The sequence below is a fragment of the Rhodanobacter sp. DHG33 genome, assembly GCF_014843005.1.
Lineage (GTDB): Bacteria > Pseudomonadota > Gammaproteobacteria > Xanthomonadales > Rhodanobacteraceae > Rhodanobacter_A.
This window is the reverse complement of the sequence record NZ_JACYXM010000005.1, coordinates 112,674-168,959: the sequence shown is the minus strand read 5'-3', so window position 1 is coordinate 168,959 and position 56,286 is coordinate 112,674. Positions and strand designations below refer to the sequence as shown.

51 protein-coding genes (2 of these 51 running past the window's edge) are annotated in these 56,286 nt (G+C 67.5%); 20 read left to right on the top strand and 31 right to left on the bottom strand.

Annotation, left to right across the window (positions count from 1 at the left end):
* From IHE46_RS11345 to IHE46_RS11320, 6 genes are all read right to left on the bottom strand, one after another.
* A protein-coding gene (locus IHE46_RS11345) for a nitroreductase family protein (protein WP_192164754.1) crosses the window boundary here: on the bottom strand, positions 1–179 show its beginning. Its footprint begins 421 nt before the window's first position; 179 of the gene's 600 nt are visible here — the first part of the coding sequence; its start codon is at positions 177–179; the stop codon falls past the left edge of the window.
* A 160-nt stretch (positions 180–339) separates the two neighbouring features.
* Positions 340–1,167 carry a bifunctional DNA-formamidopyrimidine glycosylase/DNA-(apurinic or apyrimidinic site) lyase gene (mutM, locus tag IHE46_RS11340; RefSeq protein ID WP_192164753.1) on the bottom strand — a complete coding sequence of 276 codons (828 nt, stop codon included), beginning with the start codon at positions 1,165–1,167 and terminating at the stop codon, positions 340–342.
* Positions 1,167–1,658 (bottom strand): hypothetical protein, encoded by a 492-nt coding sequence (locus tag IHE46_RS11335; protein WP_192164752.1) that lies wholly within the window; start codon positions 1,656–1,658, stop codon positions 1,167–1,169. The genes mutM and IHE46_RS11335 overlap by 1 nt, the downstream gene beginning before the upstream one ends.
* Entirely contained in the window at positions 1,655–3,007 is a 1,353-nt protein-coding gene (locus tag IHE46_RS11330) for a GldG family protein (RefSeq protein ID WP_192164751.1), read from the bottom strand. The genes IHE46_RS11335 and IHE46_RS11330 overlap by 4 nt, the downstream gene beginning before the upstream one ends.
* A 1-nt stretch (position 3,008) precedes the next feature.
* Complete coding sequence (locus IHE46_RS11325) at positions 3,009–3,764, bottom strand: ABC transporter permease subunit (protein WP_192164750.1); 756 nt, start codon at positions 3,762–3,764, stop codon at positions 3,009–3,011.
* Positions 3,761–4,507, bottom strand: a complete 747-nt coding sequence (locus tag IHE46_RS11320; RefSeq protein ID WP_192164749.1) for an ABC transporter ATP-binding protein — start codon at positions 4,505–4,507, stop codon at positions 3,761–3,763. Before IHE46_RS11320 ends, IHE46_RS11325 begins: the two co-directional genes overlap by 4 nt.
* Positions 4,508–4,676: 169 nt before the next feature.
* Here IHE46_RS11320 and IHE46_RS11315 point away from each other — a divergent pair, with 169 nt between their 5' ends.
* The gene (locus IHE46_RS11315; protein WP_192164748.1) at positions 4,677–5,867 is read left to right on the top strand and encodes a fatty acid desaturase; all 1,191 of its coding nucleotides are present in this window, start codon (positions 4,677–4,679) and stop codon (positions 5,865–5,867) included.
* 81 nt (positions 5,868–5,948) lie between these two features.
* On the opposite strand, the gene IHE46_RS11310 is transcribed toward IHE46_RS11315, so the two are convergent.
* The 3 genes from IHE46_RS11310 to rpmB form a co-directional block, all read right to left on the bottom strand.
* Entirely contained in the window at positions 5,949–6,470 is a 522-nt protein-coding gene (locus tag IHE46_RS11310; protein WP_192164747.1) for a DUF3016 domain-containing protein, read from the bottom strand.
* A 164-nt stretch (positions 6,471–6,634) separates the two neighbouring features.
* Positions 6,635–6,802, bottom strand: coding sequence for a 50S ribosomal protein L33 (rpmG, locus tag IHE46_RS11305; RefSeq protein WP_008211962.1), 168 nt, complete (start codon positions 6,800–6,802; stop codon positions 6,635–6,637).
* An 11-nt stretch (positions 6,803–6,813) separates the two neighbouring features.
* Entirely contained in the window at positions 6,814–7,050 is a 237-nt protein-coding gene (rpmB, locus tag IHE46_RS11300; RefSeq protein ID WP_181303364.1) for a 50S ribosomal protein L28, read from the bottom strand.
* A 278-nt stretch (positions 7,051–7,328) separates the two neighbouring features.
* Between rpmB and secB the strand changes: the two genes are divergently transcribed.
* The 5 genes from secB to IHE46_RS11275 all read left to right on the top strand — a co-directional run bounded on the left by secB (position 7,329) and on the right by IHE46_RS11275 (position 13,647).
* Positions 7,329–7,841, top strand: coding sequence for a protein-export chaperone SecB (gene secB / locus IHE46_RS11295; RefSeq protein ID WP_192164746.1), 513 nt, complete (start codon positions 7,329–7,331; stop codon positions 7,839–7,841).
* 8 nt (positions 7,842–7,849) lie between these two features.
* Entirely contained in the window at positions 7,850–8,875 is a 1,026-nt protein-coding gene (locus IHE46_RS11290) for an NAD(P)H-dependent glycerol-3-phosphate dehydrogenase (protein ID WP_192164745.1), read from the top strand.
* Between the two features lie 147 nt (positions 8,876–9,022).
* Positions 9,023–12,025 carry a DEAD/DEAH box helicase gene (locus IHE46_RS11285; protein WP_192164744.1) on the top strand — a complete coding sequence of 1,001 codons (3,003 nt, stop codon included), beginning with the start codon at positions 9,023–9,025 and terminating at the stop codon, positions 12,023–12,025.
* A gap of 153 nt (positions 12,026–12,178) precedes the next feature.
* A complete protein-coding gene (locus IHE46_RS11280; protein WP_192164743.1) occupies positions 12,179–12,874 on the top strand; it encodes a helix-turn-helix transcriptional regulator in 696 nt (231 codons plus the stop codon).
* Positions 12,875–12,882: 8 nt separating this feature from the next.
* Positions 12,883–13,647, top strand: a complete 765-nt coding sequence (locus tag IHE46_RS11275) for a CPBP family intramembrane glutamic endopeptidase (protein WP_192164742.1) — start codon at positions 12,883–12,885, stop codon at positions 13,645–13,647.
* Positions 13,648–14,292: 645 nt separating this feature from the next.
* On the opposite strand, the gene IHE46_RS11270 is transcribed toward IHE46_RS11275, so the two are convergent.
* The 4 genes from IHE46_RS11270 to IHE46_RS11255 all read right to left on the bottom strand — a co-directional run bounded on the left by IHE46_RS11270 (position 14,293) and on the right by IHE46_RS11255 (position 19,882).
* Positions 14,293–16,047, bottom strand: a complete 1,755-nt coding sequence (locus tag IHE46_RS11270) for a glucan ABC transporter ATP-binding protein/ permease (RefSeq protein ID WP_192164741.1) — start codon at positions 16,045–16,047, stop codon at positions 14,293–14,295.
* A 285-nt stretch (positions 16,048–16,332) separates the two neighbouring features.
* Complete coding sequence (locus IHE46_RS11265) at positions 16,333–17,016, bottom strand: HAD family hydrolase (RefSeq protein WP_192164740.1); 684 nt, start codon at positions 17,014–17,016, stop codon at positions 16,333–16,335.
* Positions 17,017–17,115: 99 nt separating this feature from the next.
* On the bottom strand, positions 17,116–18,135 hold the full coding sequence (glk, locus tag IHE46_RS11260; RefSeq protein ID WP_192164739.1) for a glucokinase: 1,020 nt from the start codon (positions 18,133–18,135) through the stop codon (positions 17,116–17,118).
* A 157-nt stretch (positions 18,136–18,292) separates the two neighbouring features.
* Positions 18,293–19,882 (bottom strand): S53 family serine peptidase, encoded by a 1,590-nt coding sequence (locus IHE46_RS11255; RefSeq protein ID WP_192164738.1) that lies wholly within the window; start codon positions 19,880–19,882, stop codon positions 18,293–18,295.
* Between the two features lie 151 nt (positions 19,883–20,033).
* Here IHE46_RS11255 and hemB point away from each other — a divergent pair, with 151 nt between their 5' ends.
* Positions 20,034–21,026, top strand: a complete 993-nt coding sequence (gene hemB, locus IHE46_RS11250; protein WP_192164737.1) for a porphobilinogen synthase — start codon at positions 20,034–20,036, stop codon at positions 21,024–21,026.
* 70 nt (positions 21,027–21,096) lie between these two features.
* Here hemB and IHE46_RS11245 read toward each other — a convergent pair whose 3' ends face one another.
* Entirely contained in the window at positions 21,097–21,528 is a 432-nt protein-coding gene (locus tag IHE46_RS11245; protein ID WP_192164736.1) for a cupin domain-containing protein, read from the bottom strand.
* Positions 21,529–21,591: 63 nt separating this feature from the next.
* Entirely contained in the window at positions 21,592–22,017 is a 426-nt protein-coding gene (locus tag IHE46_RS11240) for a hypothetical protein (RefSeq protein ID WP_192164735.1), read from the bottom strand.
* Between the two features lie 154 nt (positions 22,018–22,171).
* Here IHE46_RS11240 and IHE46_RS11235 point away from each other — a divergent pair, with 154 nt between their 5' ends.
* From IHE46_RS11235 to IHE46_RS11225, 3 genes are all read left to right on the top strand, one after another.
* Complete coding sequence (locus IHE46_RS11235) at positions 22,172–22,756, top strand: TetR/AcrR family transcriptional regulator (RefSeq protein WP_192164734.1); 585 nt, start codon at positions 22,172–22,174, stop codon at positions 22,754–22,756.
* A gap of 230 nt (positions 22,757–22,986) precedes the next feature.
* Positions 22,987–23,910, top strand: coding sequence for an alpha/beta hydrolase (locus IHE46_RS11230; RefSeq protein ID WP_225562997.1), 924 nt, complete (start codon positions 22,987–22,989; stop codon positions 23,908–23,910).
* A gap of 339 nt (positions 23,911–24,249) precedes the next feature.
* Complete coding sequence (locus IHE46_RS11225; protein WP_225563017.1) at positions 24,250–25,095, top strand: alpha/beta hydrolase; 846 nt, start codon at positions 24,250–24,252, stop codon at positions 25,093–25,095.
* A 6-nt stretch (positions 25,096–25,101) separates the two neighbouring features.
* On the opposite strand, the gene IHE46_RS11220 is transcribed toward IHE46_RS11225, so the two are convergent.
* Genes IHE46_RS11220 through IHE46_RS11210 form a run of 3 tightly spaced genes read right to left on the bottom strand, consistent with a single transcriptional unit; the run spans position 25,102 to position 26,400 of the window.
* Positions 25,102–25,482 carry a tautomerase family protein gene (locus IHE46_RS11220; RefSeq protein WP_192164731.1) on the bottom strand — a complete coding sequence of 127 codons (381 nt, stop codon included), beginning with the start codon at positions 25,480–25,482 and terminating at the stop codon, positions 25,102–25,104.
* A gap of 31 nt (positions 25,483–25,513) precedes the next feature.
* A complete protein-coding gene (locus IHE46_RS11215; protein ID WP_192164730.1) occupies positions 25,514–26,077 on the bottom strand; it encodes a DUF4865 family protein in 564 nt (187 codons plus the stop codon).
* Positions 26,074–26,400: a carboxymuconolactone decarboxylase family protein gene (locus tag IHE46_RS11210; RefSeq protein ID WP_192164729.1), complete on the bottom strand. Its 327-nt coding sequence runs from the start codon at positions 26,398–26,400 to the stop codon at positions 26,074–26,076. Before IHE46_RS11210 ends, IHE46_RS11215 begins: the two co-directional genes overlap by 4 nt.
* A 107-nt stretch (positions 26,401–26,507) precedes the next feature.
* Between IHE46_RS11210 and IHE46_RS11205 the strand changes: the two genes are divergently transcribed.
* Positions 26,508–27,386, top strand: coding sequence for a LysR substrate-binding domain-containing protein (locus IHE46_RS11205; RefSeq protein ID WP_192164728.1), 879 nt, complete (start codon positions 26,508–26,510; stop codon positions 27,384–27,386).
* A gap of 111 nt (positions 27,387–27,497) precedes the next feature.
* Here IHE46_RS11205 and IHE46_RS11200 read toward each other — a convergent pair whose 3' ends face one another.
* Complete coding sequence (locus tag IHE46_RS11200; RefSeq protein ID WP_192164727.1) at positions 27,498–28,280, bottom strand: glutaminyl-peptide cyclotransferase; 783 nt, start codon at positions 28,278–28,280, stop codon at positions 27,498–27,500.
* 310 nt (positions 28,281–28,590) lie between these two features.
* On the opposite strand from IHE46_RS11200, the gene IHE46_RS11195 reads away from it, so the two are divergent.
* Complete coding sequence (locus IHE46_RS11195) at positions 28,591–30,426, top strand: monovalent cation:proton antiporter-2 (CPA2) family protein (protein WP_192164726.1); 1,836 nt, start codon at positions 28,591–28,593, stop codon at positions 30,424–30,426.
* Positions 30,427–30,523: 97 nt separating this feature from the next.
* The gene (locus IHE46_RS11190; RefSeq protein WP_192164725.1) at positions 30,524–31,603 is read left to right on the top strand and encodes a glycosyltransferase family 9 protein; all 1,080 of its coding nucleotides are present in this window, start codon (positions 30,524–30,526) and stop codon (positions 31,601–31,603) included.
* 46 nt (positions 31,604–31,649) lie between these two features.
* Here the strand turns inward: IHE46_RS11190 and IHE46_RS11185 are convergent, their stop codons facing one another.
* From IHE46_RS11185 to IHE46_RS11175, 3 genes are all read right to left on the bottom strand, one after another.
* A complete protein-coding gene (locus IHE46_RS11185; protein ID WP_192164724.1) occupies positions 31,650–32,825 on the bottom strand; it encodes a serine hydrolase domain-containing protein in 1,176 nt (391 codons plus the stop codon).
* A 127-nt stretch (positions 32,826–32,952) separates the two neighbouring features.
* The gene (locus tag IHE46_RS11180; protein WP_192164723.1) at positions 32,953–36,432 is read right to left on the bottom strand and encodes an ankyrin repeat domain-containing protein; all 3,480 of its coding nucleotides are present in this window, start codon (positions 36,430–36,432) and stop codon (positions 32,953–32,955) included.
* Positions 36,433–36,497: 65 nt separating this feature from the next.
* A complete protein-coding gene (locus IHE46_RS11175; RefSeq protein WP_192164722.1) occupies positions 36,498–36,791 on the bottom strand; it encodes a YcgL domain-containing protein in 294 nt (97 codons plus the stop codon).
* 185 nt (positions 36,792–36,976) lie between these two features.
* Between IHE46_RS11175 and IHE46_RS11170 the strand changes: the two genes are divergently transcribed.
* On the top strand, positions 36,977–38,479 hold the full coding sequence (locus IHE46_RS11170; RefSeq protein WP_192164721.1) for an outer membrane protein transport protein: 1,503 nt from the start codon (positions 36,977–36,979) through the stop codon (positions 38,477–38,479).
* 58 nt (positions 38,480–38,537) lie between these two features.
* On the opposite strand, the gene IHE46_RS11165 is transcribed toward IHE46_RS11170, so the two are convergent.
* From IHE46_RS11165 to IHE46_RS11135, 7 genes are all read right to left on the bottom strand, one after another.
* Entirely contained in the window at positions 38,538–38,756 is a 219-nt protein-coding gene (locus tag IHE46_RS11165) for a GDCCVxC domain-containing (seleno)protein (RefSeq protein WP_192164720.1), read from the bottom strand.
* Between the two features lie 119 nt (positions 38,757–38,875).
* On the bottom strand, positions 38,876–40,276 hold the full coding sequence (locus IHE46_RS11160) for a coniferyl aldehyde dehydrogenase (protein WP_192164719.1): 1,401 nt from the start codon (positions 40,274–40,276) through the stop codon (positions 38,876–38,878).
* Positions 40,277–40,278: 2 nt separating this feature from the next.
* Positions 40,279–42,759: a TonB-dependent receptor gene (locus IHE46_RS11155; protein WP_225562995.1), complete on the bottom strand. Its 2,481-nt coding sequence runs from the start codon at positions 42,757–42,759 to the stop codon at positions 40,279–40,281.
* Between the two features lie 79 nt (positions 42,760–42,838).
* Positions 42,839–43,996, bottom strand: a complete 1,158-nt coding sequence (locus tag IHE46_RS11150; RefSeq protein WP_192164717.1) for an SO2930 family diheme c-type cytochrome — start codon at positions 43,994–43,996, stop codon at positions 42,839–42,841.
* A 7-nt stretch (positions 43,997–44,003) separates the two neighbouring features.
* Positions 44,004–45,239, bottom strand: coding sequence for a parallel beta-helix domain-containing protein (locus IHE46_RS11145; protein ID WP_192164716.1), 1,236 nt, complete (start codon positions 45,237–45,239; stop codon positions 44,004–44,006).
* A gap of 127 nt (positions 45,240–45,366) precedes the next feature.
* Positions 45,367–46,461 (bottom strand): AraC family transcriptional regulator, encoded by a 1,095-nt coding sequence (locus IHE46_RS11140; protein ID WP_192164715.1) that lies wholly within the window; start codon positions 46,459–46,461, stop codon positions 45,367–45,369.
* Positions 46,462–46,646: 185 nt separating this feature from the next.
* Positions 46,647–47,393 (bottom strand): glucose 1-dehydrogenase, encoded by a 747-nt coding sequence (locus IHE46_RS11135; RefSeq protein WP_192164714.1) that lies wholly within the window; start codon positions 47,391–47,393, stop codon positions 46,647–46,649.
* A gap of 104 nt (positions 47,394–47,497) precedes the next feature.
* On the opposite strand from IHE46_RS11135, the gene IHE46_RS11130 reads away from it, so the two are divergent.
* Entirely contained in the window at positions 47,498–47,881 is a 384-nt protein-coding gene (locus IHE46_RS11130) for a helix-turn-helix domain-containing protein (protein WP_192164713.1), read from the top strand.
* An 89-nt stretch (positions 47,882–47,970) separates the two neighbouring features.
* On the opposite strand, the gene IHE46_RS11125 is transcribed toward IHE46_RS11130, so the two are convergent.
* Positions 47,971–48,705 (bottom strand): TlpA disulfide reductase family protein, encoded by a 735-nt coding sequence (locus IHE46_RS11125; RefSeq protein ID WP_192164712.1) that lies wholly within the window; start codon positions 48,703–48,705, stop codon positions 47,971–47,973.
* Between the two features lie 102 nt (positions 48,706–48,807).
* Positions 48,808–51,963, bottom strand: a complete 3,156-nt coding sequence (gene putA / locus IHE46_RS11120; protein ID WP_192164711.1) for a bifunctional proline dehydrogenase/L-glutamate gamma-semialdehyde dehydrogenase PutA — start codon at positions 51,961–51,963, stop codon at positions 48,808–48,810.
* A gap of 218 nt (positions 51,964–52,181) precedes the next feature.
* On the opposite strand from putA, the gene IHE46_RS11115 reads away from it, so the two are divergent.
* From IHE46_RS11115 to IHE46_RS11100, 5 genes are all read left to right on the top strand, one after another.
* Positions 52,182–52,625, top strand: a complete 444-nt coding sequence (locus IHE46_RS11115) for a DUF2244 domain-containing protein (RefSeq protein ID WP_343230021.1) — start codon at positions 52,182–52,184, stop codon at positions 52,623–52,625.
* 113 nt (positions 52,626–52,738) lie between these two features.
* Positions 52,739–53,638: a cytochrome c oxidase subunit II gene (gene coxB, locus IHE46_RS11110; protein ID WP_343230019.1), complete on the top strand. Its 900-nt coding sequence runs from the start codon at positions 52,739–52,741 to the stop codon at positions 53,636–53,638.
* A gap of 79 nt (positions 53,639–53,717) precedes the next feature.
* On the top strand, positions 53,718–55,337 hold the full coding sequence (ctaD, locus tag IHE46_RS11105) for a cytochrome c oxidase subunit I (RefSeq protein ID WP_192164709.1): 1,620 nt from the start codon (positions 53,718–53,720) through the stop codon (positions 55,335–55,337).
* Positions 55,338–55,355: 18 nt separating this feature from the next.
* Positions 55,356–55,490, top strand: coding sequence for a hypothetical protein (locus IHE46_RS17145; RefSeq protein WP_255430886.1), 135 nt, complete (start codon positions 55,356–55,358; stop codon positions 55,488–55,490).
* A gap of 78 nt (positions 55,491–55,568) precedes the next feature.
* On the top strand, positions 55,569–56,286 hold the 5' portion of the coding sequence (locus tag IHE46_RS11100; RefSeq protein WP_192164708.1) for a cytochrome c oxidase subunit 3. 170 nt of this gene lie beyond the right edge of the window; 718 of the gene's 888 nt are visible here — the first part of the coding sequence; it begins with the start codon at positions 55,569–55,571; its stop codon lies off the right edge, out of view.

Sequence of the window (56,286 nt, the reverse complement as noted above, 5' to 3'; positions counted from 1 at the left end):
ACGCTCTGTTCGCCGAACAGGATCACGGCGCGCGAGCTCTGCGAGTTGAACGACGACGGCGTGTGCTTGATGGCCTCCTGGATGAGGCCGTTCAGGGCGTCCTTGTCCACATTCACGTTGCGGCCCAGCGCGTACTGGGTGCGGCGCTTCTTGAGATGTTCGATCACGGCGTTGCTCATGACGTTGCTCCTTAAAAAGAAAAGCCGAACCCGCGGAACGACGGGACGTTCCGGCCTTGTGCGTGTGTGTTCGGGATGGCGCTTATGTTGAGTGCGAGGGGCCGCGGCGGGTAGCCGGCAATCCGTGGTTACACTGTTTCCTCCGGGAAACGCTGCCCGGTCAGTGTTGGCAGCGCGGGCACCAGAATGTGGAACGTTGGCCCAGTACCGTCTGCCGTATCGCCGTGCCGCAGACCTTGCACGGCTCGCCTTCGCGGCCATAGACCATCAGCTCGCGGAAGAAATAACCCGGTGCGCCGTCGGGGGCGAGGAAGTCGCGCAGCGTGGTGCCGCCACGCTCGATGGCATAGGCGAGGATGCGCTTCACTTCGGCAGCCAGCCGCGCATAGCGGGCGCGCGACACGCCGCCGGCTTCGCGCCGCGGATCGATGCCGGCGGCGAACAGCGCCTCGCTGGCGTAGATGTTGCCCACGCCCACCACCACCGCGTTGTCCATCAGGAACAGCTTCACCGCCGCCGTGCGGCCGCGTGAGAGATGCCAGAGCAGGTCACCGTCGAAAGCGTCGGTGAGCGGCTCGGGACCGAGCTTCGCCAACAGTTCGTGAGTGGTGCCTGGAGCTTGCCAAAGCAGGCAGCCGAAACGGCGCGGATCGGTGAAGCGCAGCACGCGCGGGCCGACATGTGCGCCACGTTCCAGCGCGATGTCGACGTGGTCATGTAAGCCGAGCGGCGCGTCGGGAGGCAGCACGCGCAGCATGCCGCTCATGCCCAGATGCAGCAGCGCACTGCCGGCCTGCGTGTGCAGCAGCAGGTATTTCGCGCGGCGTTCCACCGCCTCGATGCGCTGGCCGGGCAGCAGTTCGGAGACCTCGCGCGGAATCGGCCAGCGCAGGTCGGGCCGGCGCAGCGTCACTGTCGTCACGCGCCGGCCGACCAGATGGGGTTCGATGCCGCGGCGGGTGGTCTCGACTTCGGGCAATTCAGGCATCAGTGCATCCCGATGTCTTGCTGCTTCTGCTGCGGCGCCTGCGGCATGAACCGCAGCGACACCAGCGCCACGCGTGCGCCTGCCTGCACGTAGCATTGCGGACCGGTGGCGGATGTCGCGCCGAAGGCGAGGCGCTGGTCGTCCAGCGTGAGTATGGCCTGGGGTGGTGCGAGGCCGATCCTGGCAGCATCGAAATCGGCGGCGGCGTGCCATTCCAGCACGGGTGCGTCCGCGGCATCCGCGAGCGCGGCCACGTAGCGGTCGTCGGCGCGCTGGCCGTCGTCGCGCCACCAGTGTGCGTCGTGCTTCGCGTAGTGCGTGGCAGGTGCGTTGCCGAGTTGCAGCGTCACCTGCGTGATCGTTGCGGGATCCAGTGCGAGCAGGTTGCCCGGCCGGTCGTGTTCGTCGCGCTGCCATTGCCATAGCGCCAGCAGGGCCAGTGCCGTGGCACCGAGCAGCATCAGCAGCCGTGAACGCGCAGCCCGTTTCATGCGAGGCGGCGGCGCCAGGCGATCAGGCCGCCGATCGCGAGCAGCAGCAGCGGCAGCAGCACCATGAAACCCACGCTGGCGGCATCGAGTTCGTTCTGGCTGATGCGCAGCAGGCGGTCGGGCACGCCTTCGCGCGGCAGGTCGACGAGCGCATCGTCGCCCAGCAGCCAGTTGAAGATGCGTTCGCCCAGCGCGCGGTTGCCACCCTGGCCGAGGTAGGCGTTGGAAAGGAAATCGCCGTCGCCAACCACCACCGCGCGCTGTTCGCGCTTGTCGGGACTGGGCGAGAGCCGCGCCAGCGTGAAGCCGAAATCCAGCGGCCCCTTGAACTCGCCCGCTGCGGTGTCGTAGTGGATGGCCGACGGGTGCGCGTTGTCGATCGGATGGAACTCGGTCCAACTCTGCGCACTGGAGCGCAGCAGCGGCGTCGCCGTCCAGCCGTCCGCACCGGTGCGCGCCAGCGCAGCCACCTGCGGGAAGCGTGTGGCGAGCTGCAAGCCCAGCGTGACCGGATTGGGCGGATACTGCGCCACCGCCAGCACGCGCGGGTCGGCCAGGCCCAGCGCGGCGCCGCCGCCGTCCACCAGCACGCCGGGCAACACCTGCACGCCCAGCGCGGCAGCCAACGGCTTGAGGCCGAGATCGTCGTTCGCCGGATCACGCAGCCACAGCAGGTTGCCGCCGTCCTGCAGATAGTTCACCAGCGCTTGCGTCGCGCCGGCCGGAAGGTCGGAAGTGGGGCTGGCCAGCACCACGAGATCGGTGCCCTGCGGCACGGCGGCGGCCTGCGCGAAACTCAAAGGCACCGCACGCAGGCCGCTCTGCGCAAGCTGGTCCATCAGTGCGGTCATGTCCGCGCCGCCCTCGCCGGAAGGCAGGCGCTCGCCGTCGCCGGTGACGAAGGCCACGATGCGGTCGTTGCCGCGGATCAGGCGCTGCAGCGCGTTCGTCACGTCGCTTTCGGAAAGTTCCGTCAGCCGCTGCTCGTGGCCGCGGTAATGCAAGATGAGTTCGCCGTCCACGGCGATGCCCAGCTCGCGCATCCGTGCCGGGTCCTGCTGCGGGTCGACGAAGCGCAAGGCAATGTCGGGCTTGGCCTGCTGGTAGCGCTGCAGGAAACCGGCGACCTGTGCGCGCAAGTCGCCTTGCGGGCTGGCATAGCTGACGATCTCGACCGGGCCGTCCAGCTTCGCCAGCACGGCGCGGCTCTGCGGCGACAGGCTCAGGCGGCCATTCGCCGTCCAGTCGGAAACGTGCGCGTAGCGCGCGCTGAAAAAACCGAGTGCACCCGCGCCGGCCAGCAAAAGCAGGGCGAACAACCAGCCGTCCAGACGTCTGGAAAGTTTCATGTCAGCCGCGCTCCTTGTCGGCAGCGAGGCGGCGCGTGGCCAGCGCAAGGCACACCGCGATCAGCAGCACGAACCAAAGGATGTCGGCGGTGGAAACCAGCCCGCGCAACAGGTTCTGCTCGTGCGTGCTCATCGCCAGCCAGTTGATCGCGCCGTCGTTGAGGCCGGCCATCTGCGCGCCGAGATTCACCGTCCACAGCGCGAGGCCGATCAGCAGGCCCAGCACGGCGGCGATGGCGGGATGCGTGGTGAAGGCGGAGGCCGCCACGGTCAGCGCGGCCAGCGCGGCCAGCATCAGGGCCATGCCCAGCGTGGCGGCGGCCAGCTTGCCCCAGTCGGGCGTGGTGGCGTGCGCCAGCGACAGCGGCATGGCCAGCGTCAGCGCCAGCCACAGCAGCAGCCACAGCAGCAGGGCGAAGTACTTGCCCAGCACGATGCGCGACGCCGGCAGACCGGCGGCGAACAGCAGCGGCAGCGTGCCGTTGCGACGCTCGCCGGCCAGCGTGGACATGGCGAGCAGCGGCACCACCAGGAATGCCAGCTGCGCGAGCTGGCCCAGCAGCGGCACGGCGACAAGGTCCACGTAGCCCGGGCTGTCCGGCAGCGCGGCGCGCTTGATCTCGCCGGCGAGGAAGTCGCCCAGCAGGCGGGTGAAGCACCAGCCCAGCCAGGCGAGGCTCAGCGCCAGCAACACCCAGGCCAGCGGCTGCACGCGCAGGCGACGCACTTCCATCCGGAACATGGCGGCGAGACTCATGCGGCGCGCGCCTGCATGGCGATTTCGAAGAAGCGGCGCTCCAGCGCGGCGTGGTCGTCGCCGCGCACCGGGCCTTCGTAGCGCAGGCGGCCTTCGTGCAGGATCGCCACGCGGTCGCACACGGCGGTGACCTCGACGAGCACGTGCGTGGAGAGGATCACCGCTGTCCCGGCCTTGGCCTGTTCGCGGATCAGCTTGCGCAGCGCCCCGACCTGCACCGGGTCGAGCGCATTCGCCGGTTCGTCCAGCACCAGCAGGGCCGGGCGATGCAGCAGCGCGCAGGCCAGCCCGAGGCGCTGGCGCTGGCCCTGCGACAGCGCACCTGCCAGGCGGCGTGCCAGCGGCTGCAGCTCCAGCCGTGCGACGATGGCTTCGCGAGCGGCGCGCAGTTCGGCGCCACGCAGGCCACGCAAGCGGCCGTGGGCGTCCAGATGCTCGGTCACGGTGAGTTCCGGCCATACCGGCGCGCGTTCCGGCAGCCAGCCGATCAGGCGCCGCGCCAATTCCGGCTGTTCCAGGAAATCCTCGCCGTTCAGGCGGATCGCACCGCTGTCCGGCCGCAGCGCGCCCGCGATCATCGCCAGCGTGGTGGATTTGCCGGCGCCGTTGACCCCCAGCAGGCCAAGCACCTGGCCGGGTGCCAGGGCGAGGCCGAGATCCTGCACCGCCACGCGGCCGGCGCGGCGGCGGGCGACCTGTTCGAGTTGCAGGACGGGTAGTGCGGCGGCTTGGGCGGCAGTCATCCCGCGATTGTCGGTGCGGCCCCGGTTTCACACAACCTGCGACGGTCACGGTTAACGAAATCCCAAGTGCCCACCACCTACCATGGTCGATCGCTACGCAAACATGCTGGCGAGTACGGCAAACCCTCACCTAGACTGCACTTTAGAACCCGTCCCGAGTCCCGCCCCGATGCTCGATTCCGTGCTGAATTTCCTGTCCCACGGCCTGACCCATGCCAGTTGGGTCAGCATGCTGGTCTACCTGCTGGTAGTCACCCAGCTCACCATCTTCACGGTGACGCTGTACCTGCACCGCAGCCAGACCCACCGCGGCGTGGATTTCCACCCGGCGCTGGCACACTTCTTCCGCTTCTGGGGCTGGCTCAGCACCGGCATGGTCACCAAGGAGTGGGTGGCGGTGCACCGCAAGCACCACGCCAAGGTGGAAACCGAGGAAGACCCGCACAGCCCGGTGATCTTCGGCATCAAGAAGGTGTTCTGGGACGGCGTGTCGCTGTACCGCGACGCCTGCGCCTCGAAGGAAGACATGCAGCAGTACGGCCGCGGCACGCCGGACGACTGGGTCGAGCACAAAGTCTATGGTGCGCACCCGTATTCCGGCCCGGCATTGATGCTGATCATCAACCTGGCCCTGTTCGGCGTGATCGGTGCGGCGATCTGGGCCGTGCAGATGGTCTGGATCCCGTTCTGGGCCGCGGGCTTCGTCAACGGCGTCGGTCACTGGGCCGGTTACCGCAACTTCGAGAGCGCCGACACCTCGCGCAACCTGATTCCGTGGGGCTTCTGGATCGGCGGCGAAGAGCTGCACAACAACCACCACGCCTTCCCCAGCTCGGCCAAATTCGCGCTGCGCAAGTGGGAGTTCGATATCGGCTGGGCGGCGATCTGCGCCTTCCGTGCCATGGGCCTGGCCAAGGTGCTGCGCGTGGCGCCCACGCTGGACGTGCGTCCCAACGTGCCGCTGCCCGACGCCGAAACGCTCAAGGCCGTGCTCACCCATCGCTTCCTGGCGATGACCGACTACTACCGCAACGTGATCGTGCCCACCCTGCGCGAGGAAGCCACGCACGCCGGCGAGAGCATCAAGGCCGTGCCGCGCCGCCTGCGTCGCGCGCTGGCCGACGGCGGCCGCTGGCTGGACACGGACAACAGCAGCAAACTGCAGGCCATGCTGGCCAAGCGCCCGAACCTGAGCACCGTGTGCGAATTCCGCAGCCGCCTCGCCGCCCTGATGGAGCAGCGCGGCGCCGAGCAGACGCTCAAGGGCCTGCAGCAGTGGATCGTCGAAGCCGAGCAGAGCGGCATCCGCGTGCTGCAGGACTTCGCGGCCCGGCTCAAGGGTTATGCGGTCGCGGCCTGAGGCTCGCCGCAAGGTCGTCAACGAAAAGCCCGCCGAAATGGCGGGCTTTTCGTTGGTGGCGGTGGCGCCGCGCGGTGGACCTCAGAGCTGATCCGGCCCCTTGCGCAGCCAGCGGTCGATCAGGCCTTTCTCGTAGCGCAGGGTATCGTTGCCCGGCATCGCCAGGCCGTCGTACATGAAGCCGGGATCGCGCAGCTTGCGGGCGCCTTCGCGGATCACCTTGCCGCTGGCATCGAGCAGCTGGAAGTGCAGGTCGATACGCGGCGGATAGATGTCCTTGACGATGCGCACGTCGCGCATCGGGTAGGGCCGCCACGGCTCGAAGTTGCCGGCGCGGTCGATGTCCGTGATCACGATGTCGAGGCGTTCGCCCGGCGGCAGCATCTTGCCGGCGCGGACCTCGGTGTAGGACTTCAGGGTCTTCAGGTAACTGTCGTCGTCGAGCCGGGGCGACAGCGCGCGCACCTTCTTCGTTTCGGTGAACTGCTCGGGATGGTCGTAGGTGACCGTGACGTTCGTGGGCGCCGCGTCGGCGGCCATGGCAGGCGCTCCGAGCAGCGCCAGGGCGGCGAGTAGCACATGCAGGACGATGCGGCGGTTCATGGCGGTTTCCTCCGGCGAGGGCGGTGTCGCCCGTACATGAACGATAACGCCGTTGCATCGTCGCGGTGCACCTGGCGGAGGTGCGGCAAGGCATGTCCCGTTCAGCCGCGCGGGCAAGAAAAAACCCGCCACGAGGGCGGGTTTCTTCCGGAAGCGGCGATCGATTACTTGATCTTGCCTTCCTTGTAGATCACGTGCTTGCGCACGACCGGATCGTACTTCTTGAACTCGAACTTTTCCGGCGTGTTCTTCTTGTTCTTCTGCGTGGTGTAGAAGTGGCCGGTACCGGCCGAGGAAATCAGGCGGATCTTGTCTTGCTTGCTGTTAGCCATGATTCGTCTCCTTAGACCTTCTCACCGCGGGCACGCAGCTCGGCGATCACGGCCTCGATGCCCTTCTTGTCGATGGTGCGCAGCGCGTGGTTGGAAACGCGCAGCTTGACCCAGCGGTTCTCGCTGGCGACCCAGAAACGGCGCTCGTGCAGGTTCGGCAGCCAGCGGCGGCGGGTCTTGTTGTTGGCGTGCGAGACGTTGTTACCGGTCTGCACACCCTTTTGGGTGACTTGGCAAATGCGGGCCATGATGAGCTCCGTAATGTTCTGTTGACCGCCCGTTGGCCAGGGCGACATCGGCCCAGCGGCGCCAGGCGCCACGCGATGCTGGAGGGTGTTGCGCTCGCTTCGCCGCGAGGCCCGCATCGCATAGCGGGCTCCCCGAACGGGTCGGGTCGGCATGGTGAGCCGCGCATTATCCAGCAAAAACAGGCCGGTGCGCAATCTGCCGGGGTGATTGCGTATGCACGGAGGCGGCAGGTATGAAACAATCGACCTCTTTGACGCCATACATACCGAGGATTCCCATGGCAGAAGTCACCGCCAACGGCCAGGCCGACGCACAGGGCGGCATGCCGCAGCTCGTGCTGCAGAAGATCTACGTGAAGGACGTGTCCTTCGAGGTGCCGGGCGCGCCGCATATCTTCCAGGAATTCAACGGCGAAGCCGAACAGGCCGCGCCGCAGGTGCAGCTGAACCTGGGCCACAAGGCCATGGACCTGGGCAACGACCTCTATGAAGTCGTGCTCAGCGTCACCCTCACCTGCACGCTGGGCGAGCGCACGGCCTACCTGGCCGAGGTGGAACAGGCTGGCCTGTTCACCATCGGCGGCTTCGGCGACGCGGAGCGTTCCGGCGTGATCGGCAGCTACTGCCCGAACCTGCTGTTCCCGTATGCGCGCCAGGTGATCTCCTCGATGGTGCTGGAAGGCGGCTTCCCGCCGTTCCTGCTGCAGCCGATCAATTTCGACGCCCTGTACGCCGAACAGCAGCGCCGCATGGCCGGCGGCGGGGACGCACCGTACCAGCTCAACAGCTGAGCCCGCGCATGACGCAGCATCCGACCCTGGCGGTACTCGGTGCCGGTTCCTGGGGCACTGCGCTGGCCGCGCTGACGGCACGCAACGGCGTGCCGACGCGGCTGTGGGGTCGCGACCCGGACGCGCTGGCGGCGATGGCCGCGGCGCGCTGCAACCAGCGCTACCTGCCGGGCATCGAATTGCCGGCGGCGCTGGGTTACGAGCCTGATTTGGCGACTGCCGTGCGCGGTGCGGCCATCGTGCTGCTGGTGGTGCCCAGCCATGCCTTCGCCACGATGCTGGACGACGTGGCGCCGCTGCTGGCGCCCGGCGCCACGCTGGCCTGGGCTACCAAGGGTTTCGAACCGGGCACCGGGCGTCTCCTGCACGAACTGGTGACGCAGCGCTTGCCGGGCCATCCGGCCGCGGTGATCACCGGCCCTTCGTTCGCCAAGGAAGTCGCGGCCGGCCTGCCCAGCGCGGTCACCGTGCATTCGGAAGACGCCGCCTGTGCGCAGCGCGTCGCCAACGTGCTGCATGCTCCCAACCTGCGTGCCTATACCGGCGGCGACATGCTGGGCGCGGAGCTCGGCGGCGCGATGAAGAACGTGCTCGCGGTGGCCACCGGCATCGCCGACGGCATGGAGCTGGGCCTCAATGCCCGCGCCGGCCTCATCACCCGCGGCATGAACGAGATGTTGCGCCTCGGCGTGGCGCTGGGCGCGCGGCCGGAGACACTGATCGGCCTGTCCGGCCTCGGCGACCTGGTGCTCACCTGTACCGGCGACCTCTCGCGCAACCGCCGCCTTGGCCTCGCCTTGGGCAAGGGCATCGCGATCGACGAGGCGGTGCGCCAGATCGGCCAGGTGGTGGAAAGCGTGCTCGCCGCCGACGAGGTGGCGCGCCTGGCCGACCAGCACGCGCTGGACCTGCCGATCAGCGCCGGCGTGCGCGCCGTGCTGCATGGCGAAGTCACGCCCGCCGAAGGCCTGAAGATGCTGATGGCGCGCGAGCAGAAGCCCGAATACCCGCACGGCCTGTTCGGCAACGCCTGACCCATCACCCGGCGTGGAATTTCGCCGCAGGGGTGCGCCCTGTGCGCGATGACGCTTTTCGCAAAGCGCTATCGCGCACAGGGTGCGCTCCCGTGCGATCCGCCTGCTAAGCTCGGCGTTTTGGTCGTCGCCACGGGGTGCATGCGCATGCAGCAGCCGGACGGGAAATCGCACGCCACATCGGCCGGCAGCCTGCCGCCGACCTGGCGGCGCCTGCTGGATGCGCCCAAGGCGCCGGCCGGCGACGAGCCCGTGGTGCTCGGCTTCTTCCTCGAAGTGATGCCGGACGAAGGCGCCGCCGCAGCGCACCTCGACGTGGCGCCGGTGTTGCTGGCGGTGGGCGAGCACGGCCGCTACCTGAGACCCACGCCGCTGGACGGCCATTCGCTGGTGCAGGCCCCCTTGCCGCCGCATGAGCAGCGCCTCGCCGCCGCCGTGCTGGGCCTGCCGCAGAGCCAGCGCAAGAGCCGCAACTACGCGCGCCTGGGCGGCCATGTCGGCGACAGCCTGCTGATCGAGCTGCTGGACACCGCGCCCTGTTTCCTCGGCGGCCTGGCCGGGCTGCGTCTGTCGCGCGGCCGGGCGCATGCGCTCAACTGGCATTGGCAGCTGGAGTCGGATGGCAGCCAGCGGCTGCTGCCGCAGCTTCCCCACAGCCAGCGCCTGCTGCGCATCGACGGGCTCTGGTATCTCGATGCCGAGCACGCCACGTTGGGCCATCTGGAAGCCGCGGCGGAGGAAACGGCGTGGCTGGACCTGCCGCCGCTGAAGCACGACTACGGCCGCAGCCTCGTCGAGGCTTTGCCTGGCAGCCGGCTGGCCGCGCGCATTCCGGCGCCGCAGGTATTCGACGAATTGCAGCGCGCCGAACTCGCGCCCAAGCCGGTGCTGACCCTGCACGCGCTGACCCGCCACGCGCGCCTCGCCGCCGGCACGTCGCCACTGGCATGGGCGCGGCTCTCCTTCGACTACGCCGGCGAACGTCTGCCGGGCCGCGGCGGCGAACCGCTGGTGCGCCGCGTGCGCAACGGCCAGCTGGTGGAGATCGTGCGCCGCCGCGCAGAAGAGCTCGCCACCATGGAACACCTCGAACGCGCCGGCCTCACGCCGGCCGTGGATACCGAGGGGCTGCCCTGGGACATGGCCGATACCTTGCCCGACGACGCCTGGCTGTTCCCCGGCACCGGCCACGCCGGCGCGCTGGAAGTGAACACGCCGGCGCGCTGGCTGGCGCTGCGCCCCAAGCTGGAAGCCGACGGCTTCGTGCTGGAGTACGCGCCCAGCTTTCCGTTCGAAGTGCTGGAAGGGCCGGTGCGCTGGTACGGGCAGGCGGCCGAAGACGCCGACGACCATGCCTTCGATCTGGAAATCGGCATCGAGGTGGAGGGCAAGCGCCACAACCTGCTGCCCGCGGTGGCGCAGGCGCTGGCCGAGCACCAGCTCAACCTCAGTCCCGCGCCGAACGAGCCGGAAGACGCCGTGTGGTACGCGCCGGTGGACGAGCGCCGCCGCGTGCCGGTGCGGCTCAAGGAACTGCGCGGTCTGCTGGCGCCGCTGGCCGAATACCTGGAGAAGCCGCGCACCAAGCTGCACCTGCCGCGCGTGCAGGCGGGGCGGCTGGACGAACTGGCCCAGGCGCTGCCCAGCGACGGCGCGCTGGAAGCACCCGAAACGCTGCGCGGCTTCACCACGCGCCTGCGCGATGCCGCCGAGCGTGCCAGCGACGCTTTGCCTGCCGGCCTCACCGTAGAGCTGCGGCCGTATCAGCGCGAAGGCCTGCGCTGGCTCAATGCGCTGGCCGAAGCCGGCGTGGGTGGCGTGCTTGCCGACGACATGGGCCTGGGCAAGACCCTGCAGCTCATCACCCATCTGCTCGCGCTGAAGGAACACGGTGCGCTCAACCAGCCCGCGCTGGTAGTGGTGCCCACCAGCCTGATCCCGAACTGGCAGGCCGAAATCGCGCGCTTCGCGCCCGGGCTCAAGGTGCTCACCCTGCATGGCCCGCAGCGCGCCGATGCGTTCGCCCAGCTCGGTACCCAGGACATCGTGCTCACCAGCTACGCGCTGCTGCCGCGCGACGTGGTCGCCCTGCGCAAGCATCAGTTCGCGCTCACCGTGCTGGACGAGGCGCAGCAGGTGAAGAACCCGCGCACGCAGGCGCGCCGCGCCCTGCTCAGCCTGCGTACGCGCCGCCACGTGTGCCTTACCGGGACGCCGCTGGAGAATCACCTCGGCGAACTGTGGTCGCAGGTCGACCTTGCCGTGCCCGGCCTGCTCGGCGACGAGAACGCGTTCCGCCGCTTCTACCGCGCCCCGATCGAGAAGCAGCGCGACGAGGAATGCCAGCAGCGCCTCAACCGCCGGCTCGCTCCTTTCATTCTCCGCCGCACCAAGGCGCAGGTGGCTTCCGAACTGCCGCCCAAGACCGAGATCACCCGTCGCGTGGTGCTGGAAGGCCGCCAGCGCGAACTCTACGAAGGCCTGCGCCTGTCGCTGGCCGAAGAGTTGCGCGAAGTGATCGCCCAGCGCGGCATCCAGCACTCGGGCATCGTGGTGCTGGACGCGCTGCTCAAGCTGCGCCAGGTCTGCTGCGATCCGCGCCTGGTGAAGCTGGAGGCCGCGCGCGGCGTGCACGGCTCGGCCAAGTTCGAGCTGCTGATGGACATGCTGCCGCCGCTGCTCGACGAAGGTCGCAAGGTGCTGCTGTTCTCGCAGTTCACCGGCATGCTCAAGCTGATCGCGAACGAGCTGGAGCGCCGGCGCATCCCCTACGTCACCCTCACCGGCGAGACGCGCGACCGCGCCACGCCGGTGCAGCAGTTCCAGCAGGGCGAGGTGCCGCTGTTCCTGCTCTCGCTCAAGGCCGGCGGCGTGGGCCTCAACCTCACCGCCGCAGACACCGTGATCCATTACGACCCCTGGTGGAACCCCGCCGCCGAAGCGCAGGCCAGCGACCGCGCGCACCGCATCGGCCAGGACAAGCCGGTGTTCGTGTTCCGCCTCATCACCGCCGGCACGGTGGAAGAGCGCATCGAGGAACTGAAGGCGCGCAAGGCCGAACTCGCCGAAGCCGTGCTCGAAGGCGGCGGCAGCCGCGAGAAGCTCAGCTTCGACCAGGACGACCTGGACGCGCTGCTGGCGCCGGGCTGACCGGCGCCTTGCAGGCCGCGCTGGCTTGCCCGCATCCCTGAGTCATCGCCCGGCCATGGACGGACGTTCGCTCCTTCGTCCATTCTTGGATTGCGTGCAGGCGACTCCCGGTGCGGGACATCTGGAGGCCATGCATGGGCTTCGAGGAAAAAGATGTACGTAGAGATCAGGCCCGGCTGCGAGACATGGCGTGCGCGCACCAGCGTGCCGCGCCACTGCCATGCCGGCGCTTATGCGGATGTTGTCCTCTCGGGCGGTTTCGAGGAGAGCGGCAGCAGCGGACGCTTTCGCGTGCGCGCCGGCGACGTGCTGATCCACGACAGGTTTCATGCGCATCTCAACCGTTTCGAGCGGCATGACACGCGAATCCTCAGCTTCATCCTGCCGCTAGCGGTCGCGTTTCCGTTGGGCCGCGTCGCGGATGTCGATGCGATTGCGCGCCTGTCCGAACGCGATGCGCCAGCAGTGGCCGAGCTGGTCGGCGAGCAGCTCGCCGAGCGGCCCGCGCCGGAGGAGGATTGGCCCGATCTCCTCGCCAAGGCGATGCTGGCCGATCCCAGCCTGCGCCTTGATCGCTGGGCCGATGCGCACGGTTTGTCCGCCGAAACATTGTCCCGCGGATTCGGGCGCGTTTTTGCCACGACGCCCGCCGCGTTCAGGGCCGAGGTGCGGGCGCGCAAGGCATTCGTGCGCATCACGGAAACGGCTGCGCCGCTTGCGGAGATCGCTGCGGAAGCCGGCTTCGCCGATCAGGCGCACATGACGCGCTCGATAAGGGCGCTGACCGGCGTGCCGCCGCGCCTCTGGCGGTCAAATCCGTTCAAGACGGAAATCGCGCGGACAGGTTGAATGGGGGCATGAACAACCCTGTCGTTTCCGCGCCGCCTTTCCGGCTGAAGTGGTGGCCTATCCTGATCGCCGCCGCGATGGGCCTGGGCTTGCAATTCCTGGCCTCCACCGGCGCGAGCCTGACGATTCTCCGCCTGCACCGACAGGTGCTATCAGGCGGCAGTCCGTCCTGGCTTTTTATCTATCTCCAGCATGGCTACGCGCTGCTGCTGACGCTGGCCTGCATCGCGGCCCTCAAGCGCTGGTGGGTGCCGGCGGACTACGGACTGCACTGGCCGCGCGGCAAGACCTATATCGGCCCGGCGGTCCTCTGGGGACTGCTTTTCGGCGTGCTGATGACACTGGTCGACTACGCACCGCAACTGCTGTGGGGTACCCGGCCGGACATCGGATTTCCACTGACCCGATCGAATGTCTGGAGCTGCATCGTCTTCAGCGGCGTATTCGTCGGCCCTACCGAAGAAATTCCTTTCCGCGCATTGCTCGTCAGCTTCCTCGCCGCAACCATGCCCGGCAAGTTGCGCCTCGGGCGTTTCGAAATGAACGGAGCCGGCGTCATCGTGGCGCTGCTTTTCGCGCTGGCGCATATGGCGAGCTTCTGGACGCAGCCGTGGCCGCTGGCGTTGGGCCAGCAACTCTATGCCGTCGCGCTCGGCGTGCTTTACGCCTATTGGCTGGAGAAATCGGGCAGCATCGTCGCGCCGATCATCGGCCACAACGTCAGCGACGTGACGGAATATCTGATCACGCTGGCGTGGCTCGGCGTGTTCTAGCTGTCGAGCTGGGACGCGAAGCGGTTGATCGTCCCGCGAGAAGTGGCCTCTCGATCGGAAGCGCACGGGTCGTCGGCATGGGGCGCTTGCGCAGCGCACTTCCTGCGAGAGGCGCAAACGCTTTGATGAAGACCATCGCACTCGCGCGGAACAAACTTGACCCGCCGCGGCAGTGCGCGACCTTCAGGGGCAGTGTCTGCTGCGGACATCAACATTGGATACAGACATGCGTCCTGCCGAGGCCGGCAGTGGATGCGCACGAAGCGTGTTGTGCCGCACGCAGACAGTGTGACGAATACCGCGGTACCGGCATGCCGGGCCAAATTGCAGCGATAACCGGGCAATTTGGTATGAAGTTGGCTTGTTCCCATGTGTCGAATACAGGCGCATCATCGGCGCCGTGACACACATACCTCGGGGGGGCATGAACAAGCACATCTGGCACAAGGATTCGATCGGTTTCTGGTTTTCGGTCTGCGTTTATTTCAGTGCATCCGTCGGCTGGTTGATGGTGCACTTCCAGATCGTCCGCTGAGCACTTCCACCAACGGATTCGGAAGTGTTTCACCGCACGGGGTTCAACCACGTTGAACCCGCGAGGCGTCATCTCCCTCGAAAGAATGACTGAGGCGGCTCGGGCGCGCTCTAGCTGGGTTCCTGCTCGTGCGCATCCGGCGCGAATTTGCCGTCCTCGGCCAGGCGCGCGAACAACCCGCCCTGGCGGATCAGATCGTCGAAGCGGCCCTGTTCCACCAGTCGACCCTGGTCCAGCACGAGGATCAGGTCGGCATTGCGCACGGTGGACAGGCGGTGCGCGATCACGAAGGTGGTACGGCCGCGGGTGAGCGCGTCGAGCGCACGCTGGATGCGCGCCTCAGTGGCGTTGTCCAGCGCGCTGGTGGCTTCGTCCAGCACGAGGATGGGGGCGTCCTTCAGCATCGCGCGGGCGATGGCGAGGCGCTGGCGCTCGCCGCCGGACAGCGAACGGCCGCGCTCGGCGACCAGCGTCTCCAGGCCTTCCGGCTTGCGGGCGATGAAGGCGGCGGCCTCGGCGGCAGCGACGGCTTTCTCAATGTCTTCGAGGCCGGCATCCGGCCTGCCCACGCGCAGGTTGTCCAGGATGGACCGATAGAACATGCCCGGATCCTGGAACACCACGCCGATGTTCTGCCGCAGCGAATCAAGCGTGACGCCACGGATGTCGCGGCCGTCGATGGTGACGATGCCGCCGGAGGGATCGTAGGCGCGATACAGCAAGCTGAGCGCGGTGCTCTTGCCGGCGCCGGTGGGCCCGACCAGGGCGATGGTGTCGCCCGGCGCGGCGCGAAAACTCAGTTCGTGCAACGCCGGCTGCACCGGGTCGTAGCCGAAGCTGACCTTGTCGAACACCACTTCGCCACGGACGCGCGGCAGCGCGATCGCATCCGGCGCCTCGACGATGGCCGGGCGCTGGTCGAGCACGGCGAAGTAGTCCTCCAGCGATTGCGTCTGGAAGAACAGCGTGGAGAGAAAGCTGGCGAACTGCTCCAGGCGGCCGATCAGCATGATCGCGAACCCCACGAAGCTGACGATGCCGCCCACCGTGATCTCGCCGCGCGCGTGCAGCGAGGCGCCGAGCGCGAAGATCGCCACGATGGTGAGCGTGCTGGCCGCGCGGTTCAGCACCGACAGGATTGCCCAGCCGCGCAGCACCGGATACTGCGCGGCCAGCACGCGCGTCATCATGTCTTTCAGCGCCGCGGCTTCGGCGCTCAGCCGGGTAAAGCTCTGCACCACGGTGACGTTGCCGAACACGTCGCCGGCGCGCGTGGCGATCTCGTTGTGCAGCTCTTCCACTTCGCCTTGCGCCTTGTGCGTGCGGCGCACCGTGATCGCATTGGAGACCGCGAAGCTGAGCATCAGCCCGATCATCAGCAGCGCCAGCTTCCAGTTCATCGCCAGCGCCACCGGCACCATCACGAAAATGGACAGCAAAGTGGCCAGATGTTCGCGGAAGAAGCTCAGCCACAGGTTGAACAGGTTGCTCACGCCGTTGTTCATGATCCGCGCGAGGCGGCCGGTGTGGTACTCGCCGTGGAAGGCCAGCGGCAGTGCGGCGGCATGCTCGAAGAACGCCGCGATCGCGGCCAGCCGGCGGCGATGCGCGAGGCGGTCCGCGTGCAGCGACGCCCATACTGCCGCCGCGACCCCGCCGAAGCCGACCAGCGCCCACAGCGCGATCAGCCGCGGCGCGTCGCCGGCATGCGTGGAGGAAAGCGCATCCACCACGCGGCCGAACAGCACCGGTTCCAGGAAATAGACGCCGGCCAGCGCGAGGTTGGCCAGCACCAGCGCGATCGCAAGCCTGCGCTCGGGGGCGAGCAGCGCGAGCACGCGCACGTAAAGTCGCAGGATGGACATGGCGGGCGGCACTCCTTGGCGTCCGGTGGGTCGGGGGCAGGTCCCTGATTCTGCCGTCATGCGGGTGAAAGCGCTGCGGCAGGAATCCTTCTGCCTCGCGAGAAGGCAGCAACTTTCAGGCGTAGCAGCGTCGGTGGAACGGCGAAGCCGGCCCCGGTAAGCCAGTATGAATGCCTTGATGGGGCGAGCCGAATCGCGCGAGGGTGCCGTCGAAGCACGGCGTTGCGACGTGCCTGAATCCTCACCACCCAGCCCGTCTCCTGATGCAAGAGAAGAGCGAAGTATTTATGCCCGCGCGGCTATCTCGTCGATGCGCTTCAGCATGTCGGCGGGATCCTCGTACACCCGCAGCGCACCGGCGCGGGCGAGTTCGTCCTCGCCGTAGCCGCCGGAGAGCAGGCCCACGCCGATCGCGCGGGCGCGCTGCGCGGCCAGCATGTCCCACACGCTGTCGCCGACGACGACGGCGTGGTGGATGTCCACGCCCAGCCGCTCGGCGGCGGCGAGGAACAGATCGGGATCGGGCTTGGCGTGGCGCACCTGGTCGCGCGTCACCACCGGCACCTTGGCGGGATCGACACCCAGTGCATCCAGGTTGTGGATGGCCGTGCGCAGCTGGCCGCTCGTGGCGATGGCCCAGGGAAGGTCCTGTTCGGTGAGGTAGGCCAGCAGCTCGCGCGCGCCGGGCAGCGGTTTCACCGCGCCCTGCGCGTGCAGCCGGTTGAACGCCTCGGCGTGGGTGTCGTAGAGCCGCTGGCGGCGCTCCTCGCTGATCTCCAGCCCGGTCTCGCGCAGCAGCACGCGGGTGAACAGGCCGCCGCTCATGCCGATGCGGCGATGAATGCGCCACACGGAGAGGTCGATGCCCTCGGCATCCAGCGCCTCCTTCCATGCCAGCACGTGCTGGTAGACGCTGTCGACGAGGGTGCCGTCGAGGTCGAACAGGAAGGCGGTGTTACGGCGTGGCATGGCGGATCCGTGGCTGAGGCGGAGCGGGAAGGTTTGCGATCGCGTGGGGAGCGATGATGAAAAGTGTGGCCAAGGCGGCCACCCGTTTGATTTTTGCGATCAGGGACGATCGCAAGGAGCAAGACTGTGTCCCGCCGTACGCAGCGCGATGGCCGCCGCGCCGAGCAGGCCGGGCTCGGGGTGGATGATGGCCAGCGTGGGTACGCGCTCCATCGTCTCGCGGAAACGCCCCTTGGCCTCGAAGCGCTCGCGGAAGCCGCCGCGATGCAGCCACGGCAGCAGGAAGGGCAGCACGCCGCCGGTGAGGTAGACGCCGTCCCAGCCGCCCAGGCTCAGCACCAGGTCGCCGGCCACGCTGCCGAAGATGCCGGCCAGCGTCTCCACCGTGCGCACGCACAGCGGGTCGCTGCCGGCCTCGGCGTGCGAGGTGATGTCTTCGGGCGTGTATTCCTCGGGAGCCTGGCCGGCGATGTCGGCCAGCGCCAGGTAGAGGTTCACCAGGCCGTTGCCGCAGATCATGCGCTCGTTGGAGACGCGGCCGAAGCGCGCGTTGAGTCGGTGCAGGATCTCCACGTCCTCGGCGGTGTGCGCGGCGAACCCGGCATGGCCGCCTTCGCTTTCCAGCACGATCCACTGTCCGTCGCGCCACAGCAGGCCGGCCACGCCCAGGCCGGTGCCCGGGCCCATCACCACGAAGGTCTGCGACTGCGGCTGGTCCAGGTGCGGGGCGCTCAGCGGGCCGACCGGCGCCAGCGCGTCGGCGGCCAGCAACGGTATCGCCATGCTCTGCGCGGCGAAGTCGTTCACCAGATGCACGGCTTCCATGCGCAGGTCGGCCTGCAGCACCTGCGACGAAATCGCCCAGGGGTTGTTGGTGACCTTCACCGTCTCGCCGCCGGCGATGCGACCCGCCGCGGCGATCACCGCCTGCCCGGCCCGGCAGCCGGTATCGGCGAAATACTGCCGCGCGGCATCGGCCAGCGAGGCGAAGTCCTTCACCCGGTAGCGCCTGACGCTGTCCATGCGCAATGGCGTGGCGACGCTGTCGCCGGCCAGTGCGAAGCGCACATTGGTGCCGCCCAGATCGGCGAGCAGGGTGGGGGAGTTTCCTTGGGACATTCGGGGACGACCTGCAATAGCGCACGAGCACAAGCGGTAAGCGTGCCTTGTCAGGCCGGGGTACGTCCACTGTGTGCATACGTATGGAGCCGGAACGCCACGGATACGAGGCATCGGGTACGGGTGGATTCACCCGGATCGGGGTCGTGTGGCGGCCTCAGGCGCGCTTTTTACCTCCCGAGCCGGCAGGTGGAGCGCCGGCGGTGGGCGCGTCCTGCGCTGCCAGCGCGCTCAGCAGCGTTTGGCCGTCTGGACTGCCAAGCCCGGTGCAGGGATCCCAGCCCTTGGCGGCGGCATAGGCGCCGTTGTTGCCCTGGGTGATGTCGCGGAAGGCGGACTCGCCGATCTGGTAGAGCGCGACATGCACGTCGCCCACGGCGCGGCCCAGCGACTGGTTGCAGCGGGCCAGCAGCGCGGCCCACAGCGGCGCCACCGCGCTGGTGCCGCCGATCACCTGGTCCTGGCCGTCCACGCGCACCTGGTAGCCGGTGAGCGGGTCGGCATCGCCCGCGACGTCGGGCACGCCGCGGCCTGCGAAGCCGTTCGGCGCCTTCGGCACGTTGCTGCCCTGTTGCCAGGTCGGCAGGGCGTAGTCCGTGCTCACGCCGCCGCCGGTGGCGCCCTCGTTCGAAGCGGTTTCGTTCCACACCACTTCGCTCTTGATCGTGCTCGCACTGGCGGTGAGCGTGGTGCCGCCGCAGGCCAGCGAATACGGGCTGGAGGCGGGGAAGTCCACGTGCGGCTGGCCGTCGCTTTCGCCGTCGCTGGAGCCGCTGTCGCCCGCGGCGACAGTCACCGAGACGCCCAGTGCGGCGGCGTCTTCCAGCGCGCTCTGCATCGCGGCGAGCGAGGACGCGCTCCAGCTGGCCTCGGGGCCGCCCCAGCTGATCGAGATCACCGAAGGTTTGCGCTGCGTGTCGTGCGCGGCCTGCGAGATCGCCTCGTAGAAACCCTGGTCGGTGTTCGGCGCGAAGTACACCGCGATCGCCGCGCCAGGCGCCAGCGAGCCCACCACCTCGATGTCCAGCATCACCTCACCGTCGGCCTCGCCGCCGGGGCTGTTCTTGCCGCCCGATACCGCGACCGCGGTCACCGTGGGTTCCGGGCTGATGCCGAGCGCGGTGAAGTAGGTGGTGAGGTCGGTCTGGCTGAAACCGCCGCCCAGCTCGATCAGCGCCACGCACTGGCCGCTGCCGTCGGTGTTGGCGGGGAAGTTGTAGAGCTGCCCGACCTGCGGCGGAGTGTAGGTCTGGTTCGGCGTTGCGAGCGGCTTGCGGAATTGCGGCTTGGCCACCGGGCGGCGATCCAGACCCAGCACGGCGATCACGGATGGGGCGATGTCGGTCGGAAGCGCGGGAGCCCGTTCGCAACCCACCACGTATCGACGCAGGCCGGGCCAGCGATAGCGCCCCAGCTGCACGCCGAACGCGCGCTGCAGCGCGTCCACTGAGCCGCGCAGATGGAGCACGCGCCGATGCGGGTCGCAGCCGGTCTCGACGAGGCCGTATGTCTTGGCATGGCCGCGCATGCGCGCTATGTCGGCCGGATCGGCGCCGCAATGCGCGCCGAATTCGCCGCGCGGCCAGCGCGGGCGTTGCGGCCACGTTGCAGGTGTCGGCGGCTGCCCCATGCGACGTAGTACCACGGTGACCGTCAGTGGCGTGCGGCTGGTGTGCGGGCCGAGGTAGCGCGCGCCTGCGGGCAGCGGATGGTCGGCGTGGGTGGCCTGGCGTGGGGACGTGTTCATGGCAGTGCCTCGCGTTGGGTCGCGGCCAGCCTGCCCGGGTCGATGTATGCATTGCGTGTGTTTGATGTTGGTGCTTCGTAGGTTTGCGGTCCCGGGCGGGATCCGCGCCATGCGGCGCTAAAATGGGCGGATTCCCGCACAAGGTCCCGCCATGAGCTTCCCCGCCATCCGCCCCCGCCGCATGCGCCGCGATGCCTTCTCCCGCGCGCTGATGCGCGAGCACACCCTGCTGCCCAGCGACCTCATCATGGTGGCCTTCGTGATCGAGGGCGAGACGAAGCGCGAGCCGGTGCCTTCGATGCCGGGCGTGGACCGACTCTCCATCGACGAGCTGCTGAAGCTGGCCGGCGAATGCGTGCGGCTGGGCATCCCTGCGCTGGCGCTGTTCCCCTCGCCGGGGCAGGACGTGAAGAGCGAGGATGCGCGCGAGGCGTGGAGCCCCGACAACCTCATGCACCGCGCCACTCGCGCGCTGAAGGCGAAGTACCCCGAGCTCGGCCTGGTCGGCGACGTGGCGCTCGACCCCTACACCACGCACGGCCAGGACGGCCTGATCGACGAACACGGCTACGTGATGAACGAGCCTACCGTCGAGGCGCTGGTGAAGATGTCGCTGGCGCAGGCCGACGCCGGCATGGACGTGGTGGCGCCTTCCGACATGATGGACGGCCGCATCGGCGCGATCCGCGATGCGCTGGAGGCTGCCGGCCACATCCATACCCGCATCCTCGCCTACTCGGCGAAATACGCATCGAGTTTCTACGGCCCGTTCCGCGACGCGGTGGGTTCGTCCGCCAACCTCGGCAAGGGCAACAAGCACACCTACCAGATGGATGTGGCCAACAGCGACGAGGCGCTGCGCGAAGTCGAGCTGGACATTCAAGAGGGAGCGGACATGGTGATGGTGAAGCCGGGCCTGCCCTACCTCGACGTGCTGCGCCGGGTGAAGGACGCCTTCGGCATGCCCACCTTCGTGTACCAGGTGAGCGGCGAGTACGCCATGCTCAAGGCCGCCGCGCAGAACGGCTGGCTGGACGAGAAAGCCGTGGTGCTGGAAACCCTCACCGCCTTCAAGCGCGCCGGTGCCGACGGCATCCTCACCTACTTCGCGGTGGATGCGGCGAGGTGGCTGCGGGGAGAGTGAGCCCGGTGCCGTGCGCCGACTGGAAGAACGGGCCTGCCATCCATGGACAGGCCCGCAGTACGGCTGTTTTTCAAGGCACTTCTGTCACCGGTGAACCTTTCCGGACGGTGTAGGCCACCACGAACTTCAGGGGCTTTCGGGCATCGGCGTTGGCGAACACGGTATGGGCCGTCATGGCCTGGTCGTGAAAACCCTGTCCGACGGTCAAGGTGACGGGAGCCTCCGTTCCGAATGCGGAGCGCGCCTTGCCCTCGACGATGTATCCGATGCCCTCGACCGGGTGGTGATGCAGTGGTGCCGCGATACCCGGTGCGAAGGTGATCAGGTAGAGCCGGGTTTCGAGATCCGTGCCCGGCACATCGCTATGTTCAAGTTCGATCCGGCTGATGGATGCCGGCGTCGCTGCGGCATCGGGTGCCGGCGGTGCGTTAGCCGATGTCGCGGCGATTGCCGGTAGTGCAAGCAGGGCCAGGATGCATTGGAGCGGAGCTGCGGTCTTCATGTGGTTGCTCCGTGGGCGGGGCGAGGAGGCGGTCCGGACGCGGGGGCTGCGAGAGGCAGTGCGTCAGCCCGTGGCGGCCTGCTGGATCGCAGCGCCAAGCTCCTCGTTGGTGTAGGCCTTGCCGCCGATGCCCCAGGCGCCGTCGAGCGCGTACGTCACGTTGACGAAGGTCCGTTCGCGCGGGTGCGGACTGCCCTTGAGCCGGTCGATGATGTCGGTGACTTCGCCCACGAAGGCCTGCTTGACGCCGGCGTCGGGAAAAGTCGCCGCCGGTACTTTCACCTCGACGATGGCGAGCGATTGCGGCCGACCGCCGGCGTAGCTGGTCGATTCGGGGCTCACGACCACATGGCCGATGACGTTCGGCGTCATGAAGGCGTTGCCGTCGAGGCCGTGCACGCGCAGCAGCGCATCGGCGATGAGGGGAAACACTTCGCGCTCGCCCTGCGGGGTGAGCAGGCCTTGGCTGAGCTGGATGGAAATGGGCATGGCAATAACTCCTAAAGAAATCCGGTGGATTGATCGGGTCGTGAACCTTGCGACTGCGCCACGTCCGCCATATAACGGTCGTGACGCGGCGATCGTTTCATAACGATCGTTATGTAGTCAAGTACCACATTGCGACCGTTATTCGGAGATTTCGATGGCACACAAGGCGGGACAGAAAGAAGCGGGCAGGGCGAAGATCCTGCAGAGCGCCGGGCGGATGTTCCGCAGCCATGGATTCGGCGGTTGCGGCGTGGATGGCCTGGCCAAGGGCGCCGACGTGACATCGGGAGCCTTCTACGCACATTTCAAGTCGAAGGCGGATGCCTTCCGCGAAGCGGTGGTCGTGGGGTTGTCGGACCTGCGGCATGGCGTCGAGCAGATGCGCGAGCGGCTGGGCGACCGTTGGCGCAGCGGCTTCGTCGACTTCTACCTGGGCGACCGTCGCACCTGCGATCTGGCCGACAGTTGCGCCGTGCAGAGCCTTTCCAGCGAAGTGGCGCGCGCCAGCGACGACGCGCGTCTGGCCTACGAAGCGGAGCTGCAGGGAGTCATCGAGGCCATGGCCGCCGGATTGAACGGCAAACCCAAGGCGCGGCGCGAGGAGGCGATCGCGCTGCTGGCCTTGCTGGTGGGCGGCGTCACGCTGGCCCGCGCCGTGCAGAATCCGGCCACCAGCGATGCGATTGCGGCAGCGGTGCGCAAGGCGGCCCATGCGATGGAGACCTCGGAAGCGCATTGATGCCGTTGCGGGCACCATGGATCGAGAAGTTGTCACGCCGCCTCTAACGGTCGTCGGGCGAACGATGATGAGCGGCGGCGCGAAAGTGGCTGCAGCCATCCTGCCCGGAAAAATCCAGACAGGTGGCCGCCCCACGGCCTAACCGGCAAGCAGAATCCCGACAGGTTTCCACCTCGATCGAGCAACCTTGGCCACGCGCCAAGCAAAGGAGCGTTATGAAGCCGTGGGGTATGGCCCTGGTTCTGCTGATCGCATGCGCCAGCGTGCACGCAAGGCCGGCAGTCTGGCAGCCGGGTGCCGGGTTCACGCAGATGCCGCTGTGGCCGGGCACGCCGCCCGACATGAAGGCGATGCCCGGGCCGGAAAAGACGGACACCGGCACCGAGCTGCTCGCCGGCAAGACCGTGACCGCCGTGCGCAATGTGTCGCAACCCACCCTGACGGTCTATGCGCCGCAGGGAAAGAACACGGGCGCTGCCGTGGTGGTGATCCCCGGTGGCGGCTTCGAGATCCTGGCCATCGACCTGGAAGGCACGGAGATCTGCGACTGGCTGACCTCGCGTGGCATCACCTGCGTATTGTTGAAGTACCGCGTACCGAGTCCGCCTTACGACTGGCACACCGACAGCCGGCCGCACAATTACCAGGTACCGACGATGGCGCTGGAGGACGTGCAGCGCACGATGGGCCTGGTGCGCCTGCACGCGAAGGCATGGAACATCGATCCGCACAAGGTCGGCGTGGTCGGCTTCTCCGCCGGTGGTTTCCTGGTGGCGGAAATCAGCACGCACTACGGCAAGCGCTTGTACAAGCCGGTGGACGCGGCCGATAAGGAAAGCGCGCGCCCGGATTTCGCGATGGCGATCTACCCGGGGCACCTCGCGCTGGAGAACGGCAAGTTGAATCCCAACGTGCCCGTCACCCACGACACGCCGCCCACCTTCATCGTGCAGGCCGAGAACGACAACGTGGACGGCGTGCAGCAGGCGCTGACGTATTTCGCCGCTCTGAAGGCAGCCGACGTGCCGACGGAGATGCACCTGTATGCGCAGGGCGGGCATGCTTTCGGCGTGCGGCGCACGAACCTGCCGATCACCCACTGGACCGATCTGGCGGATGCGTGGATGCAGACGATAGGTATGCTTCCCCGCTGAGACAGCTCAGGCGCATTGCTACAAATTCTTGTGGGGCAATGGACTCGCAAGAATCGTCCCGGGAAGACTCCGCGCGCTGTGTTGGCAATGGTCTGCGGAACGGCCGTCGCGGATCGTGGTCACGAAATTCCATGATTGCGACCGTGCCCGTACCGTTCTGCGACGCAGAATGACGGACGAATTTCCATCCGATACCCGTCGTCATCTAGAAGCCTTGGTCATGCGCCGGGGCAAAGGGGCATCATGAAAGCGTGGTTCGTATTCTTCGCTCTACTGTTCGCATGTGCGGGTGCGCATGCGGCGCAAACAGTCTGGCAGCCTTCCGCCGGTCACCTGCAGATGCCATTGTGGCCAGGTACCGCACCCGACATGAAAGCGATGCCGGGGCTGGAGTACGCGGCGCCGCGAAAGGAGCATCTGATCGCGGGCAAGCCGTGGCTGGAAGTGGCCGACGTGTCGCGGCCCACGATGACGGTCTATGCGCCGCAGGGGAAGAACACGAACGCCGCGGTCGTGGTGATCCCTGGCGGCGGCTTCGAAGTGCTGGCCATGGATCTGGAAGGCACCGAGATCTGCGACTGGCTGACCTCGCGCGGCATCACCTGCGTGCTGCTGAAATACCGTGTGCCGGGCGCGCCTTACGACTGGCATTGCAAGTGTCGGCCCGATGACTACGAAGTGCCAACGATGGCGCTGGAAGACGTGCAACGCACCATGGGTCTGGTGCGCCTGCACGCGAAGGCGTGGAACATCGATCCGCACAAGGTTGGTGTGGTTGGCTTCTCCGCCGGCGGTTTCCTGGTGGCGGAAATCAGCACGCACTACGGCAAGCGCTTGTACAAGCCGGTGGACGCGGCCGACAAGGAAAGCGCGCGCCCGGATTTCGCGATGGCGATCTACCCGGGACACCTCGCGCTGGAGAACGGCAAGTTGAATCCCAACGTGCCCGTCACTCACGACACGCCCCCCACCTTCATCGTGCAGGCGGAGAATGACGATGAGGACGGCGTGCAGCAGGCGCTGACGTATTTCGCCGCTCTGAGGGCGGCCGACGTACCGACGGAGATGCACCTGTACGCGCAGGGCGGCCACGCCTTCGGTTTGCGGCGCACGAACCTGCCGATCACCCACTGGACCGATCTGGCGGATGCGTGGATGCAGACGATAGGCGTGCTTCCCCGCTGAGACGGCTCATGCGTATTGCGCGATGCCGTTGCCGAACGACCAGTTCTCTTTGGCAGTTTCCAACAGGTTGATGAAGACATCCTCGGGCCGTAGGCCGGGATCGGCAGCGAGGTTCTCGGCCACGCGGCGATAAAACGCCTGCTTCTGCGCCACCGTACGCGTGTTGTTGCAGGCGATCTGCACGATCACCAGGTCATTGCTGCGCGCGATGCCGAGGTAGTTCGGGTCGCAGTCGAATTCCTCGGCGTCGTGCTGGTGGATCAGGATGAAACGATCGTCTTCCGGCACGTTGAAGGTTTCGCGCATGGCGGCGTAGATGCCGTTGCGCAGGGCGGCGAGATGGGTGGCGGACTTGCCGCGGCGCAGGGAGATGCGGACGAGGGGCATGGGGTCTCTCCGATGGTTGTCGTGGGGTGCATCACCGCGGTTGCGATACGTGGCCGACGCGGTAGGCCTGGCATCCTGCGCCAGCGAGGCCGGAGCGCATTTCAGGCCACAGCCGGAAGCGCCCTAGCGTCCAGTTGGCCGGGTCGCAGGCAGTGACCGCGGCAAGCGCGCCGTCGGCCATCGCGGCGTGCGCGGATTCGGCTTCCCTGCGCTGCCAGTCCGCCAGGTCGGCGTGGTCGGGCAGGGCCACGACCTCGCGCGTGGCGTAGCTCGCACCGCGCAGGTCATGGGTCAGTTCCGCCTGCCATGGTATCCAGCTTCGCACTGCGGGGCGCCCGAAGTCCTGCGACAGCGCGGCAAATCCGGCACCGCCGAGGAAAGCGTTCATGCCTGCGCTGTCGCGCCATAGGTAGAACGGCGCGTAGAGGTTGTCGCGGCTGGGCCATTCGCCGTCGTCACGTGCGGCATACAGCCATGCTTTGAACGCGAGGCCGGGAAAGTCGTCCAGCAGATGGCCCTTGTCCGCGATGCGGCGGCGGATGATCCCCATGTCGTAGTCGACAGGAAGGGTGATGGTGTATTGCATCGCGATCATGGCGCACGCTCCGCGCGGATCTTGCGCAGCACGCCGATGGCCGAGAACGCGCAGGGCCAGCCGGCGTAGAACGCGAGGTGGGTGATGAGCTCGATCAACTCCTCGTCCGCGAGGCCGTTGTCGCGGGCGCGGTCGAGGTGGAACGGCAGCTGCTCGGTGCGATTCAGGGCGATCAGCGCCGCCACCGTGGCGATGCTGCGTTCGCGCGGGCCGAGCTCCTTGCGCGACCAGACGTCGGCGAACAGCACCTCGTCGGTGAGGTCCGCCAGTTTCGGGGCGATGTCGCCGATGCTCTTGCGTGCGTAGTGCGGATCGTGGGCCATCGGGAAGTCTCCGGCGTGCAGTTGACTGGAGCCACGATAGCGGCCGATCATGATCCTGAAAATCGGGAAATTCTGCACTAATGATCCCGAAAAACAGGATGATTGCCATGCCTCGCGTCAATTTCGATATCGATACGCTGCGCAGCTTCGCCACGGGCATCGAACTCGGCAGTTTCGCGCAGGCGGCCGAGCGCCTGAACCGTTCCACCTCGGCGGTGAGCGCGCAGCTCAAGAAGCTGGAACTGCAGGCCGGCACGCCGTTGCTGCGCAAGGCCGGCCGCGGCATGGCGCTCACTGAAGCCGGCGAAACGATGCTGGGCTACGCCCGACGCCTGCTGGAGTTGAACGACGAAGCCGTCGCCGCGATCCGTGGCGTGGAGCTGGCGGGAAGAGTGCGACTGGGCATGCAGGAAGATTTCGGCGAAAGACTGCTGCCCGCGGTGCTTGGCCGTTTCGCGCGTACGCACCCCAGGCTGCGCATCGAGGCACGCATCGCGCGCAACGCGGAGCTGCTCGACGGCGTGAACAAGGGCAAGCTCGACCTTGCGTTGGCATGGGAGGCCGGTGCGGCAAGCCCGCACGCGGAACGCGTGGGACGCTGGCCGATGCGCTGGGTCGTTGCGGCCGACGCATCCACGCCGAAACTCCACCAGCGCGGCGAATCGCTGCCGCTGGTGGTGCTGGAATCGCCCTGCCTGCTGCGCAGCGCGGCCATCGCGGCATTGGATCGCGCAGGCATCGCCTGGCGCATCGCCTTCAGCAGCACCAGCCTTGCCGGAACCTGGGCCGCGGTGAATGCGGGATTGGGCGTGAGCGTACGCACGTCGCTGGGCCTGCCGGACAACGTGCGCGCATTGAGCGCGAAGCAGGCGGGATTGCCTGCGCTGCCCATGCTCGGCCTGGCGCTCTACCGCGCCGAGGCGGAACCGTCCCCGGCGGTGGCGCAGCTGGCGGGCATCATCCAGCGCACATTGGCAGCAGGGTGATCGCGACACCCGTGCGCATCCTGTGCGCGAATGTCCCGTCGCTTCGATCAGGGCCATAAAGCTGACGCGTGCAGGAAGTGCTCTTGCGGCGCCAAACTGCGCGAGGCGTTTTCAGTGCGCGTGCTTCGGAGGAACCAGCTTGATCTCGTAGAGCTTCGGCCAGCACTTGCCGGTAACGAACAGGCGGTCGTGCTGGGCATCGTAGGCGATGCCGTTGAGCACGTCGTTGACCGGGTCCGCCAGCGTACTGGCCGGCGGCACGAGGCCGCCGAGCTCGATCCAGCCGACCACCTTGCCGCTGGCCGGATCGATGCGCGCGATGCGCGTGGTGAGCCACACGTTGGCGTAGATCTGGCCCTTTACCCATTCCAGTTCGTTGATGTTCGCGAGCGGCTGGCCGTCGGCGGTCACGTCGATCTGGCCGGTCTGCTGCAGCGTGTCCGGATCGAGGATGCGGATGGTCGGCGTGCCGTCGCTCATGTAGAGCCGCGTGCCGTCGCTGGTGAGCGCCCAGCCTTCGCCGGCATAGGGGAAGCGCGCCTGCGGCTTCAGCGTGGCGAGGTCGTAGACGAAGCCTTCGTGGTTCTGCCAGCTGAGCTGGATCAGCTTGTCCTTCCACACCGCGATGCCTTCGCCGTAGTCCGGCCACGGCGTGGGTGCGGACTGCAGCACCTTGCCGGTCTGCAGATCCACCTTGCGCACGGTCGAGCTGCCCACCTGGCCGGTGCTCTCGTAGAGGTGGCCGTCCAGGTAGAGCAGGCCCTCGGTATAAGCCTTGGTGTCGTGCGGATAGCTGCGCACTACGTGATAGCCGTACACGGGGATGGAGTCTTGTGCCTGCAGTGGGGCGACAAGGGCGATGGCGAGCGCGGCGATGGCGGCGAGGGTTTTCATGGTCGGGGATCATCCCATGGTCTGGCGATGCGGGGCAGCACCGGGCATGAATGGCGATTGGGGTGTGCTAGCGATCGCGCGGCTGAGGCGGCTGTTTCTCTGGATTTGCAGGAGAGCGAGGTTGAGGCGATGGGCTAGGGTTTTTGCCGTTTCGCATGTGACCGGCGGGTGTCCGTCATCGCGTCAGTCCCTGGTTAAAGGGGCGCATGAAGCCCGGCTCTCCGCCATCAAGCGGTAGACAAGCAAATCCCGGCCGCACATCCACGACCACCGTGGAATAATCAACCCTCGCAAACGGATCGGAGCGCACGTGGACAGCCATCATTTCCTCGAGGTGGCCGTGGTGTTCCTGCTGGCCACGGTGGTCGCGGTGCCGCTGACCAAGCGCTTCAAGCTGGGGGCAGTGCTGGGCTATCTGCTGGCCGGCGTCGCGATCGGTCCGCAGGCGTTGCGACTGGTGGTCGACAACGGCGGCATCGGCGCGATCTCCGAGTTCGGCGTGGTGCTGATGCTGTTCGTGATCGGCCTGGAGCTGTCGCCGCAGCGCCTGTGGGTGATGCGGCGTTCGGTGTTCGGCACTGGCCTGCTGCAGGTGCTGGCGACCAGCGCGGTGATCGGCGTGATCGCATGGTGGTTGCTGGGCTTCACGCCGGGGGCGGCCTTGATCGTGGGCGGCAGCCTGGCGCTTTCGTCCACCGCGTTCGGGTTGCAGATACTCGGCGAGCGCAAGGAAGCCGGCTCGGCCTACGGGCGGCAGGCCTTCGCGATACTGCTGTTCCAGGATCTGGCGGCGATCCCGCTGATCGCCCTGGTGCCGCTGCTCGCCAGCACGACGCGGCATGGCTTCGACCTCGCCGGTGCGTTGCGCACGGTGGTGGTGATCCTGGCGGTGGTAGTGGGCGGCCGCTACCTGCTGCGCCCGGTGTTCCGTTTCGTGGCCAAGGCGGAAGCGGTGGAAGTGTCCACCGCCACCGCACTGCTGGTGGTGATGGGCGTGGCGCTGCTGATGGAAGCGGCGGGGCTGTCGGTGACGCTGGGCGCTTTCCTCGCGGGCGTGCTGCTGGCCGATTCGGAATACCGCCACGAGCTGGAATCCAACATCGAACCGTTCAAGGGCCTGTTGCTGGGCCTGTTCTTCATCAGCGTGGGCATGTCGATGGATGTCTCGCTGCTGCTGCGCGAGCCCGTGCTCGTGCTGGGCCTGGTGGCCGCGCTGTTGCTGCTGAAGGGTGCGCTGGTGTGGCCGCTGGGACGCATCGTGGGCGGGCTGGAACGCGGCGATGCGCTGCGCCTTGCGGTACTGCTGGCCTGCGGCGGCGAGTTCGCCTTCGTGGTGCTCAAGCTCGCCGACGAGCAGGGGCTGATCGCCGCGCGCGTGCACAACCTGCTCGTGCTGGCGATCACCCTGTCGATGGCGCTGACGCCGCTGCTGGTGGCGGCGTTGGCGAAGCTGCTGGGCGCGCGCAAGGTGCGCCAGCCGGCGCGCGAATTCGACACCATCGTGGCGCATTCGCCGCGCGTGATCATCGCCGGCTATGGCCGCATGGGGCAGATCGTGGCGCGCGTGCTGCGCGCGGAAGGCATACCGTTCGTGGCGCTGGACCATTCGGTCGAGCAGATGGACCTGATCCGCCGCTTCGGTCGCTGGAACGACATCTTCTACGGCGACCCCGCGCGTCCCGAACTGCTGCGCGCGGCGCAGGCGGACAAGGCCGAGGTGTTCGTGCTGGCCAGCGACGAGCCGGAGTCCAGCCTGCATGTGGCGCGCGTGGTGCGGCGCATGTATCCGCACCTCAAGATCGTGGCCCGTGCGCGCAATCGCCAGCACGTGTGGCGGCTGATGGATCTGGGCGTGGACGAACCGATCCGCGAGACGCTTTATTCCAGCCTCAAGATGACCAAGCAGGCGCTGATCGCGCTGGGCCTGACGCCGGAGCGCGCGATGGATCGCGTGGAACGCTTCCGCCGACAGGATTCCGAACTCATCAAGGCGCAATACCTCGTCTACGACGACGAGGCCAAGCTGGTGCAGACCACCAAGGAAGCGCTGGCCGACCTCGACAAGCTGTTCGAGGCCGACGACGAGCCGGAGGCGCGCGAAGCGCGCGAGCGCGACTCGAGTACGCCGTTGACGAGCCCGGACTGACCGATGATCCGTCCGCCGGTCCTGTGGTATCTGAGAGGTTCCTGAGCACGTAATTTCTTGCCGTCAACGAGGTTCGGTATCCGACGTTGCGATGGGCATGCCCAACTCGCCACGTCCGCTCGTCATCCGCTTCGGCCGCCTCGGCGACACCGTGCTGTTGCAGCCGCTGCTGCACAAGTTGCAGCAGCGCTACGGCGCTCCCTGCGACCTGTTCGCCATCGGTGGCTGGCCGGCGGAGCTGTACGCGGACCAACCCGAGGTGGCCGAAGTGTCCGTGCTGCAGTCGCCGCGCCGCCCGCTGCTGTTCAGCCGCGAACGTTGGCGCGCCATCGGCTGGTTGCGCCAGCGGCGCGATGCGCCGGTCTATGTGTGCGAGCCGCGGCCGCGTGCGCTGCTGCGGATCCAGAGCACGCTCCAGCTGGCGGGTGTGCCGGCAGCGCACCGCGCGTATCTGGCCGACACGCCACTGCTCGAGAACGAACATTGGGTCGACCACCTGTTGCGTTTCGGCGATTGCACGCCACCCGCCTTCCGTGGCCGCTGCGACGATCTGGTAGTCGATCCCGGCGCCGCGCCGCAGCTGCGGGTCGATGCCGCGGCACAGGCCGACTGCGAGCGCTGGCTGCATGCGCGCGGCTTGCACGATCGTCCGCTGGTGCTGCTGCAGCCGGCCAACAAGCGCACCTTGCGCTGGAACGGCGTGCGCGCGGTCGCGGACGACGACAAGGCGTGGCCGCTGCAGCAGTGGGCCGCGCTGGCCTGGACCATCCTGGAGACGCTGCCTTCGGCGCGGGTGCTGCTGTGCGGCTGCCCGCGCGAAGCCGGCCACCTGGAAAGCATTCGCGCCATCGCGGACAGCGAGGCGGTGATATCGGTCGCCGACGAACTGCCGCTGGGGCGCCTGAAAGCCTTGCTGGCCCGCGCCCACAGCATGGTGTCGGTGGACACGGGGCCGGCGCATCTCGCCGCCGCGCTGGGTTGTCCGCTGGTCGTGATGTTCGGCGGCGCCTCGCCCGCGCATTGGGCACCGCGTGCCGCGCCCGGTGGCGTGGTGACGGTACTGGGCGGCCCGCCGCACAGTACCCGGGTGGATGACTGCACCGTGCAGCAGGTCGCCGATGCCTGGCGCAACCTGCTGCCGCTGCCGACGCGCATGCGCTGGCAGGCAGTGGCCTGACCGCTTCGCCCGCGGGCCACGGAGAAACGGATTCGCTGGCCGACGATCAGGCCGTTGCGAGGGTGGGCAGTAATTTCTCCCGCACGAGCCGGCGCAAGTCGCGGAAAGGCATGGCCGGGCCCATGTTGGCGTTGCACAGAATGGCGGTGGTCAGACCTTCGTCGAGCCAGGTCTCCAGGCAGGCGGCATAGCCGTTGACGAAGCCGTAGTGCATGGCGCTGCGGCGACCGTGGTCGGGCGGCGGCAGCAGCAGGCCCATGCCGTACTGCACGTCGCCGTAGGAGCGGTCGTCCGCGGGCGAAAAGCGGTGGCTGCCGCTCAATCGGCCGTCGCGCAGGCGTCCCGGTGTCAGCATCATGCGGACGTGCCGAGCATCGAGCAGGCGGTTGCCGAACAAGGCGTGGTGCCAGCGGCACAGGTCGCCGGTCGTCGAGCGCATGGCTCCGGCGCCTCCGGTCTGTGCGATATCGATGAACTCGGCATGGGCGAATGCGCCGGGTTTGCCTTCGATGGGGGTATAGCCGTCGGCCCTGCCGGGTACGACGGCGGCCGCGGTGTCGAACGCTGTGGCGTGCAGTTCCAGTGGGCGAAAAATCATTTCGCTCGCGGCATCGGCCAACGGTCGATTCGTCACCTGCTCGATCACGGCGCCAAGCACGGTGTAATTCGCGTTGCTGTAGAGCCACGCCGTGCCGGGCGGGAAGTCGAAGAGTTTTTGCTGGCGGCTGACCGCCTTGGCCAGATCGACTTGCGAATTCGTGGATGGCGGAACGTCGGAGGTGTCGTCGTCGTGCAGGCCGGCGGTGTGATTGAGCAACTCGCGCAGCGTGAAGGCGGGCGCCTTGGCGAAGAAGGGCAGATATTTCGCGGCCGCATCGTCCAGCGACAAGCTTCCCTGCGCCTGCAGTCGGAGAATCATGGCCGCGGTGAACTGCTTGGTCAGCGAGCCGATGCGGAAGATGCTGCCGCTGACGACCGGCGTCTGTGTTTCGAGATTGGCCAGCCCATAGCTTCGGACGTACCACGGCTGGCCGCGTAGCGAGATCTGCAGGCCGATGCCTGGGCAGGCGCCGGCCTTGATCGCGCTTTCGGCAGCCCGATCGAAATCCTGCGCGAGACGGAAGGGGCGAGCGGCGGCGCCGACTGCCAGCGCTGGACGGATGGACAGGGCCGCGGCCAAGGCCGCGCTGCCGCCGAGAAAGTCGCGTCTGGAAAAGGCCACCATCGACTCCGCGATCAGGAAACCTCGGTGAACTATCCCGACGGCAACCGCGGCGAGCCAGTGGCGTTGGTCATGCCGGATGCCTGCGCTTCATTCCGTCGAAGGCAGGACAGTCATGGCGAACACGTCATTCCGACGGCTGCGCCGGTTGCCGCAGCGTCTGCCGCACGCTGGGGATGGCGCTGCTGCGCACCGCGAGCTCGTGGGCGATGTCCACGTAGCCGATCTGGCGGGCGACGTCTGCCGCGGTGCGGCCGAAAGCATCGGTGGCGCCGCGGTCAGCGCCGCGCGACAGCAGCACGCGGGCCGGCGCGAGCAGGGCATGCATGGCGCAGGCGTGCAGCGCGGTGACGCCGCGCTGGTCGGCGTGCGCCACGTTGGCGCCCGCCTCCAGCAGTGCGGGCACCAGTGCACCGAGGTGGGTGGCGTCGCATTCGCTGCCGGGACGCTGCGAGGCGCCGAGCAGCAGCAGCAGCGGAGTCTTGCCTTCGCCGTCGGCGCGGTCGACGGTGGCGCCGTGCTTGAGCAGCACGTCGAGCAGGCGGCGCGCGCGCAGGCTGTCGTTGTGCTCGAAGCCGAATTGCGCAGCGGCATGCAGCGCGCTGTGGCCGCGCGCATCGACGGCATCGACGTCGGCCCCGGCGGCGAGCAGCGCCTCGGCCAGTTCCGGGCGACCCATCGCCGCGGCCACCATCAGCGCGGTGTTCTGGTTCGGCAGGCGCTGGTCGACCTCGGCCTTGCGCTCCAGCAACAGCGTTACGGTGCCTTCGCGGCCACCGGCCACTGCAGCGACCAGCGGCGTGATGCCGTTGGCGGTGGCCAGTGCGGGATCGGCGCCGGCATCGAGCAGGCAGGCCGCGATCTCACGGTGACCGGCGCCGCAGGCGTGCAGCAGCGCGCTGGCGCCGTGCGCATCGACGGTGTCGACGGGAAAGCCCAGATCCAGCAGGCGTTGCACGGCGGTCAGCGCGCCGGCCTGCGCCGCCGCCGGCAGATCGTCGGCGCGCAGCGGACGGCGCGGACGTGGCCAGTGGCCCCAATCCAGCCAGCGGTCGATCGCGGGATGTTCCAGCGCCAGGCCCAGTGGCGTCTCGCCGTTGGCATCGGCGGATTCGGCGTCGGCGCCGTGGGCGATCAACGCGCGGACCATGGGCAGCGCGGCTTCGCCGTGCTCCAGCGCGGCGAACAGCGGCGTGCGGCCGTCGCGGTCGCGGCAGTTCGGGTTGCAGCCGCGTACGAGCAGGGCGTGCAGCAAGTCGGGCAGGCCGTTCACCGCGGCGAGCTGCAGCGGCGTGCGCTCGCGTGCATCGGGCCCGAAGGGATCGGCGCCGCGTTCCAGCATGGCCAGCGGCAGCGCCGAGCCCTGCGTCGAACCGGCCAGGCGCTGCAGCGCCTGCGCCAACAGGCCGGCGCCGGCTGGCGTGGAGCCGGACTGCAACAGATCCTCGATGGCTTCGGTGGAAGCGGGGAGTTGCAGCAGCAGGGCGTCGAACAGGCGGCGCCCCAACGGCGGCAACGCAGCGCGTTCGCCATCGGCAGCGACGGACTCGTCGTCGTGCGCGTCGTCGGGTTGCTGCGCGGCGAGGCGCGCTTCGGCATCGAGACCGTGGTCCAGCAGCCAGCGCCGCGCCTGGCTCAGGCCGGGCTGCGCCAGGTCGAGGTAGAGCTGGGCGAGTTGCGCTTGCGGCCATTCGCGCACGCGTGCGGTGAAGCCGGAGACGATGGCCCAGTGGCCGAAGCGCAGCGCGTCGAGCAGGTGTGCCGGCGTGTCCGCGCCGCTGGACAAGGCCATCTGGCCGATGCTGGTGGGCAACGGCGTTTCCGGGTCGAGCAGGGCGACCAGGTCCCAGCGGCCGGTGGCGGCGGCGTGATCGAGTGCGCTGCGGCCGTCGCTACCCGGTGTCTTCGGTTCCGCGCCCAGCGCGAGCAGCGCACGCACGGTGTCGGCATGCGCACGCGGCGATTGGCAGGCGAGCGTGAGCGCGTCGCGACCGTGGCTGTCGCGCGCGCGGGCGTCGGGCTGCGTTTCGGCGAGGCGCTGCACGATGCCCACCGCGCCGGCACGCGCGGCTTCCATCAATGCCGTGCTGCCGTGGCGGTCGGCCAGCGCGGCGTCGGCGCCGGCGGCGCACAGTGCGCGAGCGATCTGTTCGTGGCCTTCGGCTGCGGCGGCGATCAGCGCGCTGCGGCGGCGCGTGTCCACCGCATTCACCGCAGCGCGGTGCTTGAGCAGCAGCTTCACGCCGGCAGGATCGTCGTCGGGAATGCCGGCGGCGGCGACCAGCGCGGGTTCGCCGTTGGCGGGAGCGGCCTTGGCGCCGCGTTCCAGCAGGAATTTCGCCAGCGTCCAGTTGGCGGCGCGGCAGGCCACCGCGAGCGGGCTGGCGCCGGACCGGTCGAGCGCGTTGATCGGTGCGCCGGCGTCCAGCAGCATCGCCGCCACCATCGGTTCCTCGCCGAGCACGGCGCCGTGCAATGCGGTGCGGCCTTCGCCGTCGGCGGCGAGCGGATTGGCGCCGTTGGCGAGCAGGGTCATCACCGCTTCGGCGCGGCCGTGCAGGCTGTCGCGCGTGGCGGCGAGCAGCGGGGTGAGGCCGCCGCTGGCGCGGTTGACGTCCGCGCCCTTGGCGATCAGCGCGCGCAGCAGGCGGGTATCCGGCAGCAGCGCCGCGAGCATCAGCACGGGACGCTGGTCGCGGTCGCCGGGCAGCGGTGCGGTGGCCGGATCGGCGCCGGCCTCGACCAGTGCCAATGCGCGTTCGATGTCGCCGTCGCGGGTGGCGGCGAGCAGGGCGGCGGCCTGTTCCGGCGTACCGGCTGTGCGCTCCTCTTCGCTCAATGGGGCGACGACGACGGGTGCGGCCGGCTTTGCAAAGGCCTCACCGGCCAGTTCGGCGCGACGGCGATGCTGGTCGTGCTGCGCGCACAACAAGGTGCGCAGCGTGCGGTTGGCCACGATCAGGCAGCCCAGCGGCAGCACCAGCACGCCATACAGCGCCAGCGCCGCGGTGCGGATTTCCGAAGGCAGCACGCCATAGAGGCCGCTCAGCGCGATGGTGCCCCAGGTCATCACCAGCAGGGCCAGCGCGGCGGGCAGGAAATGGCTGAAGAAGCGTTCCTCGCGCGACAGGTGGCGGCCGAACATCAGGCTGCGCAGGGTGGCGGTGAAGATCCACGAGCCGTCGTGCTTCGCCGGATAGGCGTCGTCCCACACGAACACCAGGCCGAACGCAGGCCACGGCCGCCACAGCACGGCCAGCGCCAGCACCAGCGTGGCGACCAAGGCCAGGGCCGCGACGAGGCTGTGCGACTTGCTCAGCGCCAGCATGGGCCACGCTACCAACACGAACACGATCACCGCGTAACCGGTGAACATCACCAGGTGCGCGGCACCGCGGCGCAAGACGGTACGCGCGAAGCTGGGCTCGGGTTCGAAACCGATGGCATGGCACACCGCGGCCATCGTCAGCGCGTTGGCCAGCAGCAGCGGTATGAGGGTCAGCGGATGGGCGACCGTACCGGCCAGCGCCACGGCGAGCAGCCCGGGAACGAACCAGGCGAGTGTCTGCAGGAGTGGCGGGCGTCGGCGCGATTTGGTCTGGGTCATCGTCACAGTATAGGAATCGTGATGAAGGCAGACGGTAACCTCGCGTTAACGCGGAAACCGCAGGTTCAATCCTGCTGCGTGCCGCGCAGGGGCGCGCCGTAGGCCGGATGGTTGGCGCCGGTCAGCGCGCTCTCCGGCGGCAGCTGCAGATGCCAGCCCTGTTCGCCCAGGTGCGCCAGTACCTGGGCGGCGTCTTCGCGCGGCAGGCGGCGCTGCGGGTCCAGCTGCAGTTCCATGGCGAAGCGCAGGTCGCCCAGCATGCTGCGCAACGATTCGGGCAAGACGCCGAAACCGTCGCGTTTAGCCAGCCATAGATAGGTGTCGGGCTTGCGGCGGCTGGCGTAGATGTAGCACTGCATGGCGGTCTCCTGATTCGCGGCGGCGAGGGCGCGGATTATCGCTGCGATTGCTGCGCCAGCACTTGCAAGCCCCGGAACGAGCGGGCACAGTGCCGCGCAGGGATGTTAAACGCCCGTATGAATTTCGTGTGGAACCTGTCCGCATGCGAATCGCCCAACACCTATAAGCAAAGCAGGAGCCCGTGATGCACAAGTCTCTCCGTTCCCTTTCGAGTGCCTCCCGTCCGCTGACGCTCGCCGCGCTCAGCCTGGCCGTCGCGGGCGCCCTGGTCGCGCCGGGCATGGCCCATGCCAGCGCCTTCCAGTTGCATGAGAACAGCGCACAGGGAATGGGCCGCGCCTATGCGGGTTCCGCCACGGCCGGCGGCGATCTGTCGGTGGTCGAAAACAACCCGGCGGCAATGAGCGACTTCGACGGCACCTACGTGCAGGCCGACATCACCGCGGTCAACTTCAGCGCCAAGTTCAGCGGCACGGCCACCGACGCGCTGGGCCGCCCGATCAGCGGCGGCAACGGCGGCGACGCCGGCACCACGCTGCCGGTGCCTGCGCTGTCGATCGCCACCAAGGTGAGCGACCGCGTGAACCTCGGCATCGCCTTCGACGTGCCCTACGGTTTCCAGACCGAATACGACAGCAACTGGGTGGGCCGCTACGACGCCATCAAGACCCTGCTGCGCTCGTACGACACCACGCTGTCCGCCTCGTTCAAGATCAACGACGAGTGGAGCATCGGCGCCAGCGCCATCGCCGAGCGCACCAATGCGCAGCTGACCAACGCGATCAACTTCAACGCCGTGGGCCTGGGCATCCAGCAGGGCATCGGCGAGAAGGCCGCCGCGGCCATCGCGCAGATCCAGGCCGCCGCCGCGGCCGGGCAGATCTCGCCGACGCAGGCCGCCGCCATGGCCCAGGCCGCCGCCGCGCAGGCGCAGGCCGCCGCCTCGGGCGTGGCCGCGTTGACCCCGCAGGGTTCGGACGGCTACGCCAACGTGCAGGGCAACAACTGGGCCTGGGGCTGGCAGATCGGCACCTACTGGAAGCCGACCGCGAACGATCGCGTGGCGCTGGACTACCGTTCGCGCATCACGCACGACATCGACGGCACCGCCAACTTCACCACCACGCCGGGCTACGATCTGCTGCTGCAGAACCCGCAGCTGTCGGGCAGCATCCCGGCGTTCCAGCACACCAACGGCACGGCCCGCCTGACCAACCCGGCCACGGCAACCTTCAGCTACTGGCACCAGGAGTCGCAGTTCGGCATCGGTGCGGACGTGTCGTGGACGCAGTGGAGCGTGATGCGCAGCCTCACGGTGAACTACGCCAACCCGACGCAACCGGCCACCACGCTGCCGTTCAACTGGCGCAACACCTACTACGTCTCGGTGGGCGGCGAGTACTACGCCACCGACAAGCTGACCCTGCGTGCGGGCGTGGCTATCGACCAGGCGCCGATGGATGCCGGCAACCGCGATCCGCGCGTGCCTGACGCGGCGCGCCACATGGTCACCTTCGGCATCGGCTACAAGGCCACCGACAACTTCCAGATCAATGCGGCCTACGCGCACATCTTCGTCTCCCACGCGGGCGTGAACGGCGCGGTCGATGCCACCGGCGACATCCTCACCGGCAGCTTCGACGACTACGGCAACCTGCTGAGCCTGTCGGCGCAGTACAAGTTCTGATCGCTTCGGCGAAAGGAACACTCTCAAAAGCCTCCCCGTTCGCGGGGAGGCTTTTTTGTCAGGTGCCGCTGCAGCAGCCGCTGCCTTGCTGGATCGGCGGACACTTGACCGTGCCGTAGGAACAGAACACGCAGCAGTCTCCCGGCAACGGCCGGAGCAGCGCATGGCAGGACTCGCATTCGTAGAACCACTGGCACGCGTCGGTGGGCATGACCTCTCGCTTGGCCGTGCCGCATTCGGGACAGGTGATGGTCGACTCAAGCGTGATGCTGGACATGCGAGCGACTTTACACGGCCCGACAGACATGCCGCGAAAGCAAATGGCAGAGCGTTATGCCCGGGCAGAACAGGCCATGCGGCGTCTTGGTGCTGCTAGCCACCAACGCGTCGGAGCCATCAACCACGCTTGAGCATCAACCCCAGCATCTGCCGAAAGCGCTTGCCGTAGGGCGGGTTGAGCAGGCCAGCGCCATTCCAGCGTGCCTGGCGGAACACGGGTTTCATGTGCGAGAAAGTGCGGAACCCGGCTTCGCCGTGGTAGCCGCCCATGCCCGAAGCGCCGACGCCGCCGAACGGCAGCTCGTGCTGGGCGATGTGGTAGAGCGTGTCGTTGACGGTGACGCCGCCGGCGTGGGTGCGGGCAAGCACGCGGTCGATGAGGGACGAGTCCGTCTCGAACAGGTACAGCGCCAGCGGGTGCGCGCGCGCACCCACGTAGGCGATGGCTTCGTCCAGCGTGTCGTACGGCAGCAGCGGTAGCAGCGGGCCGAAGATTTCTTCTTGCATCACGGTCATGTCGTCGCGCACGTTCGCAAGCAGCACGGGCGGCAACAGGCGTCGCGCGGCGTCGGGTGCGGCGTCGCTCAGCGGTTCGATCGAAGCGCCGGCGGCTTTTGCGTCGTCGCGCAGCGCGGACAGCCGCCCGTAGTGGCGCTCGGTCGCGATGCTGGCGTATTGCGGGTTGCGCGCGAGGTCGGGGTACAGGCGCGTCACCGCCGCACGCGCGGCGGCGATGAATTCCGCCATTTGCGCGCGCGGCAGCAGCACGTAGTCGGGCGCGATGCAGGTTTGTCCTGCGTTGACCAGCTTGCCGAACAGGATGCGTTCCGCCGCCTGCTCCATGCGCGCGCCGGGGCCGAGGATCGCGGGCGATTTGCCGCCCAGTTCCAGCGTCACCGGGGTGAGGTTGGCGGCTGCTGCGCGCATCACGTGGTGGCCCACGGCGGTGGAGCCGGTGAACAGCAGATGGTCGAACGGCAGCGCGGAGAAGGCCTGGCCCACGGTGGCGTCGCCGTTGATGACCTGCACTTCGTCGTTGCGGAAGTATTTGGTGACGAGTTCGGCGAACAAGGCGGAGAGGCGCGGCGTGTATTCGCTCATCTTCAGCATCACGCGGTTGCCGGCGGCCAGCGCATCCACCAGCGGCCCCACCGCGAGATACAGCGGGTAGTTCCACGGCACGATGATGCCCACCACGCCCAGCGGCTGCGGATGCAGCTCGGTGCGTGCGGGCAGGAACAGCAGGTCGGCGAAGCGGCGCTTCGGCCGCATCCAGCGCTTGCCGTGGCGCAGGGCGTGGCGCACGGCCGAGAGGCTGGGAAAGATTTCCAGCAGCTCGGTTTCTTCCGTCGGGCGGTTGCCGAAATCGGCGTGGATCGCGGCGGCGATGCCGTCGCGGTGCGTTTGCAGAAGGCGTTCCAGTGCGCGCAGGCGCTCCGCGCGCGTCCGCCAGTCCGGCGAGAGATCGCAGGACTGGGCCTCACGCATGTGCTGCAGGGCGGCGGCGAGATCAGGCATGGTCACCACCTCGCGTGCAGTTCCATGCCCCAGGTGCGCGGCGGCATGATGTTGGCGTAGGGCGTGCCGAACACTTGCCCCGCGGTGTTGTCCACGCCGTATACGTAGCGATGGTTGAACAGGTTGCTGGCGAACACGGCCACGCCCCAGCGGTCATGTGCGGCGTCCCAGCCCAGCCGTACGTCGGTGCGGTTCTGCGCGGTGCCCACGGAGAAATTGGGACTCATCTGGCAGGTGCCTTGCTGCTGCGAGCCGCTGTTGCAGCGGGTTCTGGAGCGGTAGCCATAGGTCCAGTCGAAGCTCACGTCGCCGTTGGCCACGTCGCGCCATGTATAGCTGGCGTGCGCCGTATAGGAATACTTCGGCGTGCCGGTGGGCTGGTTGCTGACGTCGATGTCGTTCTGCACGGTGTTGAGGTAGGTCTGGTCGATGTAGGCGGCATTGAAGCCGATCTGCAGTGCGTCGGTCGGCTGCCACTGCAACTCGAGTTCCGCGCCGCTGGCCTGTTCGTTGCTGCTGCTGATGCCATAGTGCGGGATGGTGGTGTCGGTGAACAGGATCAGGCTCTGCTGATTGAGATACCGATAGTGGTAGATCGATCCGTTGAGCAACAGGTTCGCTGCCGGAAACAGCGTCTTGACCCCCGCTTCGTAGTTCCACACCGTCTCGGGCGCATAGGTCGAATTGAACTGCTGGAAGCCGAAGCCGCCGGCCTGGTAACCCTTGGCCACCGAGACGTAGCCCATGATGTTCGGCGTGAACTTGTAGTCGAGTACCGCACGCGGGCTGACGTCGGTCCAACTGCGGTTGGCATTCACCAGCACGCCCACCGGCGAACCGGTGCCCTGGGTAAAGATGACGTTCTGACCGAATGCGGCCAGCGCGTATTGCGCATCGGGCGGAAGCATCGCGGTGATGCCGGCGTTGTTCAGCGCCAGTACGGTGGCATCGAACTGCGGCGCGTCGCGCGGCGGGTTGTACCAGCTGAAGCTTTTCTGGTCGTGGGTGAAGCGCACGCCGGTGGTGAGGTTGAGGCTATCGCTGAGGTGCCAGATCACATCGCCGTATACCGCCCACGACTTGTAGTTCTCGTCGTTCATGATGCGCTCGCGCCACATGTCGCCGAGCAAGGTATAGGGTAGCCCCATCGCGGCCAGCCCCTCGCTGATGTCGGTGAGCGGAGTGCCCACGCCCATTACGTTCTGCGCCAGGGTGTCGAGGCTGTCGGTGGTGACGCCGGCCTCGCTGGTCTGGCGTCCCTGCTCGCTGTACCAGCTGGTGCCGGCCACCCAGTCGATCAGGTCGGTGTTGCCGCTCAGCTTGAACTCCTGGTACCAGCTGTTGTTGTGCTCGTAGTTGCCGGTTTCGAGGTAGTCGACGATGTGGTTGGTGCCGTCGTAGTCGCCCAGATTCACCGTGTCGAAATTGCGCCAGGCAGTAGTGGAGGTGAGGCTGCCCCAACCGAAGTTGTGGTCGATGGTGAGCGTGCTGCCATCGAAACGCCGCTTCTCGATCGCGTTCACTGCATCGTTGTAGAGCGGAGTGTGCAATGGATTGAGGAAAGTGGCCGGGTCGGCCGGGAAGGGCGCGCGCTGGTTGGTGTCGTTCGAGAGCGGGATCAGCCCGAACGCCGGATGCGGCGGTTGCTTGAGCTGTTCGTGGTCCCAGGACAGCAGCACGCGGGTATCCGGCGTGAGGTTCCAGCGGAACACCGAGCGCGTGCCCCAGTCGTCGTTGACACCGTAGTGTTTGCCGGTGGCGGCATCCTTCACCCAGCCGTCGCTCTGGTTGTCCATCACGCTGACCCGCAGCGCCATGTCCTGGTTGAGCGGGATGTTGACCAGCGCGTCGCCGTAGCGCTCGCCGTAGTTGCCGATACGCAGCTTGCCCTCGGCCTCGAAATGGTCGCTGGGCTCGTTGGTGACGATGGAAATGGCACCGCCTGCCGCGTTGCGGCCGAACAGAGTGCCCTGCGGGCCTTTCAGCACCTCGATGCGCTTGAGATCGTTGAAGGCCAGCAACGTGCCGCCGGTGCTGCCTGCATAGACGCCGTCGATGTATACGCCCACCGGCTGGTCGACGCCGATGCCGAAATTGCCCGAGGACTGCACGCCGCGCAATTCAAACGAAGGCTGTGTGGGCTGGGTGGCTCCCACCACCAAGCCGGGCACGAAGATGTCGATCTTGCTGATATCGGTGGCGGCCAGCGTGTCGACCTGCTTGGCCGAGACGATCTGCAGCGCGATCGGTACGTCCTGCACTTCCTGCGCACGACTCTGGGCGGTGACGGTGACGGCACCGAGCTGTTTGGCCTTGTCGGTGTCGGGCTTCTTGTCGGCGTCGGACTTGGAGTTCGCGGATGCGGTGTCCTGCGTGGGTGCGGCAGCCTGGTCGGCCAGTATCGGCAAGGGCGTGCACAGCAGCAGGACGGTGCCGCCGTACAGCATCTGGCGCACTACCGCGGACAGTGGTCGTTGGCGCATCGTCATACCCGTTCTCCCCAGGCTTGGTCACGCATGGCGCGGAGACCGCGCCGAAAGTTTTCGTCCCCTGCGACTGCGCTCAATGCACGATGTCGCAGTTCCCCTTGAGCGAAAGAATCCACGCGCGGATCAGCGCCTCGCCCTCGCGATCCACGGTGCTGCGGCCGATCTCCGGCATCATCACGCCGGGCCGGGTGGAGCCGATGCGGTTCATGATGATCGACTCGTCCGGCTTGCCTGGCACGATGTCGAACAGGCGACCGCCGGTGGCCGGTCCGGCCGCCTCGGGCGATTTGCAGATGCCGAGATGGTGGTCTTCCGGCACGTCCGGGCCGAGCGAGAAACCGGTGACGCTGGCCTCGCCGTTCGGGTTGTGGCACATCGCGCAGTTGATATCGAGGTAGGCCCGTGCGCGCGCATCGAGCGACGCGCTGGGATCGCGCCAGTTGGCGGCCTTGGGCACGTCGGCCAGCTTGGGCATGTCCATCAGGTAGCCCACGCCGACCAGGTGTTCCAGCTGGTTCTCGCGGCCGCTGCCGTAGTCGTAGTCGCGGTTGAGGTGGCGTGCCTTGGGGCCGATCGGCAGGATGCTGCGGCCGATCATGTCGGCCTCGTGGCAGTTCACGCACTGGCCTTCGTCGGGCACCACGTAGTTGAAGTCCTCGCGCTGGCCCTGCGCATCGACGAGAGTGAGCGCCTGCACGTCGCCAGTGCGCACCAGGTTGGCTTCGGTCTGCTGCGCATTCCACACGTAGACGAAGGGCGTCCAGCCTTCCTTGCGGCGCACCAGCAGGCGCGTTTCCACCAGGTGCACGCTGGCGAGGCGCAGCCCCTGTCCGGCGAAGTCGCCGCTGTAGTCCTGCGTGCGCGCCACGTCGCTGTATTTGCCGTCGGCGGCGCGCGGGTAATAGAAGGTCTTGGAGATGATGGTGCCGACCGGGAAGTCGAACGTGTTCTTCGCGTCGTATTTCGCCGAGACGCCCTTGGGCATCCACACCGTACGCAGCTTGTGCACGTAGTCGGTGAACAGGCGCGTGTTGAGGTCGTACGGCACCACGCCGGCGTTGAGCTCGAGCTTGCCGTCGCTGGATTCGAGCACGTGCCAGTCGCTGAGCTTGGTCGGTCGGCCATCGGCGTGGAATGCGACTGGCGGCATGCCGCGCTGGCAGCCGGCCAACAACAAGGCCAGCAGGAGCGACACCAGCGGCGCGGCGGCGTGTTTCGCGGACTTCACCATCGCGCCCTCAGAGCTTCGGCTCGGGGTTCAGCGTCACCGCCGGCAGCTTGTCGATCGTGCACTGGAACGGCTTCATGTCCGTATTCGGGTGCTTGTAGCCGTCGGGGCCGTCGGCATCGACCACGCCGCTGACGTCCTGGATGCAGATGCGGTCCTGCGGAGGCAGCGTCTTGTCGGTGAATTTCGGGTCGCTGTAGCCGTCCCACAGCACGTCGGGGAAGTGGCCGCCGATGCCGAACATCGCGATCTTCAGCGTCTTGAAGTCCAGCCCGCTGGGCGAGTCGCCGCCGCCCTTGAGGCGGTTGCCGTAGATGAAGATGCCCTTCGGGTACGGGTCGTAGCCGGCCGCCACGCCGGTCTTGCTGGCGTAGTTGGTGGAGTAGAAGCTGGAGACGATGATGTTCGCCGTCTTGTTGTCGGCGATGTCGTTGTCGAAGATCTCCACCTTCGGGTTGGAGTTCACCACCACGCCCGAGCCCGCCGGCACGCTGGCCACCGCCGAGCCGTTCGCCGCGAAGTTGTCGTGGTTGTTGGCGATGACCTGGTTCTTGAACACGCGCGTGCCGCTGCCTTCCATCAGCAGGTCGGGCATGTTGAACACCAGGATGCCGCCGGAGTTGTTGGTGGCGGTGTTGCCGTACACGTCGGCATTCACCGTGTTCTCAATCTCGATGCCGGCCACGTTCTGCTCGGCGCGGTTGTTGCGCACGATCACGTTGTTGGACTGGCCTACGTAGATGCCCGAGTCGGAGGCGCCGATGGCTTCCGAATCCTCGATCAGCACGTTCTGCGTCTTCACCGGATAGATGCCGTAGGGGCCGTTGCTGGTCTGGGAGCCGCCCGTCCACTGCGTACGCACGCCGTGGATGGTGATGTTCTTGCCGTGGTTGATCTTCAGCGCATCGCCCTTGGTGTCCTCGATGGTGAGGTTCTCGATGGTGAAGTCGTTGGCGTTGACCAGCAGGCCTTCGGGGCCGACCACCTGGCCCTTGAACGAGAGCACGGTCTGGTCCTTGCCGGCGCCCTTGATGGTGACGCCGTCGGTGCGCAGGCTGAGGCCGCGCGTGAGGTGGTAGTGACCTGCGGGAATGTCGATGACGGTGCCGGGCTTGGCGTCCAGCAGCTGTTCCTGCAGCTTCGATTCGAAGCCGGCGTCGGAGGCATTCTGCGGCGCGGGCGCCTGCTGGCTGCTGCAACCGGCAAGTACGACGGCGAACGTCGCGGCGATGAGCGTCTTGCGCATGATCGTTGAACTCCCCATTCGAACGGCATTGCGGATGGCCCACTGTCCCGCAAGACATTGCAGTTGGGGAGGGCAAAACGGCCAAGTCGCGGGGGGCAAAACGGCCAGTGTTGGCCGTGGAAGGCGATCAGGCCGCGCCGCGGCGAGCTTCCTGCGGCGCCATGCCGGTCCAGCGCTTGAAGGCGCGGCGGAATTCGCGCGGGTCGCTGAAACCCACCTCGCCGCCGATCTCGGCCACGCTCAAGTCGCCGGCCTGCAGCAACTGCAGTGCGCGCTCGGCGCGCACGCGGTCGTGGATCTCGCGGAACACGCGTCCGCTTTCGGTGAGCCGTCGGCGCAGCGAGCGTTCGCTGAGGTTGAGCGTGCGCGCCACGTCGTTGAGCGTCGGCTGCTGGCGCAAGCGGCCGCGCAGCAGGCGTTCCACCGCGGCGACGATTTCCTGGTGCGGCTCGCCGCCGTCCGGCGTGCGTTGCTGCGCGCACAGCGCCAGCGCCTGTTGCGCAGTGAGCGGGTTGTAGCCGGGCAGCGGGCGGCCCAGCCATTGCGTGTCGATCAGCAGGCGGCAGCGCGGCGCGTCGAAGCGCAGCTCGCAGCCGAACAGTTGCGTGTACTCGTCGGCGTGCTCGGGGCGCGGATAGGCCAGCTCCAGCCGCAGCGGCCGCAGCTCGGCGCCGACCAGCTCGCGCGCGATCAGCGTCGAGCTGGCAAACAGTTCCTCGCAGAAGAACGGCAACAGGCTGGCGTCGTCGAACAGCGGCAGCGCGACCATCGCCACGGCGTGCTCGTCCACCGGCTCGAACGCGAGATCGAGCAGGCAGCCGCAGATCTTGTGATGCGCGATGCCGGCCAGCATCGCCTCGCCGAAGGTGCGCGAGGTCATCATCGCCAGCCCCAGCAGGCCGAAGCCGCCGATGCTGCCTTCGCGACCGATGCGCAGCCCGGCGTCGCGCACGCCCGCCGCGCCCAGAGCGGCGAGCGCGCGGTGCACGAACAGGCTGGCCTGCCGGTAGGAAACGCGCAGCGCCGGGTCGGCGATCTGCGCGCGATTAAGTGCCAGTCCGCCGAACCACGAGCGGCTGTCCACGCCGCAGGCGTCCGCGAGTTGGGTCAGGTAGAGCAGCTTGTTGGTGGGGAATTCCGCGGCGGTGTAGCGCGGATCGTCCGTCGCCGGTGTGGCGTGCGCGCTGGAATGGAAGCCGATCATGCCGGCGGGACGTGCCATGGTGCCGATGCTCCGACGCAGCCAGGCCAAGGCGGCCTGCGATCCGGGCTTTCTAGCACGTCTGTGCCGCCAGCCGCTTGTGCATTGCGCAAGCAATTGGACTGGAGGCTGCTTTCGAACAAGTGTCGGCAGAGAGCATCCCCGGCGCGACGAGTGCCGGGGATGCTCTCCGCCGCGTGGGTGGTTTAGTGCAGGCCGCCGCTCGCGTAGAGCTTTTCGCCGGTCAGCCAGCCGGCATCATCGGACGCCAGGAACACTGCAATGGATGCGATGTCCTGCGGCTGGCCGATGCGGCCCAGCGGCGTCTGCGCCACGGCCTGGGTCTCGAACTCCGAGCCGATGAAGCCAGCGGTGTGGGTGCCTTCGGTCTCCACGATGCCCGGATTCAGCGCGTTGACGCGGATGCCGCGCGGGCCCAGCTCCCGTGCCAGCGCACCCGTGATGCCTTCCACTGCCGACTTGGTGGCCGTGTACACCGCCGAGGCCGGCGGCGTGATGCGGCTGACCAGCGAGCCGATGTTGATGATGCTGCCGCCCTGGCCGAGGTGCTTTGCCGCCGCCTGCGTGGTCAACAGCAAGCCCAGCACGTTGACGTCGAATTGCTTGCGGTAGTGCTCTTCGGTGATGGCCTCGAGCGGCGCGAATTCGTAGACGCCCGAATTGTTGACCAGGATGTCGAGGCCGCCGAAATGTTCGACCGTCTGCGCGACGATGGCCTGCGCGTCGGCCGCATCGGCGACATTGCCCTGCACGGCAAAAGCCTTGCCGCCGGCCTTGGTGATCTCGGCCACTACGGCGTCGGCGCCGGCCTTGCTGGAGGCGTAGTTCACGGCGACGGCGGCGCCTGCGGCGGCGAGCGCCTTGGCGATGGCTGCGCCGATGCCCTTGGATGCGCCCGTGACGAGGGCGGTCTTGCCTTGGAGCTTGTTCATGGATGGGTTCCTGCGAGTGGGCGTGGGGAATTTGGTTCTTCGTTACCGTAGTTCAAGATATATGAACTATAGAACAAAGCACAAGGGCCGGCTAGAATGCCGCCATGCGCCCACTGTTCCATCCCTCGATCGACGACGTCTCCGTGGAGGGCATCCTCCATGCGCTGTCCGATCCCGTGCGTGCGTCCATCTATGCCAAGCTGGCGGGCCTGGACTGCGCCGCAACCTGTACTGCCTTGCAGCAGGTCAGCGACCGCACCATTCCCAAGTCCTCGCTGTCGCAGCACTTCCGCGTCCTGCGCGAAGCGGGCCTGGTACGCAGCGAGCGCTTCGGCGTGGAGATGCACAACACCACGCGCTGCGCGGAAATCGAGCAGCGTTTCCCCGGCCTGATCCCCGCGATCCTCAATGCGCATCGCGCGCAGGCTGGAGCCGGGATGGGAAGAGAGAAGCCGACGGCGGCGAAGAAGAAGGCAAAAAGTCGCTGAGCGTGATGTTGCCGCAGATGCCGATGAAGTGATCCACTGGTCGGCGGCACACCGGACATTGCCGGGCGCCGTTTTCGCGTTGTGGCGCGTTACGGCTTGCGGTGCTGCTCCGCCCATTGCGTGATTTCCCTGGGGGTAGGGATATCGCGATCCGCCGTGGTGGCAAGCGCCGTGCTGACCGTGGCGGCAACCAGGCGGCCCTGGGGATCGATCAGCAGCAGGGCGGGATACGTCGTGACGCCGAGCGAATCGATCCACGACTGGGCCCCTACAAGACTGGGCACACGCAGATTCCGTTGCTTTGCGAATGCCAGCGCGGTGTCGCGTGGATCATAGGTCACAGCAAGCAGCTTGAAGTCCTTGTGCTGTAGCGCCAATGCGTTGAGCGTGGGCACTTCGGCGATGCAGGGGATGCATTCGGCGAAGTAGAAGCTGAGCAAGGTGTAATGGCCCTTGAAGTCAGCATTCGTCACGCGCTGGCCCTGCGCAGTGCGAAGGTCGAAGGCGGGCAGTGCGGCACCGGGTTTGAGCTTGAGCGATAGCGTATTGGGCGCCGGAGCCTGGTGGGCGGAGTTGATGCGCAGCACGACGTCGGATTGCGCATTGACGTCCTTGGAGAAGGATGCGCCGGGAGTGCGGGCCTGACGCATGAAGTCGTCGTAGCCGATGGGCCTGCCGCTGCTGTCGAGGAAAGTGATTTTCGCGTTGCTGGGCAGCAGCATGGCGGAAATCAGCTGCTGTTTCTGGGCTGCGGTTTGCGCGTAAGCGGCGGAGCCGGCGAACAGACTGGCAAGCAGGCAAGCGATCGCAGGCAGACGAGGCATCGCGGTTCCTTATGGATGTGGAGCCGCGAGGCTAATACAGGAACCGGTTCGAGGTGGAGACTCCCCTCACCCTCAACAGAATCGAGGGCGAGGGGAATGGTCTTACTCGCCGATGGTCAGCAGCGACGCGTTGCCGCCGGCCGCCGTGGTGTTGACGGTGAGCGTGCGCTCGCCGGCGAAACGCAGCAGGTAGTGCGGACCGCCGGCCTTGGGGCCGGTGCCGGACAGCGACTCGCCGCCGAACGGCTGCACGCCGACCACCGCACCGATCTGGTTGCGGTTGACGTAGCAGTTGCCGACGCGGGCGTGGCTGCGGATGTATTCCACGGTGTCGTCGATGCGGCTGTGCACGCCGAGCGTCAGGCCGTAGCCGGTGGCGTTGATCTGCTCGACCACCTGCGGCAGTTCGCTGCCCTTCCAGCGCAGTACGTGCAGCACCGGGCCGAACACTTCGCGGGTGAGGGTGGCGAGCGCGGGGATTTCGTAGGCGCGCGGCGCGAAGAAGGTGCCGTTGGCGGTGGCGGCCGGGTCGAGCGGCACTTCGCCGATCTTCTTCGCTTCCTTGTCCATGCGTGCGGCGTGGTCGACGAGGATCTTGCGCGCGTCTTCGTCGATCACCGGACCCACGTCGGTCGAGAGCTGGCCGGGATCGCCCACCTTCAGCTCGGCCATCGCGCCGGCGAGCATGCCGACCACTTTGTCGGCGATGTCTTCCTGCACGAACAGCACGCGCGCGGCCGAGCAACGCTGGCCGGCGGACTGGAAGGCGGAGGCGATCACGTCCTTGACGATCTGCTCAGGCAGCGCGGAGGAGTCGGCGATCATCGCGTTCTGGCCGCCGGTCTCGGCGATCAGCGCGGCGATGGGTGCGTTGCGCGCGGCCAGCGCGCGATTGATCGCCCACGCGGTTTCGGTGGAGCCGGTGAAGGCCACGCCGGCCACGCGCGGGTCTTTCGTCAGGGCCGCGCCGACGGTGGCGCCATCGCCCGGCAGGTACTGCAGCACGGCTTCGGGCACCCCGGCTTCGTGCAGCAGCTTCACCGCGGCGTAGCCGATCAGGCTGGTCTGCTCGGCGGGCTTGGCGATCACGCTGTTGCCGGCGGCGAGCGCGGCGCTGACCTGGCCGAGGAAGATCGCCAGCGGGAAGTTCCACGGGCTGATGCAGACGAACACGCCGCGGCCGTTGAGGAACAGCTGGTTGCTCTCGCCAGTGGGGCCGGGCAACTGCTCGGGCTGGCCGAACAGGCGGCGCGCCATGGTGGCGTAGTAGCGCAGGAAGTCGGCGGCCTCGCGGATCTCGGCGATGGCGTCGGGCAGGCTCTTGCCGGCCTCGCGCACGCAGAGCGCGATGAATTCGGCGCGGCGCGCTTCGAGCTGCTCGGCGGCGTGCTCGAGGATCGCGGCGCGGCTGGCGGCCGGCAGGCGGTCCCAGTCGGGCTGGGCGGCGACGGCGTTGGCCAGCGCCTTGTCCACCAGCGCAGCGTCGGCGCTGACGTAGCTGCCCACGGTCTGGCGGCGGTCGGCCGGGTTGGTCACCTGCACGGTGGGGCCGTTGCTCTTGGCGCCGGGCACCAGCGGCTCGGCATTCCACGGGCCGCACTTGCCGTTGACGGCTTCGGCGGTGGCCTTCAGTTCGTTGTCGTTGGAGAAGTTGATGCCCATGGAATTCTTCCGGAGTTCGCCGAACAGGTTGACCGGCAGGGGAATGCGGGGATGCGGGATGGAGGCGAAGCGGCGCACCGTTTCGCAGGGGTCGGCCACCAGGTCGCGCACCGGCAGCGATTCGTCCACCACGCGGTTGACGAAGCTGGTGTTGGCGCCGTTTTCCAGCAGGCGGCGCACCAGGTAAGGCAGCAGGTCTTCGTGCGTGCCTACCGGCGCATACACGCGGCAGGGCACGTTGAGGTTCTGCGCGCCGATCACTTCCGCGTACAGGTCGGTGCCCATGCCGTGCAGGCGCTGGAACTCGAACGGGCGGCCGCGCGCGATGTGGTGCACGGCGGCGATGCTGTGCGCGTTGTGCGTGGCGAACTGCGGATAGATCAGCTCGCTGCCGGCGTCGAACAGCTTGCGCGCGCAGGCGAGGTAGGAGACGTCGGTGTTCGGCTTGCGCGTGTACAGCGGATAGCCGGCCAGGCCCTGCTCCTGCGCGCGCTTGATCTCGGCGTCCCAGTAGGCGCCCTTCACCAGGCGCACGTACCAGCGGCGACCGGCGGCGCGGGCGGTCTCGATCAGCCAGTCGATCACGAACGGCGTGCGTTTGGAGTAGGCCTGCACCACGATGCCCAGACCGTTCCAGCCCTGCAGCGAGGGATGCGCGAACACGTCGCCGATGATGTCCAGCGAGAGCTCGAGGCGGTCGGCTTCCTCGGCGTCCACCGAGAGCGCGATGCCTTGCTTCATCGCCAGTTGCGAGAGTTCGAGCAGCTTGACGGTGAGGTCGCGGCGGGCGATCTCGCGCTTGGCCACTTCGTAGCGCGGGTGCAGCGCGGAGAGCTTCACCGAGATCGACGGCGCGTCGGTGTGGTTGGCGAACGGGCCGCGCGCGCCGATGCGGGCGATCGCGCGACGGTAGTCCTCCTGGTAGCGCTCGGCGGTCTCGGCGGTGAGCGCGGATTCGCCCAGCATGTCGTAGGAATAGCGGTACACCGCGTATTCCTTCTTGGCGCAGCGGTCCAGCGCCTCGTCGATGGTCTGCCCCATCACGAACTGGTGGCCCATGATGCGCATGGCCTGGCGCACCGCGAGGCGGATCGCCGGTTCGCCGGCGCGGCCGGCCAGGCGCTTCAGCGCGCCGGTGAAGTCGCGGCGGGTTTCCTCGGCCAGGTTCACCAGGTGGCCGGTGAGCATCAGGCCCCAGGTGCTGGCGTTGACGAACAGCGACTCGCTCTGGCCCAGGTGCTTCTTCCAGTCCGCGTCGCCCAGCTTGTCGCGGATCAGCTTGTCGGCGGTGGCCTTGTCGGGGATGCGCAGCAGCGCTTCCGCCACGCACATCAGCAGCACGCCTTCCTCGGAGGACAGGTCGTACTGGCGCATGAAGGATTCCACCGCGCTCTGATCCTTGGCGCGGGCGCGCACGCGGGTCACCAGGCCGGCGGCGACGTCGATCACCTGCTCGCGCTCGGCGGGCGGCAGGGTGGCCTGGGCGAGCAGGTCGTTGACCGCTTCGGTTTCGTCGCGCAGCCACGCGGCGGTGATGCGCGCGCGGGCCGGCTCGGCGCCGGCGGGGAGTTCGGGGCTGAGAATGGGTTGGGTCACGGCAGGGTCGATGCGGTGGGAAGGGGTGAAACGGAACGCGGGATTGTACGCCGTGCGCGGCTTCGCCGCCGCAATTTGGCTTTGCGGCCGGCTCCGCAAGGGGATCGCCGGCGTCCTTGCCCCCTGCGGCCATGCGACCTATCATCGAAGCGCTCTTGGCACGCCGGATCTCCATGATCGTGCTTCGACCAGCCGCCGCCGGCTTGCCCCGCGTGTCGATATGGCTAAAGCCTAATCGCGCGCTCGACCGGCGCGGCCTGCGTCGGCTCATCGTGCTTCTGGTGGTGCTGGCGCTGACGACCGCCGTCCTGGGCGCGTGGGTGGGGAATGTATTCGCTCCGCTGTTCGCCCTGGTCGAGTCGTTGGCCGTGGCGGTTGCCCTGCATGTGGCCTGGCGGGGCGGCGGCCGCGGCGAGCGCATCACCCTCGACGAAACGTCGCTGGAGGTGCAATCGCTGCCGGGGCGGCGCCGCGTGCGTTTCCAGTCATGCTGGGTACGCGTGCGGTTGGACGAGGGGGATAACGGATGTCATCGCCTGCTGCTTTCATCGCACGGGCGCGAGCTGGAAATCGGCCGGTTCCTTGCCGAACAGGAACGTGTCGAGCTGTTGCGGAAACTCAAGCTGCTGCTGGGCGAGGTCAACGGCCAGTTGCGCGGATAGGTTCAACAAAGGGCGAGAGCATGACATCTGGCAGCATCCGGACTGGCAGGATCGAACCGAACCAGCATCGAACACCCCCCGGCCGATGGGCCGGCATCCGGCGCGCCGGCGCGGTGTCACTGGCCCTCGCGCTGGCCCTGTGCAGCGGCCTGGCGCAGGCCAACCCCGAACCGGGACAGCTCAACCTGACGCGCGGCGTGACCACCTGGTCGGAAGTGCCGTACTTCCTCAACAACGTCGTGCTCGGCGTGTGCGTGGTCATCGGCATCCTGGTGTTCGGCGCGATGTTCATCGCCATGTTCCGCTTCCGCAAGTCGCGCGGCGCGGTGCCGGAAAAGTGGTCGCACAACACCATGGTGGAGGTCATCTGGACGACGATCCCGGTGCTCATCCTGGTGGCCCTGGCGTGGCTGGCTACCGGCGGCCTGGTCTCGTTCGCCGACACCACCGGTTCGCAGATGACGATCAAGGTCACCGGCTACCAGTGGAAATGGCGCTACGACTACGTCGATTACCTGGGCAAGCCGATCAGCAAGGTCGGCTACATGTCCAAGCTCGACGCGCTGAGCGACAAGACCCGCCAGCTGCATTCGGGCCTGGACCCGTATGCGGTGACGACCGACGGCTACAACACCTACCTGATCAACGTGGACAAGCCGCTGGTGCTGCCGATCCACACCAAGATCCGCTTCGTCATCACCAGCGATGACGTGATCCACTCGTGGTGGGTGCCGCAGTTCGGCTGGAAGATGGACGCCATCCCCGGCATCGTCAACACGGCCTGGACCAATATCAACGAGACCGGCACCTACCGCGGGCAGTGCGCCGAACTGTGCGGCCAGGACCACGGCTTCATGCCCATCGTGGTGAAGGCCGTCTCGCAGGAGGACTTCGCCAAGTGGCTGGCCGACCAGCAGCAGGCCAGCGCGCCTGCGCCGGCCGCCGCCTCCAGCGCCGCCGCGCCGGCTTCCGCGCAAACCGCCGCTGCACCCGCGAAGGCGGGCAACGGCTGATCTGCCGTCACGGCAACCCCATTCCGAAGAGCAGCCCGCCGCGGCTGCGCCATCGACAGACTTGAGGCAGAGGTGCGCAATGGCCCACGAAGCCACTCACGATCACCACGACGACCACCATCACCACGCACCGCAGGGTTTCTTCCAGCGCTGGGTGATGTCCACCAACCACAAGGACATCGGCACGCTGTACCTGGTCTTCTCGCTGCTGATGTTCTTCATCGGCGGCAGCTTCGCGATGGTGATACGCGCCGAGCTGTTCAAGCCGGGGCTGGACCTGGTGCAGCCCTACTTCTTCAACCAGATGACCACCATGCATGCGCTGGTGATGATCTTCGGCGCGATCATGCCGGCCTTCGTCGGCCTCGGTAACTGGATGATCCCGCTGATGATCGGCGCGCCGGACATGGCGCTGCCGCGCATGAACAACCTCTCGTTCTGGATCCTGCCGTTCGCGTTCACGCTGATGCTGTCCACGCTGTTCATGGCCGGCGGCGGCCCGGCCGGCGGCTGGACGATGTATCCGCCGCTGTCGCTGCAGTCGGATTCGCTGGCCTACGTGGTGTTCGCGATCCACCTGATGGGCATCAGCTCAATCATGGGCGCGATCAACATCATCGCCACCATCCTCAACATGCGCGCGCCAGGCATGGACCTGCTGAAGATGCCGGTGTTCGTGTGGAGCTGGCTGATCACCGCCTTCCTGCTGATCGCGGTGATGCCGGTGCTGGCCGGTGCGGTGACCATGCTGCTCACCGACAAGTACTTCGGCACCAGCTTCTTCAACCCGGGCGGCGGCGGCGACCCCGTGCTGTACCAGCACGTGTTCTGGTTCTTCGGGCATCCCGAGGTGTACATCATGATCCTGCCCGCGTTCGGGATCATCTCGGAGATCATCCCCACCTTCGCGCGCAAGCCGATCTTCGGCTACCGCGCGATGGTGTACGCGATCGCCAGCATCGCCTTCCTGTCGTTTATCGTGTGGGCGCACCACATGTTCGCGGTGGGCCTGCCGCTGGGCGCGGACATCTTCTTCATGTACGCGACGATGCTGATCGCGGTGCCGACCGGCGTGAAGGTGTTCAACTGGGTGGCCACGATGTGGGGCGGCTCGATGACCTTCGAGACGCCGATGCTGTTCGCCATCGCCTTCGTGATCCTGTTCACCATCGGCGGCTTCTCCGGCCTGATGCTGGCGATGGTGCCGGCGGACTTCCAGTACCACGACACCTACTTCGTGGTGGCGCATTTCCACTACGTGCTGGTGACCGGCGCGGCGTTCGCGATCATGGGCGCCACGTACTTCTGGCTGCCGAAGTGGACCGGCCACATGTACAGCGAGTTCTGGGGCAAGGTGCACTTCTGGTGCAGCGTGGTGTTCGTGAACGTGCTGTTCTTCCCGCAGCACTTCCTGGGCCTGGCGGGCATGCCGCGCCGCATCCCCGACTACAACGTGGCGTTCGCCAACTTCAACATGATCAGCTCGATCGGCGGCTTCCTGTTCGGCGCCTCGCAGCTGATCTTCCTGGGCGTGGTGGTGCACTGCGCCTTCTTCGCGAAGAAGAAGGCCACCGACCGCGTGTGGGAAGGCGCCAAGGGCCTGGAGTGGACGGTGCCGTCGCCGGCGCCGCACCACACCTTCGAAGTACCGCCGGTGGTGCGCGACGAAGAGCTCGCGCACGGCCACACGGACGATTGACGCGAAGGACGCATGCGCATGGCCAGCCATACCGCGAACGGGCAGATCGAGCAGAAGCGCCGCCACGGCGTGCGCCGTACCGTGACGGTGCTGGCCATCGTGGTCGGCGCGTTCTACCTGCTGTCGTTCGCACAGATCCTGTTGATGAAGTAGTCGAGGCGGTTCGCCGCCACATTGGGTGAAGCGGTCGCGGCACGGGCCGCTTCACAAGAAACTCCACGGAGTCTCAGCATGTCCCAGCAGCACGACGTCTACTACGTACCGAGCAAGAGCCAGTGGCCGATCGTGGCCGCGGTGGTGATGTTCCTCACCGTGTTCGGCGCGGCGCACTGGCTGAATGCGGAGCCGGGCGATACCGGTTTCGGCAAGACGGTGATCACCATCGGCGCGATCGGCGTCCTCTGCATGTTCTTCGGGTGGTTCCGCTCGGTCATCAAGGAATCGCTGGCCGGCAACTACAACCATCAGGTGGACACCTCGTTCCGCATGGGCATGATGTGGTTCATCTTCTCCGAGGTGATGTTCTTCGGCGCCTTCTTCGGTGCGCTGTTCTACATCCGCAACTTCTCGGTGCCGTGGCTGGGCGGCGAGGGGCACGGCGTGCTCACTCACCAGTTCCTCTACGAGGCATACAGCGGCGCGTGGGGCACGGCCGGCGGCAACGGCCCGCTGCATGTCGGCGGAGCCTTCAACACCGTGGTGCCCTGGGGCCTGCCGCTGCTGAACACGCTGATCCTGCTCACCTCCAGCGTCACCGTGACCATCGCGCACCATGCGCTGCGCGCCGGCCATCGCGGCAGGATCCTGCTGTTCCTGGGCCTTACCGTGCTGCTGGGCGCCACCTTCCTGTACTGCCAGGCGCACGAGTACATGGAGGCGTACAAGGAACTCAACCTCACCCTGCACAGCGGCGTGTACGGCTCCACCTTCTTCATGCTCACCGGCTTCC

Coding starts and splice junctions, on each gene's coding strand:
- IHE46_RS11135 (WP_192164714.1), bottom strand. CDS start 47,393: ATGAACAAGCTCCAAGGCAAGACCGCCCTCGTCACGGGCGCATCCAAG.
- IHE46_RS11145 (WP_192164716.1), bottom strand. CDS start 45,239: ATGCGCAAGACGCTCATCGCCGCGACGTTCGCCGTCGTACTTGCCGGT.
- IHE46_RS11175 (WP_192164722.1), bottom strand. CDS start 36,791: ATGCAGTGCTACATCTACGCCAGCCGCCGCAAGCCCGACACCTATCTA.
- IHE46_RS11325 (WP_192164750.1), bottom strand. CDS start 3,764: ATGAGTCTCGCCGCCATGTTCCGGATGGAAGTGCGTCGCCTGCGCGTG.
- IHE46_RS11180 (WP_192164723.1), bottom strand. CDS start 36,432: ATGACCCAGACCAAATCGCGCCGACGCCCGCCACTCCTGCAGACACTC.
- IHE46_RS11335 (WP_192164752.1), bottom strand. CDS start 1,658: ATGAAACGGGCTGCGCGTTCACGGCTGCTGATGCTGCTCGGTGCCACG.
- IHE46_RS11160 (WP_192164719.1), bottom strand. CDS start 40,276: ATGCCTGATCTCGCCGCCGCCCTGCAGCACATGCGTGAGGCCCAGTCC.
- IHE46_RS17145 (WP_255430886.1), top strand. CDS start 55,356: ATGGCCAGCCATACCGCGAACGGGCAGATCGAGCAGAAGCGCCGCCAC.
- secB (WP_192164746.1), top strand. CDS start 7,329: ATGGCAGAAGTCACCGCCAACGGCCAGGCCGACGCACAGGGCGGCATG.
- IHE46_RS11270 (WP_192164741.1), bottom strand. CDS start 16,047: ATGTCCATCCTGCGACTTTACGTGCGCGTGCTCGCGCTGCTCGCCCCC.
- IHE46_RS11330 (WP_192164751.1), bottom strand. CDS start 3,007: ATGAAACTTTCCAGACGTCTGGACGGCTGGTTGTTCGCCCTGCTTTTG.
- IHE46_RS11265 (WP_192164740.1), bottom strand. CDS start 17,016: ATGCCACGCCGTAACACCGCCTTCCTGTTCGACCTCGACGGCACCCTC.
- IHE46_RS11245 (WP_192164736.1), bottom strand. CDS start 21,528: ATGAAGACCGCAGCTCCGCTCCAATGCATCCTGGCCCTGCTTGCACTA.
- IHE46_RS11155 (WP_225562995.1), bottom strand. CDS start 42,759: ATGCGCCAACGACCACTGTCCGCGGTAGTGCGCCAGATGCTGTACGGC.
- IHE46_RS11125 (WP_192164712.1), bottom strand. CDS start 48,705: ATGCCTCGTCTGCCTGCGATCGCTTGCCTGCTTGCCAGTCTGTTCGCC.
- IHE46_RS11150 (WP_192164717.1), bottom strand. CDS start 43,996: ATGGTGAAGTCCGCGAAACACGCCGCCGCGCCGCTGGTGTCGCTCCTG.
- IHE46_RS11235 (WP_192164734.1), top strand. CDS start 22,172: ATGGCACACAAGGCGGGACAGAAAGAAGCGGGCAGGGCGAAGATCCTG.
- IHE46_RS11140 (WP_192164715.1), bottom strand. CDS start 46,461: ATGGCACGTCCCGCCGGCATGATCGGCTTCCATTCCAGCGCGCACGCC.
- IHE46_RS11130 (WP_192164713.1), top strand. CDS start 47,498: ATGCGCCCACTGTTCCATCCCTCGATCGACGACGTCTCCGTGGAGGGC.
- IHE46_RS11170 (WP_192164721.1), top strand. CDS start 36,977: ATGCACAAGTCTCTCCGTTCCCTTTCGAGTGCCTCCCGTCCGCTGACG.
- IHE46_RS11280 (WP_192164743.1), top strand. CDS start 12,179: ATGTACGTAGAGATCAGGCCCGGCTGCGAGACATGGCGTGCGCGCACC.
- IHE46_RS11200 (WP_192164727.1), bottom strand. CDS start 28,280: ATGAAAACCCTCGCCGCCATCGCCGCGCTCGCCATCGCCCTTGTCGCC.
- glk (WP_192164739.1), bottom strand. CDS start 18,135: ATGTCCCAAGGAAACTCCCCCACCCTGCTCGCCGATCTGGGCGGCACC.
- IHE46_RS11205 (WP_192164728.1), top strand. CDS start 26,508: ATGCCTCGCGTCAATTTCGATATCGATACGCTGCGCAGCTTCGCCACG.
- IHE46_RS11215 (WP_192164730.1), bottom strand. CDS start 26,077: ATGATCGCGATGCAATACACCATCACCCTTCCTGTCGACTACGACATG.
- IHE46_RS11190 (WP_192164725.1), top strand. CDS start 30,524: ATGCCCAACTCGCCACGTCCGCTCGTCATCCGCTTCGGCCGCCTCGGC.
- IHE46_RS11255 (WP_192164738.1), bottom strand. CDS start 19,882: ATGAACACGTCCCCACGCCAGGCCACCCACGCCGACCATCCGCTGCCC.
- IHE46_RS11225 (WP_225563017.1), top strand. CDS start 24,250: ATGCCATTGTGGCCAGGTACCGCACCCGACATGAAAGCGATGCCGGGG.
- rpmB (WP_181303364.1), bottom strand. CDS start 7,050: ATGGCCCGCATTTGCCAAGTCACCCAAAAGGGTGTGCAGACCGGTAAC.
- IHE46_RS11310 (WP_192164747.1), bottom strand. CDS start 6,470: ATGAACCGCCGCATCGTCCTGCATGTGCTACTCGCCGCCCTGGCGCTG.
- IHE46_RS11275 (WP_192164742.1), top strand. CDS start 12,883: ATGAACAACCCTGTCGTTTCCGCGCCGCCTTTCCGGCTGAAGTGGTGG.
- ctaD (WP_192164709.1), top strand. CDS start 53,718: ATGGCCCACGAAGCCACTCACGATCACCACGACGACCACCATCACCAC.
- hemB (WP_192164737.1), top strand. CDS start 20,034: ATGAGCTTCCCCGCCATCCGCCCCCGCCGCATGCGCCGCGATGCCTTC.
- mutM (WP_192164753.1), bottom strand. CDS start 1,167: ATGCCTGAATTGCCCGAAGTCGAGACCACCCGCCGCGGCATCGAACCC.
- IHE46_RS11230 (WP_225562997.1), top strand. CDS start 22,987: ATGGCCCTGGTTCTGCTGATCGCATGCGCCAGCGTGCACGCAAGGCCG.
- IHE46_RS11220 (WP_192164731.1), bottom strand. CDS start 25,482: ATGCCCCTCGTCCGCATCTCCCTGCGCCGCGGCAAGTCCGCCACCCAT.
- IHE46_RS11320 (WP_192164749.1), bottom strand. CDS start 4,507: ATGACTGCCGCCCAAGCCGCCGCACTACCCGTCCTGCAACTCGAACAG.
- IHE46_RS11210 (WP_192164729.1), bottom strand. CDS start 26,400: ATGGCCCACGATCCGCACTACGCACGCAAGAGCATCGGCGACATCGCC.
- rpmG (WP_008211962.1), bottom strand. CDS start 6,802: ATGGCTAACAGCAAGCAAGACAAGATCCGCCTGATTTCCTCGGCCGGT.
- IHE46_RS11285 (WP_192164744.1), top strand. CDS start 9,023: ATGCAGCAGCCGGACGGGAAATCGCACGCCACATCGGCCGGCAGCCTG.
- IHE46_RS11165 (WP_192164720.1), bottom strand. CDS start 38,756: ATGTCCAGCATCACGCTTGAGTCGACCATCACCTGTCCCGAATGCGGC.
- IHE46_RS11290 (WP_192164745.1), top strand. CDS start 7,850: ATGACGCAGCATCCGACCCTGGCGGTACTCGGTGCCGGTTCCTGGGGC.
- IHE46_RS11315 (WP_192164748.1), top strand. CDS start 4,677: ATGCTCGATTCCGTGCTGAATTTCCTGTCCCACGGCCTGACCCATGCC.
- IHE46_RS11240 (WP_192164735.1), bottom strand. CDS start 22,017: ATGCCCATTTCCATCCAGCTCAGCCAAGGCCTGCTCACCCCGCAGGGC.